We start from the raw sequence: 44,867 nt of genomic DNA, 5'->3' as shown, positions 1-44,867 counted from the left end.
GCATCTTGTCGAACGTGCGCGTAAGGCCTTCTCGGTCAACGCCTTCGGCGGCAGTCGAGTTGCGCATGATCGCGGTCTTGATGCCGCCGGGATGCACGGTCGTCACCTTCACCGGGTGACGCGCGGCCTTCATCTCCTGGCGCAGTGCCTCGGTGAACCCGCGGACCGCGAACTTCGCCGAGTTGTACGCCGCCTGGCCGGGAATCGAGAAGATGCCGAACAGGCTCGAGACGTTGACGACGTGACCGTCGCCGGATGCGATCAGGTGCGGCAGGAACACCTTGGTGCCGTTGACGACGCCCCAGTAATCGACGTCCATCACCCGCTCGAAGTCCTTGAACGGCGTGATCTCGACGTCGCCCACGTACGCGATGCCCGCGTTGTTGTAGATCTGGTTCACCTTGCCGAAGTACTCGACCACCGACTCGGCGTACAACTCGAAGGCCTCGCGCTCGGTCACGTCGAGACGGTCCGCCTTCACCGGCGCTCCGATGGCCTTGAGCCGCTCCTCGGTTTCGGCCAATCCCTCGGTGTTGACGTCGCTGATCGCCACACTGGCGCCCGACTTGGCCAGTTCGATCGCCAGCGCCTGCCCGATGCCCGAGCCGGCGCCGGTCACCACGGCGACCTTTCCGGCGAAGCCCTGCATAACCACTCCCTTGCCTCAGTTGACTCGTCGAGGCTAGCCGGTACCGCCGGTCCGCCCGTTAACGGGTTGATCCCATTCACGGGGTGCGGGCAAAGAACCAGGTAAGGGTCCGCGCCACAAGGCCTAGCCGAATGCCTCGTCGATGATCTCCTGCTGCTCGACGGCATGCACCTTCGACGAGCCCGACGACGGCGCCGACATCGCCCGCCGCGAGATGCGCGTGATACCCGACAGCTTCTCCGGCAGCACCTCCGGCAGGGTCAGCCCGAACGTCGGCCACGCGCCCTGGTTCGCCGGCTCCTCCTGCACCCAGAAGTACTGCTCGATGTTGGGATAGCGGTCCAGCGTCTCGGCCAGGCGGCGCCGCGGCAGCGGCGCGAGCTGTTCCACCCGCACGATCGCCACGTCGTCGCGCTTCTCCTTGTCCTTGCGCGCGGCCAGCTCGTAGTAGATCTTGCCGCTCGTCAGCAACATGCGCTTCGCCTTGCTGCGGTCGCCTTCGCCGTCGGTGTAGGTCGGCTCCTCGATCACCGACCGGAACTTCTGCTCGGTGAAGTCACGAATGTCGCTGACAGCGGCCTTGTTTCGCAGCATCGACTTCGGCGTGAACACGATCAGCGGCCGGTGGATCCCGTCCAGGGCGTGTCGGCGCAGCAGATGGAAGTAGTTGGCCGGCGTCGAGGGCATCGCGATGGTCATCGAGCCCTCGGCCCACAGCAGCAGGAACCGCTCGATGCGACCCGACGTGTGGTCCGGCCCCTGGCCCTCGTGCCCGTGCGGCAACAGCAGCACGACGTCGGAGAGCTGGCCCCACTTGGCCTCGCCGGAGCTGATGAACTCGTCGATGATCGACTGCGCGCCGTTGATGAAGTCGCCGAACTGCGCCTCCCACAGCACCAGCGCGTCGGGGTTACCCACCGAGTAGCCGTACTCGAAGCCGACGGCTGCGAACTCCGACAGCGGCGAGTCGTAGACCATGAACCGGCCGCCCGTCGGAGCGCCGTCCTTGTCGACGGTGAGCAGATCGAGCGGGGTGAACTCCCGGCCCGTCTTGCGGTCGATGATCACCGAGTGACGCTGGGTGAACGTGCCGCGCCGAGTGTCCTGCCCCGACAGCCGCACCGTCTTGCCCTCGGCGATCAGCGAACCGAGCGCCAGCAGCTCGGCGAAGGCCCAGTCCACCTTGCCCTCGTAGGCCATCTCACGGCGCTTCTCCAGCACCGGTTTGACCCGCGGATGCACGTTGAAGCCTTCGGGCAACGCCAGATGCGCGTCGCCGATGCGGGCCAGCAGCGACTTGTCCACCGCGGTGTTCGTGCCTGCGGGCACCATCTGGTCGGCCTCGACGGAGGAGCTGGGCGCGATCTCGTGCTTCTCGAGTTCGCGGACCTCGTTGAAGACCCTCTCCAACTGGCCCTGATAGTCGCGCAGGGCGTCCTCGGCCTCTTTCATCGAGATGTCACCGCGGCCGATCAGCGCTTCGGTGTAGCTCTTGCGCACCCCGCGTTTGACGTCGATCGCGTCGTACATGGCCGGCTGCGTCATCGACGGGTCGTCGCCCTCGTTGTGCCCGCGGCGGCGGTAGCACAGCATGTCGATGACGACGTCCTTCTTGAACTTCTGCCGGAAGTCGACGGCGAGGCGCGCCACCCACGCCGCAGCCTCTGGGTCGTCGCCGTTGACGTGGAAGATCGGCGCGCCGATCATCTTGGCGACGTCGGTGCAGTACTCCGACGACTTGGCGTCGAAAGGCGATGTCGTGAAACCGATCTGGTTGTTCACGATGATGTGGATCGTCCCGCCGGTGCGGTAACCCCGCAGCAGCGCAAGGTTCAGCGTCTCGGCGACCACGCCCTGTCCGGCGAAGGCGGCGTCGCCATGCAGCATCAGCGGCACGACGCTGAACGTCCCGGCGCTCTCGCTGTCGTGCTCGTCGTCGTCGAGCAGGTCCTGCTTGGCGCGCACCAGACCTTCCAGTACCGGGTCGACGGCCTCGAGGTGCGACGGATTGGCCACTAGCGACACGTCGATGTCGTTGTCGCCGAACATCTGTAGGAACTTGCCCGACGCGCCGAGGTGGTACTTCACGTCGCCGGAACCGTGCGCCTGCGACGGGTTCAGGTTGCCCTCGAACTCGGTGAAGATCTGCGAGTACGGCTTGCCGACGATGTTGGCCAGCACGTTGAGCCGGCCGCGGTGCGGCATGGCGATCACGACCTCGTCGAGCGCGTGCTCGGCGCACTGGTCGATCACCGCGTCCATGGTCGGAATGACGGTCTCGGCGCCTTCCAGCGAGAAGCGTTTCTGGCCAACGTATTTGGTCTGCAGGAAGGTCTCGAACGCCTCGGCGGCGTTGAGCTTGCTCAAGATGTACTTCTGCTCGGCGACCGTCGGCTTCTCGTGCTTCTTCTCGATCCGGTCCTGCAGCCACTGCTGCTGTTCGGGTTCGAGGATGTGCGTGTACTCGACGCCGATGTGGCGGCAGTACGAGTCGCGCAGCAGGCCGAGCACGTCGCGCAGCTTCTTCTGTTGAGCGCCGGCGAAGCCGCCGACCTTGAACTCGCGGTCCAGGTCCCACAGTGTCAGCCCGTGGGTGAGCACATCGAGGTCGGGATGGCTGCGGAACCGGTTCTTGTCCAGCCGCAGCGGGTCGATGTCGGCCATCAGGTGACCGCGGTTGCGGTAGGCGGCGATCAACTCGATGACGCGCGCGTTCTTGTCCTCGATCGAGTCCGGGTTGTCGGTCCGCCACCGCACCGGCTCGTAGGGGATGCCGAGCTCACGGAACGTCTCGTCGAAGAAGTCGTCGTCGAGCAACAGCTGGTGCACGGTGCGCAGGAAGTCGCCGGACTCGGCGCCCTGGATGATCCGGTGGTCGTAGGTCGACGTCAGCGTGACCAGCTTGCCGACACCCAGTTCGGCGATGCGCTCTTCGCTCGCCCCCTGGAACTCGGCCGGATACTCCATCGCGCCGACGCCGATGATTGCGCCCTGCCCGCGCATCAGCCGTGGCACGGAATGCACGGTCCCGATGGTGCCGGGGTTGGTCAGCGAGATCGTCACGCCGCCGAAGTCCTGGGCGGTGAGCTTGCCGTCGCGGGCGCGCCGCACGATGTCCTCGTACGCCGCGATGAACTGGCCGAACGACATGGCCTCGGCGCCCTTGATGCCGGCCACGACCAGTTGCCGGTTGCCGTCCTTGCCCTGCAGGTCGATCGCGAGCCCGAGGTTGACGTGCTCGGGGGTCACCGCGTTCGGCTTGCCGTCGACCTCGGCGAAGTGACGGTTCATGTTGGGGAACTTCTTGACCGCCTGCACGACCGCGTAACCGATGAGGTGGGTGAACGAGATCTTCCCGCCGCGGGTCCGCTTCAGGTGGTTGTTGATGACGATCCGGTTGTCGATCATCAACTTCGCCGGTATCGCGCGGACACTGGTCGCGGTCGGCACGTCCAGCGACGCCGCCATGTTCTTGACCACCGCCGCGGCCGCGCCGCGCAGCACCTGCCGCTCTTCGCCGCCGCCGGAATCCTTGGCCTCGCCGGACTCCTTGGACTCTTTGGAATCCTTGGATTCCTTCGATTCCTTGGAGTCCTTCGAACCTTTCGATTCCTTCTTGGCCTCACTCGCCCCGGACGCCTTCGGCTTGTCCTGGCTCTTGTCCGGGGCGCTCTTCTCGGACTTGGCGGGTGCGGACGACTTGTTCTCGGATGCCTTGCTCTCCGACTTGGTCTGCTTCGCCGGCGCCGCGCCGTCGCGGCCGGTCTGCTTCGGTGCCGGAGCGGGCGCGGGTTCGGGCGGGCTCACCGGCGCCGCGGCACGCTGACCGTTGCCGCTACCGGACTGGCTCTCGGAGGTCGGCTCAGGGGAGTAGTCGACGAGGAATTCGTGCCAACTGGGATCCACCGACGAGGGATCCTCGCGGAACTTGCGATACATCTCCTCGACCAACCACTCGTTCTGTCCGAATGGTGAAGGTGAGCTCACGGTAGCTACTCGCCTCGATTCCTTCGCTTCGCGCGAGCGCGTCTCATGCGCTCGTCAGGTTCTGTACGGTTACCCCGCATCCCGCCGCCTAAAGGCTATCGCTGAAGCAACGCCCAGACCACGACAACGGCCGGGTGAACACCTGCGGCGGTCAGTCGAGCGGTGCCGGCAGTACGTGCAGTGCCGCCGGCCACCGCGGCGGTGGGTTGCCGAACGCCTTGCGCGCGTTGGCCACGATGCGCTTGCCCATCAGGCGATTTCCCACGCCGCCGACGACGGCGCCGATACCCACCGGCAGCAGCTTGCCGAACGCGATGGCGCCTCGTCTGAGGGTGTAGCGCTTGACGAAGTACTTCAGCAGCCGCGAGTTCAGCTGGGACACCGCGGGCAGCGGCAGCGTCGCCGCGCCGTCGGCCAGCCATGCACCCCTGGTGCGGCCCGGGCCGATCAGCTCCGCGATCGCGCGCTTGCTGTCCTCGCCGACCAGCACCGCCAGCACCAGGGCGCGACGCCGTTCGCGGTGCTCGGCCGGAATGCCGTGCACCTCGGCGACGGCCAGCACGTACAGCGCCGTCGCTTCGAGGAAGACCACCGTCTCACCGGCGACCGCGGACATCGCCGCCAGCGTCCCGAGGCCGGGGAATGCCGCTGCCGACCCGACTGCCGCACCGCTGGCCATCACCGCCGCGAGATAGTGCTTCTCCAGCTTGCCGACGATGGCGGCGGGCGACGCGTCGGGACTCTGCTTTCGGAGGCGGTCCACGTAGGCCGTCACAGCGGGGCCCTGCACGCGAGCGCCGCGTTCGATGATCCGAGAGAGCACCTTGGCCGCGACGGTCGGATCGTCGGCGAGGCCGGCGTCGACTCCCGGGTCGACAGCGGGCAAGCGACTCTTGGCCTTTGACCGGGCACGCATGTGAGCCTCCTGTCCGAACGACTGGTCTTCAGGCTAGTGCCTTCTGATGCCTTGCCAACGAACGGCGGTTGCCCTCGGGTGCCCGACGGTGATCGCGCTCACCATCTGCGCCGACGGGAAGAAAATATTGAGAAGCGACGCTAACCATTCTCATGGCAACATCACCGGTTGTGGACGCGACGACTACCTCTGGCCAGGGGGGTGAGACGCCGAGCCGCATCCGGATGATCCTCGTGCTGGGCGTCATGGTTGCGCTGGGCCCGCTGACCATCGACATGTACCTGCCCGCGCTGCCGCGCATCGCCGAAGAGCTCGGGGTGTCGTCGTCGGTCGCGCAGCTGACGCTCACCGGAACGCTCGCCGGGCTGGCGCTCGGCCAACTGGTCGTCGGGCCGCTGTCGGACTCGCTGGGCCGGCGCCGGCCGTTGATGGCGGGCATCGTGCTGCACATGCTGGCGTCGCTGCTTTGCCTGTTCGCGCCGAACATCGAGGTGCTCGGGGTCGCCCGCGGGCTGCAGGGCATGGGCGCCGCCGCCGCGATGGTCGTCGCCATCGCGGTCGTCGGCGACCTGTTCTCCGGCACGGCCGCGGCCACGATGATGTCGCGGCTGATGCTCGTGCTCGGTGTGGCGCCGATCGTGGCGCCGTCGCTGGGCGCCGCGGTGCTGCTGAAGAGCTCCTGGCACTGGGTGTTCGCCGCGCTCGTCGTCATCGCGGCCGCGCTGCTGCTGGTGGCGGCGCTTGCGCTGCCTGAGACGCTGCCGGCCGCGCACCGCCGTCCGCTCGAAGTGCGCGGCATCGCCAAGACCTACGTCGGTCTGCTGTGCGACCCGAAGTTCGTGGTGCTGGTTCTCGTCGCGGCGTTGGGCATGTCCGGCCTGTTCGCCTACATCGCGGGTGCGCCGTTCGTGCTGCAGGGTGGCTACGGGCTCGATCAGCAGGCGTTCGCGCTGGTCTTCGCGGCCGGCGCCGTCGCGCTGATCGGTGCGACGCAGTTCAACGTCGTGCTGTTGCGCCGCTTCTCACCGCAGGCGATCGCGCTGTGGGCCCTGGTGGTGGCCTGCGTCGGCGGCGCGGTCTTCGTCGGTCTGGCCGTCGCACGGACAGGCGGCCTGCTGGGGTTCGTGCTCCCGGTGTGGGTGGTGTTGGCCGCGATGGGTCTCGTGCTGCCCAACGCCCCGGCGGTCGCGCTGTCCCGGCACAACGAGGCGGCGGGAACGGCGGCCGCTCTACTCGGTGCCGCCCAGTTCGGGGTGGGTGCAGCGGTCGCCCCACTGGTGGGTGCTCTCGGCAACGACGAGTTCGCGCTGGCGCTGGTGATGACGGTGGGTATGGTGATCGCGTTGTTCGCGCTCGCCCTGACGCTCCGCAGAGGGGACGGGGCCGGTGTACCGGCCGAGCGCGCGAACGAGTCCGAACGCGGCGCCATCGATGACGTCGTGCCCGAACCGGCCTGACGGTCGGTAGCGTCGGCGGGATCGCCGATCACTAGTCGAGTCCGAATGTTCTCAAACTTCATCTCGCGGCAGGACGCCGCCACGAACCCATGGCATGCGCTGTGGGCGATGATGGTCGGCTTCTTCATGATCCTGGTCGACGCGACCATCGTCGCTGTCGCCAATCCGTCGATCATGGCCCGGTTCGACGCGAGCTACGACGCGGTCCTGTGGGTCACCAGCGCCTACCTGCTCGCGTACGCGGTGCCTCTGCTGGTGGCGGGCCGCCTGGGTGACCGGTTCGGCCCGAAAAACCTCTATGTTCTCGGGCTGAGCGTGTTCACGGTCGCCTCGCTGTGGTGCGGGCTGTCCGACACGATCGGCATGCTGATCGCCGCGCGCGTCGTCCAGGGGGTGGGCGCGGCGCTGCTGACTCCTCAGACCCTGTCGACCGTGACCCGGATCTTTCCCGCCGAGCGGCGCGGGGTGGCGATGAGCGTGTGGGGCGCGACGGCCGGGGTCGCGACGCTGGTCGGCCCGTTGGGCGGCGGAATCCTGGTCGACGCCCTGGGCTGGCAGTGGATCTTCTTCGTCAACGTGCCCATCGGTGTGCTGGGCGTGGCGGTGGCGATGCGACTGCTGCCCGACTTGCCGAGGCACGAGCAACGGCTCGACCTGCCGGGGGTGGTGCTCTCGGCGGTCGGGATGTTCCTGATCGTGTTCGCGCTGCAGGAGGGCCACGCGCACGAGTGGACGCACTGGGTGTGGGGGTTGATGGCGCTCGGTGTCGGAGTCATGGCCGGATTCCTGTTCTGGCAGGCGGTCAACCGCAATGACCCGCTGCTGCCGCTGGTGGTGTTCCGGGACCGCGACTTCTCGCTGGCGAACCTCGGCGTGGCGACGATCGGGTTCGTCGCGACCGGGGTGATCGTGCCGGTCATGTTCTACGCCCAGGCGGTGTGCGGGCTCACGCCCACCCGGTCGGCGCTGCTGACGGCGCCGATGGCGGTTGCCACCGGGATACTCGCACCGTTCGTCGGGCGGATCGTCGATCGGTGGCACCCTCGCCCGGTGGTCGGCTTCGGTTTCTCGATGCTGGCGATCGGCACGACCTGGCTGTCGATCGAGATGACGCCGACGACTGCCATCTGGCGGTTGGTGCTGCCGATGACCGCAATCGGTATCGGCATGGCGTTCGTGTGGTCGCCGCTGGCCGCGACCGCGACCCGAAACCTGCCACTGTCGCTGGCCGGGGCAGGATCCGGCGTCTACAACGCCACCCGCCAGGTCGGCGCGGTGCTGGGCAGCGCCAGCATGGCGGCGTTCATGACGTGGCGAGTCAACTCCGAAATGCCTTTATCGACAAGCGGTTCCACTCCAGGCGGCGCTGAGGTGACGCAACTGCCGCCGTTCCTGCATGCACCGTTCGCTGCAGCGATGTCACAGGCGGTGCTGCTGCCCGCGTTCGTGGCGCTGTTCGGTGTGCTCGCCGCACTGTTCCTGCTCGGCTACGCGCGCCGGCCACTGACCGACGACGACGGCACCGCCGACGTCCTGGCCGTCGAGTACGGCGGCGACGAGGCGTTCGCCGACGACGATGACGACTATCTCGAGTACACCATCGACTGGGACGAGCCCGAGCCCGCGCGGTCGGCGACCGAGCCGGCGGGCACACCACCGGAGTCCGAACAGGACTCCTGGCGCGCGATCCTCGAGCACCTGCTCGCCGACACGCCGCCGGCGCCGCCGCACGAGCGACCGCGGTGACCATCAGCCGAAGAGCACCGCGGGGTTGAGGTAACCGGTCGGGTCGAACGCCGCTTTCACGGTTCGCATCGCGGCGATGTCCGCGTCGGTGCGTGACATTCCGACGTAGTCGCGTTTGCGGCTGCCGACGCCGTGTTCGGAGCTGACGTTGCCGCCGAGGCCCGCGATCAGCCGCATCATCGCCGAGTAGAGCGCGTGCTCGGACTCGGGATCGAGGACGCACCGCACGAGGTTCAGATGCAGGTTCCCCTCGCCGATGTGGCCGAACAGCACCGGGATCGCTTCGGGTGCATGGACGGCGACAAGGTCGGCGGCCTCCGTGGCGAATGCTGCGATCGATGAAAGAGGCAGCGACACGTCGAATTTCAGCGGTGGACCGTACACGCCGAGCACCTCCGCGATGGCCTCGCGCACCTGCCACAGCCGCTGCTGGGCGGCCAGGTCGACGCCGACCGCCGGCTCCCCGCACAGTTCGGCCGCCTCTATCGCTTCGGCCAGCCGCTCGGTCTGGTCGGTGTCGCCGGCCAGCTCGACGAGCAGTTGCCACGCGCCCTCGACCGCTGCGGGCACCCCGGCGTGTTGCGCGGTCAGCGCGCTGGCGCGCGCGTCGATCAACTCCAGCGCGGCGATGCCGTCCAGGTCGCGGAAGACGCGGCCCGCGGCGATGAGCGGGTCGAGGCCGGCGAACCCGCAGATCGCGGTCACCCGCCGTCGCGGTGCGGGGTGCAGCCGCAGATCCAGCGCGGTGATGACTCCCAACGTGCCCTCGGCGCCGACGAACAGCGACGCCAGGTCGTAGCCGGTGTTGTCCATGCGCACCCGGCTGTGGCGGTGCACGACGGTGCCGTCGGGCAGTGCGACGTCCAGACCGATCACCTGCTCGCCCATGTTGCCGTAGCGCACGGTGCGCAGACCGCCCGCGTTGGTCGACGCCATGCCGCCGACCGTTGCGGTGTCGCGCGCGGCGAGGTCGACACCGAACACCAGGCCGTGCCCGGCGGCGGCGCGCTGCACTTCGGCGAGGGGCACGCCGGCGCCCACCAGGATTCGCCGCTCGGCGACGTCGACCTCGCCGACGTCGCGCAGCCGTTCGGTGGACAGCAGTACGTCGTCGTGTTCGGGCACCGTCCCGGCGACCAGCGATGTGCGACCACCCTGCACGGTGACGCAAGCCTGCGCCGTCCGGCACGCCCGCAGCACGGCGGCGACCTCGTCGGCCGAGCCGGGCCGCACCAGAGCGCTGGCGCGGCCGCGGTACCGGCCCGTGTGGTCGACGCTGCGCCCGGCCAGTACATCGGGATCGGTGCTGACGTAGGCGCCCCCGACGATCTCTGACAGCCGGATGGTCAAGCTCATCAGGAGGGTGTATCACACGGCGCGAGTGACAGAAACGCCCCCAGATCGACGAGACCCGCCGGTGTGGACGGCAGGTATTCGGTCAGCAGCGGCGAGCGCACGATCACGCTGAGGAACTTCGCTCGGCTGACCGCCACATTCAACCGGTTCCTGTTGAGCAGGAACGAGATTCCGCGCGGTACGTCGTCGATCGACGACGCGGTCATCGAGATGAACACCACCGGTGCCTGCTGGCCCTGGAACTTGTCGACGGTTCCCGCGCGCACGTCGGACAGCCCCGCGTCGTCGAGATGCCGCCGCAGCAGCACCACCTGCGCGTTGTACGGGGTGACGACGAGCACGTCGTCCTGGGTCAGCCGCCGGGTGCCCCGTTCGTCCGTCCAGGTCGAACCGAGGAGCCGGTTGATCTCGGCGACGATCGCGTCGGCTTCCTCCGGGCTGTCCGTCGCGTTGCCGTCGTGGTCGACGAGCAGCGTCCGGACGCCGGGCGACTGACCGGCAAGCATGCGTGTCCCGGCGACATCGACCACCGAGTGCAACCGACGGTCGTAGGACAGTCGCGACACCGCCGAGCAGACCTCGGGATGCATGCGGAAGGACAGGTCGAGGAAATAGCCGAGCTCAGCGGGCAGGGTGTGACGGCCGTCGACCAGCCAACCCAGTGCCGAGCAGTCGACCGGCTCAGGATGAGTACCCTGGCTGACCTGAGGGAGTTGTTGCGGATCACCAAGCAACAGAATGTTTTTCGCTGCCGGGGCCACGGCGATGGTGTTGGCGAGACTGTACTGGCCGGCTTCCTCGATGACCAGCAGGTCGAGGCTGCCGCGCGGTACGCGGGCCGAATTGGCGAAGTCCCACGCCGTTCCGCCCAGTACAAGACCGTGCTCGCCGCTGACGAAGGTCGCATACTCCTTCTCGTCGATCTCCTGCCAACACGGGTTGGTGCCGTGCTTCTTCTTGGCCACCACCGACGCCTCGACCCCCGCAGCGATCACATCGCGGAACAGGTTCTCCACGACCGAGTGAGACTGCGCGACTACGCCTATGCGCCAACGGTATTCGTTGACCAGGCGGGCGATGATCGCCGCGGCGGTGAACGTCTTGCCCGTCCCGGGCGGTCCGTGCACCGCGATGTACGACGAATCCAGCTCGAGCAGGGCGGCGGTGATCGCCTCGGCCATGTCACCGCTGCGCGGCAGCGGCCCGCCACTGCGGGTCCGCGGCGGGCGCCGCAGCAGGACGTCGACGACCGCGGTGGCGGGTAAGCGGGGGAGTCCGTCGGCTATCAGTTCTGCCGTCGCTTCGATCGAAGCGCGCAGCGGCCCGGTCGGCACCGGCGGCCCGGGCGTCAACGCGAACGGCACCTGCTCGAATGTTCCGCCCTCCTTGGGTTCTCGCTCGGCGACGAGAACACTCGTCGGTGCGGTCGCGTCGTCACATCCGAGCACAGTCACCGAACCGAACGCTCTGCGCTGTGGGTCATCTCCGAGCCCGGCCGGGGACGGCGGTTCGTAGAGCGCGTACATGTTCCTGCTGAGGTCGCCGGCGGCGATACTGCCGAACAGCCGTACCCACCGCTGCGGTTTGCGGGCCTTCGGCGGTGTGTGCCAGTCGGTTTCGACCACCGCCTTCTCGGCGAGGAAGACGTCGGTGTTGTCCGACCACTCCTCGACCGGGTTGTTCAACCGGTCGAAGTGACCCCACCAGTACGGCTTGTCCTCCCGGCGGTGGTAGCCGAGTGCCGCCGAGATCATCGCCACCGCGGCCTGTTCGGGCGATCGCTCGGCGGGCTCGTCGCCGACGAACTTGGCCAGTCGGCGCGCCAGCGCATCGTCGGCGGCGACGGCCGTCCCGTCCGTGACGGGTTGCGCACCGACCGGCGGCACTTCGCTGTCGATCGCCCGGCAGATCAGCCAGTCGCGCAGTTTGCGTGTCGACGTGCAGTCGTAGCGGTTGTACTCCTCGATCTCCTTGAGCACGACGGCGGCTTCGTCGTCGCGTCCCGATCCCAGCAACTCGCAGTACTTCGCGTACTGGTTGATGGAGTCGGTCGCGGTGGTGACGTCCCCGGTGCGCAACTGGCCGCCCATGTACAGCGGCTCGAGCGACTTGAGGCTGTAGTTCTCGGTGCCGACCCGAATGCTCTTGCGCACCAACGGGTAGAGATCGACGAGCACACCGCAGCGCAGCAGGTCGTCGACCTCGTCCTCGCCGACCCCGTAGCGCCCGGCCAGCCGTAGCAGCGCCGTCTTCTCGTAGGCGGCGTAGTGGTAGATGTGCATGTTCGGGTAACGCTTGCGGCGGTTGCGGACGAACTTGAGGAAGCCACGCAACGCATGACGTTCGTCCGTGCGGTTGTGCGCCCACAACGGGTGGAAGCCGTCTGCCGTGTCGAGCACCCCGAACAGATACTCCAGCCCCCACTCGCGGCCGTCGTCCGTCCACAGCGGGTCGCCTTCGAAGTCGAAGAACAAGTCGCCGCGATCGGGTTCGGGCAGCACCATCAGGGGCTGCGGATCGGCTACCTCATAGGGCGGCTTGCCGTCCACGCGCGGCGCGATCTGCAATCGTGCCTGGGCCCGGAGCGAATCCAGGGTGCGTGGCACCAGTTCGGGGACGTCGCCGTCGTGGCCGGCGAGCTCGGCGACGGTCGTGATGCCGGCGTCGATGAGACGTGCGCGTTGAGTGGTGCGCATCCCCGCGACGAGCAGCAGGTCATCGTGTGCGCGGACCTGGATCGTGCACTCCGGGCATCGGAAGCACGCGCGGATCTCCTCGTCCTCCCACGACACGGCCGAGCCACCGGCGAGATGACGGTCGAGCAGTTCCTGCAGCGCCGCACGTCGCGGTCGGTAGACCGGGAGCAGTTCGTCGACCCTGTACCGGGCGGTGGCGCCGTCGCCCAGCACCAACTCGACCTCGTCGGCGACCGGGACTCCCGCGCGGGCCAGCGTGTCGGCGTATGCGGCGAGTTGCAGCAGTGCCTCGACCTTGACCGAGCGAGCGAGCTTGGTGTCGCGCAGGCGGTAGCGCTCACCGTCCTCGGACTGTTCGAGCAGGAGGAAGTCGGCGAACCCGAGGAACCGGCCATCGAACATCGCGGCCTGGTAGATCACCGGTGCCCGGCGCCCTACGGCCCTGCGGGTCTGGTCGGCGGCCGCGGTCAGACCGGCGACGGTGTACGGCGGCCGGCCGATGATCGCGACGTCTCTTTGTTCCCGGAGCGCGTCGAGGTGGCGCTGCTCGTGCTCACCGCCGAGTTGTGCCGTGCGCGCGAGCAGTTCGTCCTCCACCGCGACGGCTGGGCCGCGGCCCAGTTGCGCGTCGAAGGACCGCAGGAGCGCGTACTCGCAGCGCGCCGCCGCTGCGAGATCGGATGCGCTGTAGATGACCTGGCCGTCCCCCACGAACACGGTGCCACTGTAAGTGACACCACCGACACGTCGCCGGTGTCAGCGGGCGGTGTTCCCGATCAGCTCGACACCGTTGCCGTTCCAGCGGAACCTCACGACGCTGTCGAGGCCGGGCACGCCGTTGGAGTAGCGCAGCGCCACCGTGTCGCCGGCGGTCACCGCGTTGTCGACGCCGTTGAACCCGTAGGTGTCCGGAACGCCGCTCGGGATGAACTTGCCGAGATGGAACATCACCGCCCGGGTGTTGGCGTGGTCGGCGTTGGTGTTGGCCTTGACGATGACGACCGACAGGGGCGCGCACTGGTTGTAGTTACCGGCCAGCGGCTCGGGGTTCCAGCCTTGACCGCTGCGCGGGTCGGGCGGCAATTGCGACACGGCCTTGGCGATCTCCGGCGCGGCGAGGTCGACCGCGCACGGATCGTCGGCCGCCGTAGGACTCGGCTTGGGGCCCGCAGGGGCGGCAGGTGCGGCCGGTTGTAGTGGCGGCGCAGCCGCAGCGGAACTCACCGAAGCGTCCGGCGTCTTGGAGACGGTCGAGTCGCCGGCCCCGCAGCCTGCGGCGAGCATCGACAGCGTCGCCGCCGCAGCGACGAGGAGGAGGAACTGAACCGTGCGCGTCACCCGAGCCACCCTTGCAAACCGCGTCGGACAGGTCGCGCCGACACACCGAGTGGCGAATCGGACACGTCGCGGGCACTAGACTCCGGTAGCGATGACGTCTTCCGAGCCGGGCCCGCCCAGCGCCGATCTCACCTTTGATGACCTGCAGATTCACCCTTCGGTGCTGCGGGCCGTCGCCGACGTCGGCTACGAGACGCCATCGGCCATCCAGGCAGCCACGATTCCGGCGATGCTGGCCGGCTCCGATGTGGTCGGCCTGGCCCAGACCGGGACGGGCAAGACCGCGGCGTTCGCGATCCCGATCCTGTCCAAGATCGACACCGACAGCCGGGCCACCCAGGCGCTCGTGCTGGCGCCCACCCGCGAGCTGGCGTTGCAGGTGGCCGAGGCGTTCGGGCGGTACGGCGCCCATCTGCCGCAGGTCAACGTGCTGCCGATCTACGGCGGCTCCTCCTACGGACCGCAGCTGGCCGGTCTCAAGCGCGGCGCCCAGGTGGTCGTCGGCACCCCCGGCCGGGTGATCGACCACCTGGAGAAGGGCCGACTCGATCTGTCCCACCTCGACTATCTGGTTCTCGACGAAGCCGACGAGATGCTGCAGATGGGCTTCGCCGAGGAAGTCGAACGCATCCTCGCCGACACGCCCGAATACAAGCAGGTGGCGTTGTTCTCGGCGACGATGCCGCCGGCTATCCGCAAGATCACCAGCAAGTACCTGCACGACCCGGTCGAGGTCACCGTCAAGGCGAAAACGGCCACGGCCGAGAACATCTCGCAGCGCTACATCCAGGTGGCGGGCGCCCGGAAGATGGACGCGCTGACGCGGGTGCTCGAGGTGGAGGAGGGCGACGCGATGATCGTGTTCGTCCGCACCAAGCAGGCCACCGAGGAGGTCGCCGAACGGCTCAAGGCACGCGGCTTCGCCGCGGCGGCCATCAACGGCGACATCCCGCAGGCGCAGCGCGAGCGCACGATCGCGGCATTGCGCGACGGCAGCATCGACGTCCTGATCGCCACGGATGTGGCCGCCCGCGGGCTTGACGTCGAGCGCATATCGCATGTGGTGAACTACGACATCCCGCATGACACCGAGTCCTACGTGCACCGCATCGGGCGCACCGGTCGCGCGGGCCGCTCGGGTTCGGCGCTGCTGTTCGTCACGCCGCGAGAGCGCCACCTGCTCAAGGCGATCGAGAAGGCCACCCGCTCGAAGCTGGTCGAGGCCGACTTGCCGACCGTCGAGGACGTCAACGCGCAACGGGTTTCCAAGTTCCGCGACTCGATCACCGACGCGCTCAACGCTCCGGGTATCGACGTGTTCCGCAGCATGATCACCGACTACGAGCGCGACCATGACGTGCCGATGGCCGACATCGCCGCGGCGCTGGCCGCGCAGTCCCGCGACGGCGAAGAGTTCTTCATGGTCGAACCGCCGCCGGAGAAGCGCCGCGAGCGCGAGGACCGGCCCCGCCGCGACAAGTTCGAACGCAAACCGCGCGAGGGTCTGACCACCTATCGGATCTCGGTGGGCAAGCGGCACAAGGTCGGCCCCGGCCATATCGTCGGCGCCATCGCCAACGAGGGCGGCCTGCACCGCAGCGACTTCGGCCACATCACCATCCGTCCGGACTTCTCCCTGGTCGAACTGCCCGCCAAGCTGTCCCGCCAGACACTCAAAGCCCTTGAGAACACCCGTATCTCCGGCGTGAAGATCAACCTGCAGCCCGATCGCCCGCCGGACAAAGGCCGGCGCAAGCAGAGATGACCCTGTCGCGCGGACTGGACGCCCAGGGCGGCCTCGAATCCGTGGGCAAGCCCGAACGTGTCTCCTCGCTCACCGGGATCCGCGCCGTCGCAGCGTTGTTGGTGATGGCCACCCACGCCGCCTACACGGTCGGCATGTACCCGAAAGGCTATGTCGGACTGGTCTACTCGCGGATGGAGATCGGCGTGCCGATCTTCTTCGTGCTCAGCGGTTTTCTGCTGTTCGCGCCGTGGGTGAAGTCTTCTGCGGCGGGGTCAGCGCCGCCCTCGGTGCGCCGGTACGCCTGGCATCGCGTGCGCCGCATCATGCCGGCCTACGTGGTGACCGTGCTGGTGGCCTACCTCGTCTACCACTTCCGCACCGCAGGGCCGAATCCTGGGCATACCTGGGAAGGGCTGTTCCGCAACCTCACGCTGACCCAGATCTACACCGACAACTACCTGTATTCGTTTCTGCATCAAGGCTTGACACAGATGTGGAGCCTGGCGGTCGAAGTCGCGTTCTACGTTGTGCTGCCGCTCTTGGCCTGGCTGCTGCTCGTGGCGCTGTGCCGACGGCGGTGGCGGCCGGTCCTGTTGCTGGCCGGCCTGCTGGGGCTCGCGCTGCTCACGCCCGCGTGGCTGATCCTGGTGCACACCACCGATTTCCTGCCCGACGGTGCGCGGCTGTGGTTGCCTTCATATCTCGCCTGGTTCATCGGCGGGATGATCCTGGCCGCGCTGCAGCCGCTGGGCGTGCGGGCGTATGCACTGGCGTGTATCCCGCTGGCGGTGGCGTGCTATTTCATCGTGTCGACACCGATCGCGGGGGAACCCACCACGTCGCCCAGCGAGTTGCGTGAAGCATTGGCGAAGGCGTTCTTCTACGCGGTGATCGCCACGCTGGCCGTCGCGCCGCTCGCACTCGGCGATCGCGGTCTCTATGCCCGGCTGCTGTCCACCCGGCCGATGGTGTGGCTCGGCGAGATCTCCTACGAGATCTTCCTGATCCATCTCGTCACGATGGAGCTGGTGATGGTGGAGATCTTGCGCTATCCGATCTACACCGGCTCGGTCGTCATGCTGTTTCTCGTGACCTTCGTCGTCACCGTGCCGCTGGCGTGGCTGCTGCACCGGTTCACCCGGGTGCGAAACGCCTGACTGCCCGCGCTAACTGGTTGATCGCACGCATGTGGTGCCGGCAATCAACCAGCTAAGCACCCGGAGCGCCGTACGCCGACGCCGCGTTAGGGTAGCCTAACCGACTATCGGCGATACGGAGGGCCAGTGATGTCCGACAAGAAGCCAACCCGCGGCTTCCAGGGTGCGGTGCTCAAGCTGTTGCGCGCAGGCGACTACACGCTGACGGTGACGGGCAAGCGTGAGATCAGTCCGCACTATCTGCGGCTGAGTTTCAGCGCGGGCGGCATGCTCGAGGGTGCTGCACTGCACCCGACGATGTGGATCCGGATGTGGTTCGCCGACGGCGACAAGCTGCATCAGCGCGGTTACACGCTGGTCGATCCGGACCCGGCGGCCGACACCGTCGACATCGAGTTCGCGCTGCACGACGGCATCGCGTCGCACTGGGCGCAGACCGCGCAGCCCGGCGACACCATCGAGGTCACGGTGCTGGGCAGCAACTTCACGCTGCCCGAACCGTCGCCTGCCGGCTACGTCATCGTCGGCGACACCGCATCGCTGCCGGCCATCAACTCGCTGCTGACCGCGATCGGCGATCACCCGGCGCGGGTCTTCTTGGAGGCCGGCCACGAAGACGACAAGCAGCTTCCGGTGGCGCGTAGCACCGACGTCGTGTGGGTGGACCGCAAGAACGCCGGCGAGGCACTGGTGGAAGCGGTGGCCGCCGCCGCGTTCGACGCATCCGATCAGTTCGGCTGGGTGGCGTGCGACAACCGCACCACCCGCGCCGTCGCCAAGGTCCTGCGCGAGGACTACAAGATCTCGAAGAAGTCGATCAAGGCGCAGGCGTACTGGGTCGCGTGAGCTAACCGGTGGCCTGCCGGCTGGGCAGCACGATCGGCACGACGAACTCCTCGAGCATCGACCGCTCGTCCTCCTCGTCGTGACCGGGAAACAGCATCAGCGAGGTCATCACGCGCACCAGCCAACGCGCCCGGTGTGCCACCAGCTCCGGGTCGTCGGGCCCCAGCGAGATGACGAATGCCTCGGTGAGCGCCTTGATCACCTCGGACTCCTCGGCCATCTCCGCGCCGATCGGCCGCTGGGTGGTCGCGAACCACGATGCGAGAGCGGGGCTTTCGCGAACATTGCGCAACGAGGCCAGCATGCCCTCGATCAGCCGTTCCCGTGGGTCGGTCAGCGCGTTGATCTGTTCGGTCATCTCGCTGTACAGCCGATAGCTCTCCCGGTGCACATACGCGGTGTACAACGCGTCGCGGTTCTCGAAGTACCGATAGAGGGTGGCGCGGGAACAACCTGCGGCCGAAGCGATTTCGTGCATGCCGACGGTCGCGGCCTCCTTGCGGGCGAACAGTTCGCCTGCCGCGTCGAGGATGCGGTCCGCGGCCACCTCGGTGCGGCGCGCGGCCAGCCAGTCGCCGGCCATCAGCGGATCACCGTGAACGGCACGGACAGCGGCCGGCGCACGTAACTGCCACCGGCCCAGACGATTCCGCCCTCATCCACCTCGAAGTCGGGGATTCGGGTCAGCAGTTCGGTCAGCGCGACACGCGACTGCATCCTCGCCGCCGCGGCGCCGAGGCAGTGGTGCGCGCCGTGACTGAACGTCAGGATGTTGCGCGGTCTGCGGGTCACGTCGAGTTCCGCGGCGTCGTCCCCGAACTGGCGTTCGTCGCGGTTGGCCGACCCGTAGAGGAACAACACCCGTCTGCCGGCCGGGATCGTGGTGTCCGCCACCGTCACGTCCCGGGTGACGGTGCGGGCCAGCCCCTGCACCGGTGACGTCATGCGCAGGAACTCGTCGACGGAATCCGGTATCAGAGCGGGGTTTTCGGTGAGCAGCCGGCGCTGGTCGGGCCGCTCGTGCAGCAGTTGAACCGAGCCACCGAGCATGCCGGTGGTGGTGTCGTTGCCGCCGGTGACCATGGTGAACGTGAACGCGAGGATCGACAGCACCCCGGCGATGTCCCCGTCTGCGCCGACGCCCGCGGCCACCAGGTGCGAGACCGTGTCGTCCTCCGGCTCCACCCTGCGGCGTTCGATCAGCGCGGTGAAGTAGGCCATCATCTCGCCCAGTTTGTCGCCGAGGGTCTCCAGCGCGCCGCCGATGCCACCGTCTGCGGTGTTGGCGGCGACGATCGCGTCGGTCCAGCCGTCGAACTGGTCGCGGTCGGCCTCCGGCACGCCGAGGTAGTGCGCGACCACCATCGACGGCAGGGGTTTGAACAACTCCGCGACGATGTCCCCGCCACCGTTCGCGCGGATGCGTTCGATGCGTTCGACGACGTACTCGCGCACCTTGGGCTCGACCGCCTCCACCTGCCTCGGGGTGAAGCCGCGCGAAACCAGCTTGCGGAACTCGGTGTGCACCGGGGGATCCTGCATGACCATCGGCGGGTTGTCGGCCAGGCCGATCAGCTCGAGCTCGCCGTAGTTGACCGTCAGCCCCTGCGCCGACGAGAACGTCTCGTGGTCCCGGGCGGCGGCCCAGATGTCGGCGTGGCGCGACATCACGAAGTAGTCGTGATCCGGCTTGTCCTGCGGCACCACGTGGTGGACGGGATCATGGTCGCGCAGCGCCTGGTACATCGGGTACGGGTCGGCCCAGGTGTCGGCGTCGGCGAGCTGGAAGCGGACCGGCGTGCTATGAGACAGAGTAGCTGTCATGTCTCATTGGTACGACAGATAGCAGGGTCGTGTCAATAGCATTGACCTCGAAACCGACGGATTGGTCGCGAGTCGAGGCCATTTGCAGCCATTACGTCGGTCTCGAGGTGAGGACCTGTCAGAACGCCGCGCCCGGGTTCAGGATGTTGTCCGGGTCGAGCGCCTGCTTGATCCGCCGATTGAGTTCCATCGCCTCAGGTCCGATCTGGCCGGCCAGCCATGGTCGTTTCAGTCGGCCGACGCCGTGCTCGCCGGTGATCGTGCCGCCGAGGCTCACCGCCAGGTCCATGATCTCGCCGAACGCGCGGTGAGCGCGTTCGGTCATCGCCGGGTCGGCGGGATCGTAGACGATCAGCGGATGCGTGTTGCCGTCGCCGGCGTGCGCGATCACCGAGATCAGCAGGTCGTGGTTCATCGCGATCTTCGCGACGCCGCCGACGAGGTTGGCCAACGCGGGCAACGGAACTCCGACGTCCTCCAACAGCAGCGAGCCCTTCAGCTCGACGGCGGGAATGCAGAACCGGCGGGCGGCGACGAACGCCTCGCCCTCGTCGGGGTCGGACGTCTCGAACACCTCTTTGGCGCCGTGCTCGGCGAACACCTCGGCCATGAAGCGGGCGTCCTCGGCGCCGGAGGGGCCGCGGTCGTCGGAGGCGGCCACCATCATCGCGGCGGCACTGCGGTCCAGGCCCATCTTCAACTTGTCCTCGACGGCGTTGATGGCCGCTGAGTCCATGAACTCGAGCATCGACGGCCGGATCTTCGCCGTGATCGCGACGACGGCCATGGCGGCCGATTCCACCGAGTCGAAGCTCGCGACCACCGTGCACGCCGCCGACTGCGCGGGCAGCAGTTTCAACGTCGCTTCGGTGACGACTCCGAGCGTGCCCTCGCTGCCGACGAACAACTTGGTCAGCGGCAGGCCGGCGACGTCCTTGAGCCGTGGGCCGCCGAGGCGCACCGCCGTGCCGTCGGCGAGGACGACCTGCAGTCCGAGCACGTAATCGGTTGTCACACCGTATTTCACGCAGCACAGTCCGCCGGCGTTGGTGGCGACGTTGCCACCGATGCTGCAGATCTCGAACGACGACGGGTCCGGCGGGTACCACAGGCCGAACTCGGCAACCGCCTTCTTGACCTCCGAGTTGAGCAGCCCCGGCTGCACGACGGCGGTGCGGGTCACCGGGTCGACGGTGATGTCGCGCATCTTCTCGGTGGTCAGCACGAGGGCGCCGTCGAGCGCCGACGCCCCACCGGACAACCCGGTACCCATACCGCGTGGCACCACCGGAACCTTGTGCGCGCTGGCCCAGCGCAGCACGGCCTGCACGTCCTGCGTCGTCCGCGGTCGGACCACGGCGAGCGGAGTGCCCGCGTCCGGGTCGAAGGTCCGGTCGTGCCGGTACGAACCGAGGATGTCGGAATCGGTGACGACGGAACCCTCGGGCAGTTCGGCGGCGAGGTCGGCGAGCGTGGAAGCCACCCGTCAATCGTAGATGGGCCCAGACCTGCAGAAGTTGGCGCAGGGGTGGGCACCGCGGGTTATATTTTCCGCCGTGATCAGCGGGGATCCGCTGGCGGGACGTGACGGCGAACTGGCGATGATTCGTCGCGCGCTCAGCGGGGGCGGCACGACGTCCGGCGTCGTCATCGTCGGCGCCGCGGGGGTGGGCAAGACCCGGCTCGCGCGTGAGGTGCTGCGGCTCGCCGAGAACGCGGGCGAACGCACGACGTGGATCGTCGGCACCGAGTCGGCGCGCGCCCTTCCGCTCGGGGCGTTCACCACGGTGATCAACGACAGCAGCGCCGACCCGCTGCCGAATGTCCGGCAACTCATCAGTTCCCTTGTCGCGCAACAACGCCGGGGCCGCTCAGTGCTGGCGATCGACGATGCGCACCTGCTCGACCCGTTGTCGGCGCACGTCGTGCATCAGTTGGCGCAGAGCCGGGCGTCTCGACTCCTCGTCACCCTTCGCTCGGGCGCCGACGAACCGGACGCGATCACCGCACTGTGGAAGGACGGGTTGCTCGCCCGTCTCGACCTCGCCCCGCTCTCGGTCGACGCGACCCGCACGGTGATCGAGGAGACCCTCGGGGGTCCGGTCGACGCGCGCACCGTGCAGCGGTTCTGGAAGCTGACCGGTGGCAACGCGCTGTTCCTGCGCCAGTTGGTCGCAGATCAGATCGAGGCCGGCCGGATCCGGGTGACCGCGGGCGTGTGGATGTGGGACGGCGGCGTCGCCGTGTCGCAGAACATGAGTGACATGGTGGGCCGTCAACTGCGCCAACTGACACCTGACGTTGCGCTGGTCGTCGACACCCTCTCGCAGTGTGAACCGCTTGCCGTCGACGCGTTGTGCGATCTGGGCGACCGCGCCGGCCTGGAAGCTGCCGAGCAGCTGCGACTGGTGACCGTCGAGAGAAGCGGCGGTCACCTGGTGGCCCGACTGGCTCACCCGTTGTTCGGCGAACTGCGCCGCGCGAGCGCGGGGGAGATATACCTGTCGAAACTACGCGGCAGGCTGGCCGAACGGCTCGCTCGAGATGACGACGCCGATCCGCAGGCGACAGTGCGCCGGGGCCTGCTCGCCCTCGAGTCCGACCTGGCGCCGGACCCGCACCTGTGTCTACAGGCCGCGCAGCACGCCATGACGCTGTTGGACCTCGACCTCGCCGACCGGTTCGCGACGGCCGCCGACGCGGTCGGCGCACCGGGCGCGGCGGGGGTGCGCGCATTGAACCTGGTTCTGCTCGGGCGCGGCGAGCAGGCCGAGGAGGTGCTGCGCGCCATCGTGACCGACGGCGAGCAGAACGCGCACCAATGGTCCACGATGAGGGCGGTCAACCTGCTCTGGATGCTGGGCCGGATCGACGACGCATCCGACGTGCTGGCCGGGTTGGCGGCCAACCCTGAGTCCGCGGCTGAACGTGCCGCCCGCTCGACCGCGGAGGCGTGTGTCGACGCGGCGTCGGCACGTTGCGCGATGGCGGTGCAAAAGGCCTCTGCCGCACTGGAATCCGGGTTGCTCACCGACTTCGACGCGATGATGGCGTCGGTTGCGTTGACGATGGCGCTGGGTGCGTTGGGCAGAGCCGACGAACTCACCGCGATCGCGGAGTCAGCGCTGTACCGCGCGATGACGTCCTTTCAGGCGTCCCACATGCGCTTCTGGTTCGCCAGCGTGTACGCCCGCGCCTGCCGGTTGACCGGTCACATCGGCGAGTGTGTCGCGATGGTGCAGCGCCTCGCCGAATCGTCCGGCGAGATACCCAGCCTCGCCTATGCCAACTTGACGTCGCTGATGGCGCACGCCGATCTCATGCGAGGCGACGTCCGCGAGGCCGCGCGGTTGCTGCACGAGACCCGCGCCCGTATCCAACGCCACGGTGTGACAACCGGTTTGCGGCCGGCGACGTGTTTCGCGCTGGCCGAGGCGCACGCGAAGCTGGGTGAAGCCGAAGCGGCCAACGACGCCATCGCCGAAGCACGGCTCAGCGTCCCGCCCGGCTACCTGTTCATGCACACCGCGTTGAGCATCGCCACCGGCTGGGCACTGGCCGCCAACGGATGCGTGGCCGACGCCGTGACGACCGTGCGCATGGCGGCCGCCCAGGCACGGGAGCGCGATCAGCCGACTCACGAGCTGGCCTGCTTCCAGGCCGCCGCGCAGTGGGGTGACTCATCGGCTGCCGTACGAGTGCGGGATCTCGCCGATGAGCTCGGACTCCCGTTGGCCAAAGCCGTTGCGCGACATACGGAAGCACTGCGCGCCGACGACGGCGAGGAGCTGCTCCGGGTTGCGGACGACTACCGCGAGATCGGCGACCGGGCCGCCGCTGCGGACGCGGCTGCGCAGGCGGCGGTCGCCTTCACCGGCAATCAGCAGCGCAAGCGGGGACTGTACGCCGCAGCGGTCGCCAAAGAACTCAGCGACGCCTGCGGCGGGCTCTGCACCCCCGCACTGCGCAGTCCGGCGAGCCAGCCGCTCACCGGTCGGCAGCGCGAGATCGTCGAATTCGTCGTGGCCGGGCTGACCAACCGCGAGATCGCCAACCGGCTGGTGATGTCGGTGCGCAGCGTCGAAGGCCACATCTATCGCGCCTGCCAACGGGTAGGGGTGAGCTCCCGCGAGGAGCTCGCCGCGATCGCCAGGAGGGGCCCGACAGGTTAAACCGTTAGCGGGCGGTCGAGTTCGTGCAGCGCGGACAGGAACACCGCGACGATTCCGAGCAGCAGCATCGGCAGCGCCAGCGCCAGGAACGTCGCGTGCAGTCCCGCCGCGTCGGCCAGCGGACCCGCCACGACCAGCCCGAGCGGCCCCGCGGCGTAGGCCAGCGATCCCATCACCCCGACCACCCGGCCGCGCAGATGGCGCGGTGCCCGCGTCTGCATGACGTAGTTGTAGATCGGCGCGATCGGCCCGTAGACCAGGCCGACGACCGCGGACAGCACGAGGATGACCGGTAGTGGCGGCAGGAAGGCGATGACCGTCATCGCCAGCCCGAGCGTTAGCACCGCGGCCAGCATGGTGACGCGTCGGTTCACGTACTTCGACGACACCGCGTAGCCGAGCGCCCCCACCAGACCGCCGACGCTCAACGCCATCAGCACCCAGCCGAGTTGCGCGGGTTCGTCACGGTCGGTGAAGTACTTCGGGAACAGCACGCTCTCCATCGGCATGTACAGTCCGGTCGCCGCCAGATCGACGACAGCGAGCGTGCGCAGCACCTTGTTGCGCCACACGAAGCGCAGACCCTCGACGATGCCGGCCACCACCCCGTCGGGCAGGGCCTCGCCATCGGGCTTGCCTGCTCCCTCCAACCGCAACGCGGCGATCGCCATGATCGACAGCCCGAACGCCGACGCGGTCACCCACATCGTGTTGATGCCGCCCAGTGTCGCGATGAGCAGGCCGCCGACGCCCGGTCCCACGATGTAGGCGAGGTTGAACACCGCCTCGTAGACGCTGTTCGCGCGGTCCAGCGTCCACCCGGCGCGGGTCGCGGCCTCCGGCAGCATCGTCTCGCGCGCGGTCATCCCGGCCGGGTCGAAGAAGGCGCCCAGGGCAGCCAGCGCTGCGAGCACCGCGACGTTGACGGCGTCCACGCCGAATGTCAGCGCCAGTACCGGCACAGCCGCCACCGAGAGGGCGGACAACGCGTCGGAGATCATCGACACCCGCCGGCGGCCCAGATAGTCGACCGCGGCGCCCGCGATCAGCGTGGCGATCAGCAACGGCAACGTGCCCGCCATCGCGACGATCGAAGCGTCCACGGCAGATCCGTTGCGCTGCAACACCAGCCACGGAAAGGCGACCAGAGTGATGCCGTTGCCTGCGCCGGCCATCAGCGCGGCGAACAGGATCAGCAGAAGGGGACCGCGCCTGCTATCCGTCATGGGTTACCGCGGCAGAATGTAGCAGCGGCCGGGGTCGGCGGGCGGCCGAATCGGACTCCCATGCACAGTGGTGTCGTGCAGCTGCTGCCCCACCCGCGCACGGGTGAGCCGTTCGGATCGCCGGTACCGCCCGGCTCGGGCTGGCCCGGCGACCCCGCCACCCCCCGCACCGCGGTCGCCTCGACGGCTGCACAGGTGGTCTCGATGGCGGCGGCGGTGCAATCCCTTGCCGAGCTCGACGCCGCGGTGTCGGTATGCCGGGCCTGTCCGCGTCTGGTGGAGTGGCGCGAGGAGGTCGCCGTCGTCAAGCGCAAGTCCTACGCCGACGAGCCGTACTGGGGCCGCCCGGCACCGGGCTGGGGCTCGCAGCGGCCGCGGGTGCTGATCGCCGGTCTCGCGCCGGCGGCGCACGGCGCGAACCGGACGGGCAGGGTGTTCACCGGCGACCGCTCCGGTGACTTCTTGTACGCCGCGCTGCACCGGGTCGGGCTCGCCAACCAGTCGGTCTGCGTGGATGCCGGTGATGGCTTGGCGCTCAACGCAACCCGGGTGGCCGCCGCGGTGCGCTGCGCCCCGCCGGCCAATGCGCCGACACCGGCCGAGCGCGCGACATGCGCCCCGTGGCTGGACGCCGAGTGGCGGCTGACCGCGCCACACGTGCGGGTCATCGTCGCCCTCGGTGGGTTCGCGTGGCGTGCTGCGCTGCAGATGCTGCGCAGCGGGGGAGTGGCGGTGCCGGCGCCCGCGCCGAAATTCGGCCACGGCGCGACCGCCGAGTTGGGTGCCGTCACGTTGGTCGGCTGCTACCACCCGAGCCAACAGAACACGTTCACGGGCAAGCTCACGGCCGAGATGTTCGACGACGTGTTCCGGTTGGCGAAGGCGCGAGCGTCCGTCGAATAGTCGCCACCGGGAACGACTGCGCGGACAGTTGCGTTGTAAGTGCCATGCGCCTGTCAGTCCTCGATCTCGTGCCGGTGCGCGCCGACCAGTCGACCGCCGATGCGCTTGCGGCATCCACGCGACTCGCACAGACCGCCGACCGCCTCGGCTACACCCGCTACTGGGTCGCCGAACACCACAACATGCCCGCGGTCGCGGCCACCAGCCCGCCGGTGCTCATCGCGCATCTGGCAGCGCACACGGAGCAGCTGCGGCTCGGCTCGGGCGGAGTGATGCTGCCCAACCATGCACCGCTCGCCGTGGCCGAACAGTTCGCGCTCCTGGAAGCCGCCCACCCGGGACGGATCGATCTGGGCATCGGTCGGGCGCCCGGTTCCGATCCCGTGACGTCGATGGCGTTGCGGGGCGCCGCCGGCCGCGACGATCGGGACATCGAGGCCTTCCCGGACTATCTCGACGACGTCGTCGCGCTGATGAGCGCGCGCGGTGTCCGGGTGCCGATCCCGAATCAGCGCTACATCCTCAAGGCGACACCCGCCGCGGCGACCGAACCGAAGCTGTGGCTGTTGGGCTCGTCGATGTACTCCGCGCATCTGGCGGCCGCGAAAGGTCTGCCGTACGTGTTCGCCCACCACTTCTCGGGCCAGGGCACCGCGGAGGCGTTGGCCGTGTACCGTACCCAGTTCCGGCCGAGTGAGTTGGCCGCCGAGCCACTGACTTTTCTCACGGTCAACGCGGTGGTTGCCGAAACTCGGGATGAGGCAACGGCTTTGGCCCTGCCGAATCTGCAGATGATGGCCCGGTTGCGAACCGGGCAGCCGCTGGGCCCGTTGGACCTGGTCGAGGACGCCGAACGCCAGGAGCTGGCGCCGCAGGCTCAGCGGATCGCTGAAGCCGCGTTCGGCCGTGCGGTCGTCGGCGATCCGGCAGAGGCCGCCGCTCAGGTGCGCGCGCTGGCTGAGCAGTTCGGTGTCGACGAGGTCATGATCAACCCGGTGGCGTCGGCCCGCCGCGGAACTGACCCGGCGACCGCGCCCGCGCGCGACAAGACCCTGGAGTTGCTGGCCAAGGAACTGTTCTAGCCCGATCAGTTGCTGGGCGTCAGCTTGACCACCGGGATCTGCCGGGTGGTCCGCTTCTGGTATCCGTTGTAGCGGTCCTTGTTGTTCTTCATGTCGTTGACGATCTTCCACAGCCGGGAGAAGTCGGGATCGTCGCGGGTGACGGGCGTGGCCGTCACCTTGATGCGCTTGGGTCCGACGTTGATCTCGACGTCCGGATTGGCCTTGAGGTTGTGGTACCAGCCCGGCGCCTTGGGTTCGCCCCCCTTGGAAGCGACGACGAGGTAGTCGCTCCCGTCGCGGGCGTAGGCGAGCGAATTAGCGCGCTGTATACCGGTTTTCGCGCCTAGAGTATGCAGGATCAGCATCGGCGGCGCGCCCGGGAACGTGTGGCCGATTCGACCGTTGGTTCTCTTGTAGAGCTTGTCGTGCAGCAACAGCATCGGGTAGCCGATGTACTTCTCCCACCAGGGCATGCTCATGACGTCAGTCTTGCGCAGGAGAGTCCAGTTGCGCCAGGGCCTCACGCAACAGCCGGCCGGACTCCTCGCGGTCCGGGTCGCGCCGCAGCAGCATGTTCTTGGCGAACGAGAGCTTGTCGCCGCTTTGGCGCGGCAACACGTGCAGATGGATGTGGAACACCGACTGGAACGCTGCCTGGCCGTCGTTGATCACCACGTTGTTGCCGTCGGCGTGCAGCCCGGAGTGACGCGCGGCGCGCGCGATGCGCTGACCGATCCGCGCCAGCGCCGCGACGGTCTCCGGCGGTGTGTCGGTCAGGTCCACGGTGTGCCGTTTCGGGATCACCAACGTATGGCCGCGGGTGAACGGCCGGATGTCGAGGAACGCGAGGTGGTCGTCGTCCTCGTAGATGCGGATGGCTTCAGCCTCGCCGGCGACGATGGCGCAGAACACACAGGACATTCCGCCACGGTAGCCGCCGTTATTGCCAGGCAGTAATGGCGTCGCGCCAAATCGCTAGCTTGTCCTCGAAACGCATGGTCTGCGCCGGGCTCGTCGACGGCAGCCGGCGGTAGCGCAGTTCGCCTGTCACGGGGACCAGTCGACCGAAGTTCTGCTCCGCCGCAGCGCCGTTGAACAGCACCCGTGCGATGCACCGATGCTCGGCGAAGAAGCCCTCGAAGTCGTTGGCCACCATGCTGTCCCGCTGCACCGCGGAATCGAGGCTGCCCTCCCGCCGACATGACCGCAGCACGTCCCAGACCGCGATCCGGTGAGCCGTCAACGCCGCACACCGCTGCGCGTAGGGGGCGTCTGCGGCGAAGCCGAGGATCGCACCGGTGATGCGCCAGAACGCATTGCGGGGGTTTCCGTAAGACTGCCGTGCGGTGAGCGACAGCGCGCTGGGCATGTTGCCCAGCATCAACGTGTGAGCGCCCGGGCCGACGATCGGCGGTAATCCGTACAGCACCGGCGAACCCATGCTGTGACTATCGCACGCGGTATACGTTGGGCCGGTGGCCGATGACTTCGACGTCGAAGCGTCCGGATTGCTGGACGGGCTTGAAGGGGCGGCCCGCGCCGAACGCGCTGAACTGATCTCGTGGTTGTTGGGCAAAGGCATCGGTGTCGAGGAGATCCGCAACGCGTTCCTGCCGATGTTGCTCGGCGCTCGGCAAGCGCTCGGTGACGACGGCGTCTACGTCTCGGCCCGGGAAACCAGTGAGAAGACCGGCATCGACCTTGAATTGCTGCAGCGCATCCAGCATGCGATGGGGTTGCCCACCGTAGACGATCCCGATGCGGCCGTCCACCTTCGCGCCGACGCAGAGGCCGCGGCTTCCGCCCAGCAGTTCATCGAGATCGGCATCGAGCCCGACCAGATCGTTCAAATCACCCGCGTGCTGGCCGAGGGATTGTCGAAGGCGGCCGAGGTGATGCGCTATGCCGGTCTGGCTTCGGTGTTGGATCCGGGCGCGTCGGAACTCGTCGTCGCCAAGAACGCCGAAGAGCTTGTGCGCACGGCCGATCCGCTGCTCGGGCCGATGATCCAGGACATGCTGCGGCTGCAACTGCGCCATCTGATGGAGACCGAGGCGATCACCGCCTCCGAGCGGGCGAAGGGCCAACGGCTGCCCGGCGCTCGGCTCGTGACGATCGCATTCGCCGACCTCGTCGGCTTCACCCGCCTGGGTGAGGCGGTCCCGCCCGAAAACCTCGAACGGCTCGCTCACCGGCTGTCGGATCTCGCGCACGAAGTGGCTGTCCCGCCGGTGCGTTTCGTCAAGACGATCGGCGACGAGGTGATGCTCGTCAGTGCCGACCCCGTCCCGTTGTTGGAGGCCGTGCTCACCCTGGTCGACCGGACCAACGACGACGACGACTTTCCTCGCCTGCGGGTCGGGGTGGCCACGGGTATGGCGGTGAGCCGGGCCGGGGACTGGTTCGGCAGTTCGGTCAACCTCGCGAGCCGCGTCACCGGGGCCGCGCGGCCCGGCTCGGTCCTCGTCTCGGAGTCGACCCACGAGGCGATCGCCGAGGACGAAAGGTTCACCTGCTCGTACGCGGGTTCGCGTCACCTCAAAGGCTTCAAATCCGACGTGAAACTGTTTCGCGTCCGGCGGCCGGAAACCTGAACTACCATCCACCCATGAGCCGGGTCGTCAAGGCTGCGCTGGTCGCGCTACTCGTCGCGTCATCCGGCATGGTCGGCGTCGGTTCAGCGCACGCAGACCTGCCACCGGCGTGCGCGTACACCCTGTCGCCGCCGCAGGTGGTGCAGACCGGCGGAGTCAGCAAGGTTACCGCCACGGTCTCGTTCAACGGCTGTGGAGCACCGTTCCGCCCGGCGATGAGCGTGGCGTGTGTCTACGTCGCCGGCCACAATTCGCAGGGGCAATGCACGCAGGCGCGCGGGCCGGGGGCTGCACAGGTGTACTTCGAGCCGTACCAGCCGGGCGCGACCTACATCGCCAGCGGACGGGGCTGCGGCAAGGTCTTCGAGGACGCGCTGGAGCCGAACTGCCAGATGCTCGGCCCGATCAACGCGACGCTGTAGCGGTGAAGCGGCGCAGCCGAAGGCTGTTGCTGACGACGAACACCGAACTGAACGCCATCGCCGCGCCGGCGATCATCGGGTTTAGGAGACCCGCGGCCGCCAACGGGAGCGCGGCGACGTTGTAGGCAAAGGCCCAGAACAGGTTTCCCTTGATCGTCGCCAACGTCCTGCGGGACAGCCGGATCGCATCGGGAACCGCGTTCAGGTCGTCGCGCACCAGCGTCAGGTCGCTGGCTTCGATCGCGACGTCGGTACCGCTGCCCATCGCCAGACCCAGGTCGGCCTGCGCGAGCGCCGCCGCGTCGTTGACGCCGTCGCCCACCATCGCCACCACTTTGCCGTCGGCCTGTAGGCGCTCGACGACGTCGACCTTGTCCTGGGGCAGCACCTCGGCGACGACCTCTTCGATGCCGACCTGGCGTGCGATCGAGCGCGCCGATGCCTCGTTGTCGCCGGTCACCATCATCGGCCGCAAGCCCAGCGCGCGAAGGCGCGAGATCGCCTCGGCCGACGACGGTTTGACGGCATCGGCAACCACCAGTACGCCACGTACCTCGCCGCCCCATCCGACCACCACCGCCGTTCGGCCCTCTGACTCTGCGTGCGCCACCGCGGCTTTCAGGGAGTCGGGAACCGCGGCCGACGACAGCAGTCGTTGCCGTCCGACCTTGATCTCGCGGCCCTCGATGCGGCCGCTCACGCCGAGGCCACGCAGGTTGGTGAAGCCCTCCACCGTGGGCAGTTCAGCGACCTTCTTGCGTGCCCCCGTCACGATCGCCGCCGCGATCGGGTGCTCTGAGCCGCTCTCGACCCCGCCGGCCATCCGCAGCACCTCGTCGGCATCTTCGCCCGCTGCCGCGACGACGTCGAGCAGCGTCATGCTGCCGGTGGTGATCGTCCCGGTCTTGTCCAACACGACCGTGTCGATGCGACGCGTCGACTCCAGCACCTCCGGCCCCTTGATCAGGATGCCCAGCTGAGCTCCGCGCCCGGTGCCGACCATCAACGCGGTGGGCGTCGCCAACCCCAGCGCGCAGGGGCACGCGATGATGAGCACCGCCACTGCCGCGGTGAAAGCCGTCGCCACCGAAGCGCCTGTGGCCAGCCAGAATCCGAGGGTGGCCAGCGAAAGCGCGATCACGATCGGGACGAACACGCCGGAAATCCGGTCGGCCAGCCGCTGGGCCTGCGCCTTGCCGTTCTGGGCGTCCGCGACCAACCGCGCCATCTGGGCGAGCTGGGTGTCCGCGCCGACTCGGTTGGCCTGCACGACAAGTCGGCCGTCGACGTTCACCGTCGCGCCGACGACCTCATCGCCCGCGCCGACGTCCACCGGCACGGACTCGCCGGTGAGCATCGAGACGTCGACCGATGAGGCGCCCTCGACCACCACGCCGTCGGTGGCGATCTTCTCGCCGGGCCGCACCACGAACTCGTTGCCGACGGTGAGCTGGTCGAGCGGAATCCGTTGTTCCGCACCGCCCTTGCGGACAATTACATCTTTCGCGCCCAACTCCAGCAGCGAGCGCAGCGCTGCACCGGCCCGTCGCTTGGAGCGCGCCTCGAAGTACCGGCCGGCCAGGATGAACGTCGTCACCCCCGCCGCGACCTCGAAGTAGACGCTGCCGGAGCCGTCCGTGCGCGAGAGCGTCAGCTCGAACGGATGCGTCATCCCCGGCGTGCCGGCAGTCCCCCAGAACAGTGCATAGACCGACCAGCCCAGCGCGGCCAGCGTGCCCATCGAGATCAACGTGTCCATGGTGGCGCTGCGGTGCCGCAGGTTGGCCCACGCCGCGCGGTGGAACGGCCAGGCGCCCCACACCACCACCGGCGCCGCCAACGTCAGCGACAGCCACTGCCAGTTCGGAAACTGCAGGGCGGGGACCATCGCCATCGCGATCACCGGAACTGTCAGCGCGAGCGAGACCATCAGGCGCTGACGTAGGGCCGCGGTGGGATCATCTTCGGGTGCGGCATTCGCAACCTGCGGCAGATGCGCTTGGTAGCCCGCCTCTGCGACGGTCGCCACCAACGTTTCGGGTGTCACATCGTCGCCGTAGCGCACGCGCGCTTTCTCGGTCGCGAAGTTGACCGTGGCCGTCACGCCGTCGAGCTTGTTGAGTTTCTTCTCGATTCGGTTCGCACATGACGCACATGTCATGCCGTCGATCGACAACTCGATCGTGTCGGTGGCCATCACTTCACCAACCGGTAGCCGGCCTCTTCCACGGCGCTTCGGATCGCGGCCGGGTCGAGGGGTGCGGCGCTGTCGATCGTCACCGCTCCGCTGGCGACATCCACACCGACCGCCGTAACCCCGGCGAGCTCACCGATCTCCTCACGCACCGAGGCGGCGCAGTGTCCGCAGGTCATCCCGCTGACTGTGATCGTGGTGGTGGTCATGAAGCCAGCATACCGTATATACCCCCTAGGGGTATATAACAGCCTTCTGGCCCCAGGCCGCCGGCCATCATGGCAGCATCAGCGGGCATGCGTGTTCTCGCCCAACGGGTCACCTCGGCCGCTGTCACGGTGGACGGCGAAGTCGTCGGCGAAATCAATCCGCACGGGCAGGGTCTGCTCGCGCTCGTCGGTGTGACGCACGACGACGATGCGGCCAAGGCCCGCCGCATGGCCGAGAAGCTCTGGCAATTGCGAATTCTCGACGACGAGCAGTCCGCGTCGGACGTCGGAGCGCCGATCTTGGTGGTCAGCCAGTTCACCCTCTACGCGAACACCGCCAAGGGCAGGCGACCGGCGTGGAACGCCGCCGCGCCGCGTGCAGTCGCCGAACCCGTCGTCTCGGCGTTCGCGGATGCGCTGCGCGGGCTCGGCGCCGACGTCCGGTCCGGCGTGTTCGGCGCCCATATGCAGGTTCAGCTCGTCAACGACGGGCCGGTGACTGTCCTGCTCGAGCTGTGACATGTCCGCGTTCGCCGTGAGTGAAAGCTGTCCCATCTGTGACGTAACGGAGTAATCACGTAATCATGAGACACAACATTCACGGCCGCCGCCCGCGGGGCGGCTGGCAACAGGCTCAGCAGCCCGACGCGGGCGACGCCGCCGACTGGTTCGCCGGTCGCCTGCCCGACGCCTGGTTCGTCGGTGACCCGACGGTCGTCGTCGACCGCGAGGAGATCACGGTCATCGGTCGCCTGCCCGAACCCGAAGGGGAAAAGAGTGAGGCGCGCGCGTCCGGAAGGGTCGCGCGGTTCCGGGAGGAGACTCGGCCCGAACGCATGCGCATCGCCGACGAGGCCGAAGCCCGCTACAGCCGCAAGGTGGCGTGGGGCGTCGAAGTCGGGGCGAACGGTGACGAAGAGTTTGAACGAATCCTGTTCACGCACTTGGCGGTTCCCGTCATGACCCGGTTGCGTCAGCCTGAACGCCAGGTGCTCGACACGCTTGTCGACGCCGGCGTCGCGCGGTCCCGGTCGGACGCGCTGGCATGGTCGGTGCGCCTGGTCGGCGAGCACACCGAGGAGTGGCTGGGCAAGCTGCGCGAGGCGATGCGCAACGTCGACGACCTCCGCGCCGAGGGCCCGAAGCTCTAGACCAACTCAACGCCGACGTACGCCGAACTCAGCGCTGACGTCTGCGACAGCGGATCCACGGGTCCGCCGTCGACGAGCAGGTTGCGGTTGGCTCCGTAGGACATCGGCTCCGCGCGTCCGCGGGGATCGAAAACCCGCGAGCCCCAACCATGGTCGACGATGATCACCCCCGGGCGCGGACGATCGTCGACCACCGCCGTCAGTTCGATCGCTCCGACAGGCGAACTGATCCTGACCAGATCACCGTCGGACACACCGAGATCGGCGGCATCCTTCGGATGGATGACCACGTCGTTGCCCTTACCCGACGGATGCAGGCCCGGCAGGTCGTTGAGCCAGGAGTTCATCGAGTGCCGGTGCCTGCGGTTGGCCAACTGGAACGGGTAGCCGACGGGTGCCTCCGGCCGCGGGCCGGCGAGCAGTTCGCGGGCCCGCGCGACGAACTCCGGCGGCGCGGCGTGCACCTTCTTGTCGTCGGTCCGAAGCGCATCGCGGAAATGCCCGAACTCGCGCGGCCCCAGCACCCAGCCGTGCTTGTGCGCGATCACGTCGCGCCATTTGATCCTGCGCCCGTTGAACTTTCGTCCGGTCGCCACGACGAGCCGGTCGATCCAGTGGGGCCCGAACTCCAGAGCGGGCCGGCGCGTCCACCGCGCCGCCGCCCGGGTGGCCTTGATGAACCCGTTGAGGCCGTTGGCCCCGAACAGCGGCCTGCCCATCGCGATCGCGAGGTCGGTGAAGATCTGCCACTCCTGCCGCACGCCCGGCGGCGGTTCGACGGCCTTCGCTCCGTAGTGCAGGTACGGCTCGTCGTGCATGTTGCTGGTGAAGGCGAGCAGGTCGGCGCGTTCGAGCCAGTGGTCGGCGGGAAGCAGCCAGTGTGCGTGGCGATGGCTCTCGCGCTGCACGAAGTCGATCGCGACGAGCAGGTCGAGATCGGCCAGGGCGCGATCGAGTTTGGTGCCGTCGGGCCCTGAGACAACGGGATTGCCGCAGTTGATCAGCAACGCCCGGATCTGGCCGCGGCCCGGTGTGGTGATCTCGTCGGGCAGTTCGCTCAACGCATGTGCGCCCGCGACCATGTCGCGGCCGAGCAGTCGGCTGTAGTGCGGCTTGGCCTTGACCATCGCCGACATCCGGATGGCATCGACGTACCCGGGTTCGTAGCGGCGGCCACCGGGGCGGTCCATCCGGCCGGTGATCACGTTCAGCACGTGCCCCAGCCACTCGGCGACGGTGCCCGTCAGGTGCAGCGACACCCCGGTGCGGGTGACGACCATCGCCCCGCGCGCCGCTGCGAAGTCCCGCGCGACCTGCTCGATGCGGTCACGTTCGATGTCGCAGCGGGCGGCCAGATCGTCGAGATCGGCGTCGGCCACCAGCGCTCGCAGCTCGTCGACGCCTGTGGCGAGGTCGGCGCAGTCGCCGCGATGTTCGAGACCCTCGTCGAGGATGACCTTCACCAAACCCAACAGCAGCGCCCAGTCCTGTCCGGGCCGCACCGCGAGATGCACGTCGGCCTTGTCGGCGGACTCGGTGCGCAAGGGGTCGACCACCACGATCGTCGCGCCACGTCGTTGGCGGGCCAGCGCGCGCCGCCACCCGCCGGGCACCGTTTCGAGCCAGTTCCACGCGCTCACCGCGGGGTTGGCGCCGACCAGAAGGAAGTAATCACAGTTGTCGATGTCGGAGACCGGGGCCATCAGGATCGAGCCGTACATCGCCTGGGCGACAACGTGCATCGCATTCTGGTCGACCGAACCGACGAAGTAGCGGCTGTGCGTTCCGATCGCGTCGAGCCAGCCGTTCATGAAGATGATGTTCGACGACGAGAAGCCCGCCGGATTGCCGTAGTAGACACCGACCGCGTCGGGGCCGCCCGCCTCGATCGCGGCGTTCATCCTGGCGGCGATGTCGCCGATGGCCTCGTCCCACGTCGCCTCCACGTAGGAGTCACCGACGCGGCGCATCGGGTGCAGAATCCTGCGCGGATGCTCGACGAGTTGCTGGGCGGTGCGACCTTTGGCGCAGAAGTCCTGCCAGCTGTGCGGATTCTGTTTGTCGGCGGCGATCTTCGTGACGCGGTTGTCCTGCACCGTCACCTCGATGCCGCACGACGCCAGGCAGTACCGGCAGAAGGTGTACACCGTCTCGCTCATCGGTTCCGAGCGTACGGCGACTAGGCCTGCGTCATGGACCAATAAGCGCCACGCTTAGCCAGCAGCTCGTCGTGGCTGCCGCGTTCGACGATGCGGCCCCCCTCGAGCACCACGATGACGTCGGCGTCGCGGATCGTCGAAAGACGGTGGGCGATGATGAAACTCGTCCGGTCGCGGCGCAACTCGGCCATCGCCTGCTGGATCAGCAGTTCGGTGCGGGTGTCGACCGAGCTGGTGGCCTCGTCGAGGATCAGCAGTCGCGGCTGGGCCAGGACCGCGCGGGCGATCGTGACGAGCTGCTTCTCGCCGGCACTGATCGTGCCACCGTCGTCGCTGACCTGCGTCTGGTAGCCGTCGGGGAGCATGTGCACGAACCGGTCGACATGCGCGGCTCTGGCCGCGGCGAACACCTCGTCCTCGGAGGCGCCCGGTCGGCCGTAGGCGATGTTGTCGTAGATCGAGCCGCCGAACAGCCAGGTGTCCTGCAGCACCATCCCGATCCGCGAACGCAGCGAGCTTCTGCTCACCGTCGAGATATCCACGCCGTCAACGAGAATCCGGCCGGAGTCGACGTCGTAGAACCGCATGAGCAGGTTCACCAGCGTCGTCTTGCCGGCTCCGGTCGGGCCGACGATCGCGACCGTGCTACCGGGTTCGGCGACCAGCGAGACGTTCTCGATCACCGGAGTTTCGGGGTGATAGCCGAAGGTGACGTCTTCGAACTCCACCCGGCCGGCGATCGGGTTGCGCGTTCGCGCGGGAGGATCGGGTGTCTCCTCGTCCGCGTCGAGCAGATCGAATACGCGCTCCGCGCTGGCCACGCCGGACTGCAGCGTGTTGTACATGCCGGCGACCTGCGTCAGCGGCTGGTTGAACTGGCGCACGTACTGGATGAAGGCCTGGATGCTGCCCAAGGTGATCTGACCCGTCGCAACCTGCAGGCCGCCGACCACGGCGACCGCGACATAGCTCAGGTTCCCGATGAACGTGGTCGCGGGCGCCACCAATCCAGAGAAGAACTGCGCGCCGAAGCTGGCTGCGTAGACATCGTCGTTGCACTGGCGGAAGCGCTCCTGGGCGGCGGCGCGGTGGCCGAACGTCCGCACGATCGTGAATCCGCTGTAGGTCTCCTCGATGTGGGCGTTGAGCCGACCGGTGTTCGTCCACTGCTCGACGAACAGTCGTTGCGACCGGCGCGCGATCATCCGGGTGGCCCACAGCGACAGCGGCACCGTCACCACCGTGAGCAGGGTCAGCAGCGGCGAGATCGTCAGCATCATCACCAGCACCGACAGCACGGTCAGCACCGACGTCATGAGCTGGCTGATCGTCATCGACAGCGAGGTCTGGATGTTGTCCACATCGTTGGTGACCCGGCTGAGGACCTCGCCACGTTGCCGAGAGTCGAAGTACGACAACGGCATCCGATGGATCTTGTCCTCGACGTCGGAGCGCAGCGCCACCATGGTCCGCTGCACGGCGACGACGAGCAGCCGAGCCTGCAGCCAGACCAGCAGCGCGGCAACGAGATACAGGAACAGCGCGAGAAGCAGGGTGCGGCCGACTGCTCCGAAGTCGATACCACGGCCGGGTACCACGTTCATTCCCGACAGCAGGTCGGCGAAGGTGTGGTCGCCGCGGGCACGCGCGGCCTCGATGGCCTGCTCCTTGGTCAGTCCCGCCGGCAGTTGCCGGCCGATCACCCCGTTGAACAGCAGATCGGTGGCGTGCCCGAGGATTCGCGGCCCGACGACGCTGATCGCGACGCCGCACACGCCCAGCAGGACGACCGCCGCGGTGAGCCCGCGCTGCGGTGTCAGCCGCTTCACCAGCCGGATCGCCGATCCGGTGAAGTCGCGCGACCGCTGGGTCGGGGACTGCACGACACCGCGGATCGGCCGTGCCATCGGGGCGGTCATTGCGGGTCACCGACTCTGGTGAGCGACTGGGAGTCGGCGAACTCGGCGTATTCGGGGCAGTCCACGAGCAGGTCCTCGTGCGTGCCCACGCCGACGATCCGTCCGTCGTCGATGACGACGATCTGGTCGGCGTGCGCGATGGTGGAGATGCGTTGCGCGACAACGATGACCGTCGCGTCTACCGAGACCTCACGCAGCGCGGAGCGCACGCGGGCGTCGGTGCGCACGTCGAGTGCCGAGAACGCGTCGTCGAACAGGTACACGGCGGGCCGGCGGATGACCGCGCGGGCGATCGCCAACCGCTGTCGCTGCCCGCCGGAGAAGTTGGCCCCGCCCTGCGCGACGCGCATGGCCAGTCCGTCGGGGTGCGCGCGCACGAAATCGTCTGCGGCCGCGACCCGCAACGCCTCCCACATCTCGTCCTCGGTCGCCACGTGGCCCGGTGCCGCGCCCATCTGGAGGTTGTCGGCGACGGTGCCCGAGAACAGGTATCCGCGCTGCGGTACCAGGCCGATCGTGGACCAGAGGTGCTCGGGGTCGTATTCGCGGACGTCGACGCCGTCGACACGGACCGAACCGCTTGTCACGTCGTACATCCGGCAGACCAGCGACACCAACGTCGACTTGCCGGACCCGGTGGACCCGACGATTGCAGTCGTCGTGCCCGGTCGCGCGGTAAGCGAGATGTCCTGCAGCACAGCACGTTCAGCGCCAGGGTAGCTGAACGTCGCGGCGTCGAGCCGGACCTCTCCCTCGATCGTCGCCGGCCCGACCGGGTGCTCGGGGCTGGTGATGTGCGGCGAGGTGGACAGCACCTCGGTGATGCGCTCGGCGCACACCGACGCGCGCGGGATGATGACGAGGATGAACGTCGCCAGCAGGACGGCCATCAGGATCTGCATGAAGTACGCCAGAAACGCGATCAGCGAGCCGACCTGCATCTGTCCGGCGTCGATTCGTAGCCCGCCGAACCAGATCAGCGCGACGCTCGAGACGTTGATGACCAGCGTCGTGGTCGGCAGCATCAGCGCCTGCCAGCGACCCGCCTCCAGCGCAGTGTCCGCGAACGCGTGGTTGGCCTCGGCGAACCGGTTGCGCTCGAACGGTTCCCGGGCGAAGGCGCGGATCACCCGCAGGCCCGCGAGTTGGTCACGCATCACGCGGTTGATGCCGTCGACCATCCGCTGCATGCGGCGAAAGATCGGCAGCAGATGCCGAACGATCCAGTAGTTGGTCAGGGCCAGGATCGGCACGCTGACCAGAAGCAGCCAGGACAGTCCCGCGTCCTGGTGCACGGCCATCAGCACACCGCCGATCGACATGATCGGCGCGGTGACAAGCATCGTGCAGGTCAGCTGCACCAGCAGTTGGATCTGCTGCACGTCGTTGGTGGTGCGGGTCAGCAGCGACGGTGCGCCGAAGCGCGCGGTGTCCTCGGCCGAGAACCCCGTGACGTGGTGAAAGAGCGCCGAACGCAGGTCGCGGCCGACGCCCATGCCGGCCCGCGACCCGAAGTACACCGCGCCGATCGCGCACACCACCTGCAGCGCGGTCACCGCGAGCATGACGCCGCCGAGTTCGACGATTCTGCGCAGGTTTCCCGCTGCGACGCCGTCGTCGATGATCGATGCGTTGACCGTCGGCAGGTACAGCGACGCCAGCGTGCTGATCAACTGCAGCGTGGCGACAGTGGCGAGCAGCCCCCGGTATGGCCGCGCGTACCGTCGCAGCAGCGCCCATAGCATCCCGCTACTGTCGCATACCGGATGTAACAGCAGGTCAACCGGCATGTCGGTGGTTGGTGCCGCAGGCTGCCGCTACAGTGCATGGCGTGACCCACAGCACGCGCATGACTCGCTGTCTGGCCCTCGCGGCCGCCGCGGTCATCCCGCTGTCCGCGGCCTGCTCGCAATCCGGACCGGCCGGCCCGCAGGCGCCCGAGGACAGTCCGGCGCCTGCGGGCAACGCCAAGCACGGTCCGTTCTTCCCCGAGTGCGGCGGTGTCAGCGATCAGGAGCTCGGCAAGCAGACCAGGGTGCCGGGGTTGGTCAGCACCGCCAAGACGTCGGTCGGATGCCAGTGGCTGGCCGGCGGCAGCATCCTGGGTCCGCACTTTTCCTTCACCTGGTTCCGCGGCAGCCCCATCGGGCGCGAGCGCAAGACCGAGGAACTGTCCCGCACCCGCGTCGAGGACGTCAGCATCGAAGGTCATGACGGGTTCATGGCCGTCGGCGACGATCCGACGCTCGGAACGAACCTGTGCGAGATCGGCATCCAGTTCGACGACGACTTCATCGAGTGGTCGGTCAGCTACTCGCAGAAGCCGTTCCCGGACGCCTGTGAAGTCGCCAAGGAACTGACCCGCCAATCGATTGTGAATTCCCAATGACAAGCGCGTTCGCTCGCCGGCTGGGCGCGGCGCTGCTCGCCGTGCTGGCAGTACTGGTGCTGCTCACCGGTTGCACGAAGACCGTCCAGGGCACCGCCGCCAAGTCCGGTTCCGGCGGCGTGCCGCGCAACGACAACTCCGAGCGGCAGTATCCGAACCTGCTCAAGGAGTGCGAGGTGCTGACCGAGGACATCCTCGCCGAGACCGTGGGCGCCGATCCGCTCGACATCCAGAGCACGTTCGTCGGCGCGGTCTGCCGTTGGCAGGCGGCAAACCCGTCGGGTCTGGTCGACATCACCCGGTTCTGGTTCGAGCAGGGCAGTCTCGACAACGAGCGCGAGGTCGCGCAGCGGCTGAAATACCAGATCGAGAACCGGTCGGTGGCCGGCATCCAGTCGATCGTGATGCGGCCGAACGACCCGAACGGGTCGTGCGGCGTGGCCAGCGACGCCGCCGGGGTCGTGGGTTGGTGGGTCAACCCGCAGGCGCCCGGTATCGACGCCTGCAAGATGGCGCTGAAGCTGATGGAGCTGACGCTGGCGACCCGCGCCTAGCGCGGCACATGGAAGGTGATCAGCGCGGCGCCGTCGAGCGCCAGCTGGTCCCACGCCTCGTCGGTGCGCAGCACCGCGATGGATGACGTCGGGAACTTCATCGAGATCCGTTCGGCCGCCGAGACGTTGCTGCCGTCTGCCGCAGCCAGCCCGAGCGCGACGCCGGACATCGCCGGCTCATGGCCGACGACGAGCAGTGTCGCCACCGGCCCGTCGAACCGGGTCTGCGCGCGGTTGATCTCGTCGATCACCGTGCCCGGCGTCGCGTCGTAGAGGCGGTCGACGTACTCGACGGGTGCGGCGATGCCGGTGCGCGCGAGCGTTGCGCGGGTGCGGGCCGCGGTCGAACACAGCACCGCGTCCACCGACGGCGCGTGCGCCCGCAGCCAGTCACCGGCCAGGCCGGCTTCGCGCACACCCCGGGGCGCGAGCGGGCGGTCGTGGTCGGCCACTCCCGGCGGATAGTCCGACTTGGCGTGTCGAAGCAGTAGCAGCGTGCGGTATCCCTCGCTCACCGCACTCACGGTAAGGCATGCCGACGCGCATCCCGGGAGTTGTCAGTGGGCCGCCCTACACTCGCGATGCCCGGCAAACAGCAAGCAGAAGGGACGCGCTGAGATGCGATTCGTGCACACCGCCGACTGGCAACTCGGCATGACCCGGTACTTCCTCAATGATGATGCGCAGCCGCGTTATTCGGCGGCGCGTCGGGACGCCGTGAGCGAGCTGGGGCGAGTGGCGGCTGAGTCCGGCGCGGAGTTCGTCGTCGTCGCCGGCGACGTCTTCGAGCACAATCAGCTCGCGGCGCGCGACGTCAGCCAGTCGCTCGAGGCCATGCGCGGCATCGGCGTTCCCGTGTACCTGTTGCCGGGCAACCATGACCCGCTGGACGCCTCGTCGGTCTACACCAGCGCGCTGTTCACCAGCCAGTGCCCGGACAACGTGACGGTCCTCGACCGCGCGGGTTTGTTCGACGTGCGGCCGGGCGTGCAACTGGTGGCCGCGCCGTGGACGTCGAAGGCGCCGTCGTCGGATCCGGTCGCGGGCGTGCTCGAGGACCTGGAAGCCGACGGCGTCGCACGCATCGTCGTCGGCCACGGTGGCGTCGACATCTTCGTGCCGGACAAGGACCGGGCGTCTCTGATCCGGCTGGCGGCACTCGAGGCGGCGATCGGTCGTGGCGGCGTGCACTATGTGGCGTTGGGGGACAAGCACTCTCGGATGCAGGTCGGCTCGACCGGGCGCATCTGGTACTCCGGCTCGCCGGAGGTCACAAACTACGACGACATCGAGACCGATCCCGGTCACGTGCTGATCGTCGACGTCGACGAGGACGACCCGGCCCACCCGGTTCGCGTCGAACCGAGAAAGGTCGGCCGCTGGCGATTCGTCACGTTGTGCCGGGGCGTGGACAGCGGCCGTGACATCACGGACCTGGACATCAACCTGGATCTGCTGCCGGACAAGGACCGCACGGTCGTCCGGCTCGCGTTGACCGGATCGCTGACCGTCACCGACAAGGCCGCGCTCGACGTGTGCCTGGACAAGTACGACCGGCTGTTCGCGGCGTTGAGTCTGTGGGACAAGCAGACCGACATCGCGGTGATCCCGGCCGACGGTGAGTTCGACGACCTCGGCATCGGTGGATTCGCGGCCTCCGCAGTCGACGAACTGGTCGGGGCCGCCCGCTCGGACGGGCAGGGCGCCGACGACGCGCGCGCCGCGCTCGCACTGCTCCTGCGCCTGTCGAATCGGGGTGCGGCGTGAAACTGCACCGCCTGGTCCTGACCAACTACCGCGGAATCACCAGCCGCGAGATCGAGTTCCCGGACCGCGGCGTGGTGGTGGTCAGCGGCGCCAACGAGATCGGCAAGTCGTCGATGATCGAAGCTCTCGACCTGCTGCTGGAGGCCAAGGACCGGTCATCAAAGAAGGAGGTCAAGGAGGTCAAGCCGACGCACGCCGACGTCGGTGCCGAGGTCACCGCCGAGATCTCCACGGGCCCATACCGATTCGTGTATCGCAAGCGGTTCCACAAGCGCTTCGAGACCGAGCTGACGGTGCTGGCGCCCAAGCGCGAACAGCTCACCGGCGACGAGGCGCACGAGCGGGTGCTCGCCATGCTCGCCGAAACCGTCGACACCTGCCTGTGGCAGGCGCAGCGGGTGCTGCAGTCGTCATCGACCGCGGCGGTGGACCTGTCCCGATGTGACGCGTTGTCGCGGGCGCTCGATGTGGCAGCCGGTGAGGCGGTGGCGCTGTCCGGTGCCGAGCCGCTGCTGATCGACCGCGTCGAAGAGGAGTACCTGCGCTACTTCACCCGAACCGGCAGGCCCACTGGCGAGTGGGCGGCCGCCGTCAACCGGCTGCGGTCGGCGGAGGAGTCGCTGGCTGTCGCTGCGGCGGCGATGGCCGAGGTCGACGAGGCGGTGCATCGGCACGCGGCGCTCACCGAAGACCTGGCTGCGCTCGCTGGGCAGCGCGCGGATGCGGCGGAGCGACTCGCAGTGGCCCAGCGCGCCGCCGCGGCGGTGGCCGAACTGACGGGCCAGGTAAAGGAAGCCGAACTGGTCGCCGCGGCGGCACGGGCGAACAACGACATGTCGCGCGACGCGGTCGACGAGCGGCACCGGCTGTGCGTCGACATCGAGCAGCGCGCCGCCTCGATCGCCGAACTGGACAGCGCTGTCACTGAGGCCGCCGAAGAACAGTCGACGGCCGCCGAGGTGGCCGAGGCGGCCGAGGCCGCCGCCGAGCAGGCCCGAACCCTATTGGAAGCCACCGCGGAGCGCGTGGAGGCGGCGCGTCGAGCGGTTCAGCAGATCGCGGACCGGGACGAGGCGGACCGGATCGCCGCGCGACTGGCGAAGATCGCGGCGACGGGACGGGACCTCGAGGGTGTCGAGTCAGAACTCGCGGCGATCAACCTGTCGGACGCCGAACTGCGCACCATCGAGGACGCGAAAGCCGCGGTCGACATCGCGGCCGGCCAAGTAGAGCTGATGTCGGCCCGCATCGAGTTGTGCGCGCTGGCAGACGTCGAGGTGCGCGTCGGCGACGAGACGGTCACGCTCGGCGCGGGCGAGACATGGACGACCTCCATCAGCGCCGAGACCGCTGTCGAGCTCCCAGCCGTGCTGACCGCCATGGTGGTGCCCGGCACGCCGGCATCGGAGATGCAGGCCAAACTCGAGGCCGCGCAACAGGTCTTGGCGTCTGCGCTCGCGGCCGCGGGCGTCGGGGATGTCGCTGCGGCACGAGCTCTGGTCCAGGGTCGGCAACAGTTGGCGGCAACCCGCGACCGGCTCCTCGCAGCCCGCGAGGCACTGGCCGGTGACGAAACGGTGGAACAGCTTGAGACTCGGCTGGCCGAGCTGACCGAGCGCGACCCGCAGGTGTCCGGACTCTTCGACGTCGACTCTGCCTCCGCCCGCGCCGAGCTGGACGCCGCGACCGCGGCGCACAAACAGGCGACCGCTGACTGTGAGACCTGCCGTAAGGTCGCCGGGGAGGCCGCAAAGCGGCTGGGGGACAGGCAGACCCACCTCACCGTCGCTCGCGAGAAGCTGACCGGCGCACAAACCGAGCTTGTTACGGCGCGCAAACGGTTGGAGGACCAGCGGGCCACAGCCGGCGACGACGAGCTGGCCCGTCGGGCGCAGGCACACGCCGAGGAAGCGCTGCGGGCGGTGACGCTCGTCGCCGAGCTCGGCGACGAGTTGGCCCGCACCGAGCCGGATACGGTGGCCGCAACGTTGAGCGAGGCGGTGCGTCGGGCGGATGCCTTGGCGACGAGCCACGATCAGGCCGCCGAGGCGCTGCACGAACTCACCGTCCGGTTGCAGGTGTACGGAACCCAAGGCCGCAAAGGAACGCTCGACGAGGCGGAAACCGAACGCGAGCACGCCCTCGCGGAGCACTCGCGGGTCCAGCGGCGAGCCCGGGCCGCGGAGCTGTTGCGCTCGGTGCTCACCCGGCACCGCGACGCCACCCGGCTCCGGTACGTCGAGCCGTTCCGCGGAGAGGTGGAGCGGCTGGGCCGCATGGTGTTCGGCGACAGCTTCGAGGTGGAGGTCGACAGTGCGTTGAAAATCTGCAGTCGCACACTGTCGGGTCGGACGGTGCCCTACGACTCGCTGTCCGGTGGCGCCAAGGAGCAGCTCGGCATCGTGGCGCGGCTGGCCGGCGCGGC

Annotated in this window: 35 protein-coding genes; 16 read left to right on the top strand and 19 right to left on the bottom strand. The window is 68.3% G+C overall.

Translation table 11 applies throughout. The features are described 5' to 3' along the window. From A5663_RS02685 to A5663_RS02675, 3 genes are all read right to left on the bottom strand, one after another. On the bottom strand, nt 1-649 hold a 649-nt coding region (locus A5663_RS02685; RefSeq protein WP_068143622.1), incomplete at its 3' end, for an SDR family oxidoreductase. Between the two features lie 123 nt (nt 650-772). Beyond that, nucleotides 773-4,588 (bottom strand): multifunctional oxoglutarate decarboxylase/oxoglutarate dehydrogenase thiamine pyrophosphate-binding subunit/dihydrolipoyllysine-residue succinyltransferase subunit, encoded by a 3,816-nt coding sequence (locus A5663_RS02680; RefSeq protein ID WP_231976658.1) that lies wholly within the window; start codon nt 4,586-4,588, stop codon nt 773-775. 199 nt (nt 4,589-4,787) lie between these two features. Then, a complete protein-coding gene (locus A5663_RS02675) occupies nt 4,788-5,552 on the bottom strand; it encodes a hypothetical protein (RefSeq protein ID WP_068143617.1) in 765 nt (254 codons plus the stop codon). Between the two features lie 152 nt (nt 5,553-5,704). On the opposite strand from A5663_RS02675, the gene A5663_RS02670 reads away from it, so the two are divergent. After that, a complete protein-coding gene (locus tag A5663_RS02670) occupies nt 5,705-7,009 on the top strand; it encodes a multidrug effflux MFS transporter (protein ID WP_082973900.1) in 1,305 nt (434 codons plus the stop codon). A 45-nt stretch (nt 7,010-7,054) separates the two neighbouring features. Then, nucleotides 7,055-8,755, top strand: a complete 1,701-nt coding sequence (locus A5663_RS02665) for an MFS transporter (RefSeq protein ID WP_082973899.1) — start codon at nt 7,055-7,057, stop codon at nt 8,753-8,755. Between the two features lie 3 nt (nt 8,756-8,758). Here the strand turns inward: A5663_RS02665 and A5663_RS02660 are convergent, their stop codons facing one another. From A5663_RS02660 to A5663_RS02650, 3 genes are read right to left on the bottom strand one after another with little or no spacing between them, the layout of a single operon-like run. Further along, nucleotides 8,759-10,111, bottom strand: coding sequence for an FAD-binding oxidoreductase (locus tag A5663_RS02660; RefSeq protein ID WP_068143613.1), 1,353 nt, complete (start codon nt 10,109-10,111; stop codon nt 8,759-8,761). Beyond that, the gene (locus A5663_RS02655) at nt 10,111-13,524 is read right to left on the bottom strand and encodes a TM0106 family RecB-like putative nuclease (protein ID WP_068143611.1); all 3,414 of its coding nucleotides are present in this window, start codon (nt 13,522-13,524) and stop codon (nt 10,111-10,113) included. The genes A5663_RS02660 and A5663_RS02655 overlap by 1 nt, the downstream gene beginning before the upstream one ends. A 39-nt stretch (nt 13,525-13,563) precedes the next feature. After that, entirely contained in the window at nt 13,564-14,091 is a 528-nt protein-coding gene (locus A5663_RS02650) for an LppP/LprE family lipoprotein (protein WP_068143624.1), read from the bottom strand. Between the two features lie 145 nt (nt 14,092-14,236). Here A5663_RS02650 and A5663_RS02645 point away from each other — a divergent pair, with 145 nt between their 5' ends. From A5663_RS02645 to A5663_RS02635, 3 genes are all read left to right on the top strand, one after another. Next, nucleotides 14,237-15,910 carry a DEAD/DEAH box helicase gene (locus tag A5663_RS02645; protein ID WP_068143609.1) on the top strand — a complete coding sequence of 558 codons (1,674 nt, stop codon included), beginning with the start codon at nt 14,237-14,239 and terminating at the stop codon, nt 15,908-15,910. Further along, nucleotides 15,907-17,049 (top strand): acyltransferase, encoded by a 1,143-nt coding sequence (locus tag A5663_RS02640; protein WP_068143607.1) that lies wholly within the window; start codon nt 15,907-15,909, stop codon nt 17,047-17,049. Before A5663_RS02645 ends, A5663_RS02640 begins: the two co-directional genes overlap by 4 nt. A gap of 129 nt (nt 17,050-17,178) precedes the next feature. Continuing rightward, a complete protein-coding gene (locus A5663_RS02635; RefSeq protein ID WP_068143606.1) occupies nt 17,179-17,895 on the top strand; it encodes a siderophore-interacting protein in 717 nt (238 codons plus the stop codon). A 1-nt stretch (nt 17,896) separates the two neighbouring features. Here the strand turns inward: A5663_RS02635 and A5663_RS02630 are convergent, their stop codons facing one another. The 3 genes from A5663_RS02630 to A5663_RS02620 all read right to left on the bottom strand — a co-directional run bounded on the left by A5663_RS02630 (nt 17,897) and on the right by A5663_RS02620 (nt 21,202). Then, a complete protein-coding gene (locus A5663_RS02630; protein WP_068143604.1) occupies nt 17,897-18,478 on the bottom strand; it encodes a TetR/AcrR family transcriptional regulator in 582 nt (193 codons plus the stop codon). Further along, entirely contained in the window at nt 18,478-19,719 is a 1,242-nt protein-coding gene (locus A5663_RS02625) for a cytochrome P450 (protein ID WP_068143602.1), read from the bottom strand. The genes A5663_RS02630 and A5663_RS02625 overlap by 1 nt, the downstream gene beginning before the upstream one ends. 118 nt (nt 19,720-19,837) lie before the next feature. After that, the gene (locus A5663_RS02620) at nt 19,838-21,202 is read right to left on the bottom strand and encodes an FAD-binding oxidoreductase (protein ID WP_068143600.1); all 1,365 of its coding nucleotides are present in this window, start codon (nt 21,200-21,202) and stop codon (nt 19,838-19,840) included. A 73-nt stretch (nt 21,203-21,275) separates the two neighbouring features. Here A5663_RS02620 and A5663_RS02615 point away from each other — a divergent pair, with 73 nt between their 5' ends. Then, nucleotides 21,276-23,891: an AAA family ATPase gene (locus A5663_RS02615; RefSeq protein WP_068143598.1), complete on the top strand. Its 2,616-nt coding sequence runs from the start codon at nt 21,276-21,278 to the stop codon at nt 23,889-23,891. Here the strand turns inward: A5663_RS02615 and A5663_RS02610 are convergent. Continuing rightward, nucleotides 23,888-25,117 carry an MFS transporter gene (locus tag A5663_RS02610; RefSeq protein WP_068143596.1) on the bottom strand — a complete coding sequence of 410 codons (1,230 nt, stop codon included), beginning with the start codon at nt 25,115-25,117 and terminating at the stop codon, nt 23,888-23,890. The genes A5663_RS02615 and A5663_RS02610 overlap by 4 nt on opposite strands. A gap of 60 nt (nt 25,118-25,177) precedes the next feature. Between A5663_RS02610 and A5663_RS02605 the strand changes: the two genes are divergently transcribed. Together A5663_RS02605 and A5663_RS02600 are read left to right on the top strand one after the other, a co-directional pair. Continuing rightward, on the top strand, nt 25,178-26,020 hold the full coding sequence (locus tag A5663_RS02605) for a uracil-DNA glycosylase (RefSeq protein ID WP_068143594.1): 843 nt from the start codon (nt 25,178-25,180) through the stop codon (nt 26,018-26,020). A 44-nt stretch (nt 26,021-26,064) separates the two neighbouring features. Continuing rightward, nucleotides 26,065-27,102: an LLM class flavin-dependent oxidoreductase gene (locus tag A5663_RS02600; RefSeq protein WP_068143592.1), complete on the top strand. Its 1,038-nt coding sequence runs from the start codon at nt 26,065-26,067 to the stop codon at nt 27,100-27,102. Nucleotides 27,103-27,107: 5 nt separating this feature from the next. Here the strand turns inward: A5663_RS02600 and A5663_RS02595 are convergent, their stop codons facing one another. The 3 genes from A5663_RS02595 to A5663_RS02585 are packed head-to-tail and all read right to left on the bottom strand — an operon-like array spanning nt 27,108 to nt 28,525. After that, the gene (locus tag A5663_RS02595; RefSeq protein WP_082973902.1) at nt 27,108-27,557 is read right to left on the bottom strand and encodes a nitroreductase family deazaflavin-dependent oxidoreductase; all 450 of its coding nucleotides are present in this window, start codon (nt 27,555-27,557) and stop codon (nt 27,108-27,110) included. Between the two features lie 10 nt (nt 27,558-27,567). Beyond that, entirely contained in the window at nt 27,568-28,005 is a 438-nt protein-coding gene (locus A5663_RS02590; protein ID WP_068143588.1) for an HIT family protein, read from the bottom strand. Nucleotides 28,006-28,024: 19 nt separating this feature from the next. After that, nucleotides 28,025-28,525 carry a DNA-deoxyinosine glycosylase gene (locus tag A5663_RS02585; RefSeq protein ID WP_068143587.1) on the bottom strand — a complete coding sequence of 167 codons (501 nt, stop codon included), beginning with the start codon at nt 28,523-28,525 and terminating at the stop codon, nt 28,025-28,027. Nucleotides 28,526-28,559: 34 nt separating this feature from the next. On the opposite strand from A5663_RS02585, the gene A5663_RS02580 reads away from it, so the two are divergent. After that, nucleotides 28,560-29,678 (top strand): adenylate/guanylate cyclase domain-containing protein, encoded by a 1,119-nt coding sequence (locus A5663_RS02580; protein WP_068143584.1) that lies wholly within the window; start codon nt 28,560-28,562, stop codon nt 29,676-29,678. Between the two features lie 14 nt (nt 29,679-29,692). Then, nucleotides 29,693-30,100, top strand: a complete 408-nt coding sequence (locus A5663_RS02575) for a hypothetical protein (RefSeq protein ID WP_068143583.1) — start codon at nt 29,693-29,695, stop codon at nt 30,098-30,100. Here A5663_RS02575 and A5663_RS02570 read toward each other — a convergent pair. Beyond that, nucleotides 30,084-32,297, bottom strand: coding sequence for a cation-translocating P-type ATPase (locus tag A5663_RS02570; RefSeq protein ID WP_068143581.1), 2,214 nt, complete (start codon nt 32,295-32,297; stop codon nt 30,084-30,086). The genes A5663_RS02575 and A5663_RS02570 overlap by 17 nt on opposite strands. Beyond that, nucleotides 32,297-32,503 carry a heavy-metal-associated domain-containing protein gene (locus A5663_RS02565; RefSeq protein ID WP_068143579.1) on the bottom strand — a complete coding sequence of 69 codons (207 nt, stop codon included), beginning with the start codon at nt 32,501-32,503 and terminating at the stop codon, nt 32,297-32,299. The genes A5663_RS02570 and A5663_RS02565 overlap by 1 nt, the downstream gene beginning before the upstream one ends. 87 nt (nt 32,504-32,590) lie before the next feature. On the opposite strand from A5663_RS02565, the gene dtd reads away from it, so the two are divergent. Together dtd and A5663_RS02555 are read left to right on the top strand one after the other, a co-directional pair. After that, nucleotides 32,591-33,022, top strand: a complete 432-nt coding sequence (gene dtd / locus A5663_RS02560; RefSeq protein ID WP_068143577.1) for a D-aminoacyl-tRNA deacylase — start codon at nt 32,591-32,593, stop codon at nt 33,020-33,022. A 65-nt stretch (nt 33,023-33,087) separates the two neighbouring features. Continuing rightward, complete coding sequence (locus tag A5663_RS02555) at nt 33,088-33,654, top strand: hypothetical protein (protein WP_068143576.1); 567 nt, start codon at nt 33,088-33,090, stop codon at nt 33,652-33,654. Here the strand turns inward: A5663_RS02555 and A5663_RS02550 are convergent. Genes A5663_RS02550 through A5663_RS02540 form a run of 3 tightly spaced genes read right to left on the bottom strand, consistent with a single transcriptional unit; the run spans nt 33,651 to nt 39,477 of the window. After that, entirely contained in the window at nt 33,651-35,813 is a 2,163-nt protein-coding gene (locus A5663_RS02550; RefSeq protein ID WP_068143574.1) for a molybdopterin-dependent oxidoreductase, read from the bottom strand. The two genes, A5663_RS02555 and A5663_RS02550, sit on opposite strands and share 4 nt — an antisense overlap. Before the next feature lie 20 nt (nt 35,814-35,833). After that, a complete protein-coding gene (locus A5663_RS02545) occupies nt 35,834-37,732 on the bottom strand; it encodes an ABC transporter ATP-binding protein (RefSeq protein WP_068143572.1) in 1,899 nt (632 codons plus the stop codon). Then, nucleotides 37,729-39,477, bottom strand: a complete 1,749-nt coding sequence (locus A5663_RS02540; RefSeq protein WP_082973898.1) for an ABC transporter ATP-binding protein — start codon at nt 39,475-39,477, stop codon at nt 37,729-37,731. The genes A5663_RS02545 and A5663_RS02540 overlap by 4 nt, the downstream gene beginning before the upstream one ends. Nucleotides 39,478-39,554: 77 nt before the next feature. Here A5663_RS02540 and A5663_RS02535 point away from each other — a divergent pair, with 77 nt between their 5' ends. Together A5663_RS02535 and A5663_RS02530 are read left to right on the top strand one after the other, a co-directional pair. Next, complete coding sequence (locus A5663_RS02535) at nt 39,555-40,121, top strand: DUF3558 domain-containing protein (RefSeq protein ID WP_068143569.1); 567 nt, start codon at nt 39,555-39,557, stop codon at nt 40,119-40,121. After that, the gene (locus A5663_RS02530) at nt 40,118-40,675 is read left to right on the top strand and encodes a DUF3558 domain-containing protein (RefSeq protein ID WP_068143567.1); all 558 of its coding nucleotides are present in this window, start codon (nt 40,118-40,120) and stop codon (nt 40,673-40,675) included. The genes A5663_RS02535 and A5663_RS02530 overlap by 4 nt, the downstream gene beginning before the upstream one ends. Here A5663_RS02530 and A5663_RS02525 read toward each other — a convergent pair. Beyond that, on the bottom strand, nt 40,672-41,190 hold the full coding sequence (locus tag A5663_RS02525) for a histidine phosphatase family protein (RefSeq protein WP_082973897.1): 519 nt from the start codon (nt 41,188-41,190) through the stop codon (nt 40,672-40,674). The genes A5663_RS02530 and A5663_RS02525 overlap by 4 nt on opposite strands. 103 nt (nt 41,191-41,293) lie before the next feature. Here A5663_RS02525 and A5663_RS02520 point away from each other — a divergent pair, with 103 nt between their 5' ends. Beyond that, the gene (locus A5663_RS02520) at nt 41,294-42,442 is read left to right on the top strand and encodes an exonuclease SbcCD subunit D (RefSeq protein ID WP_068143563.1); all 1,149 of its coding nucleotides are present in this window, start codon (nt 41,294-41,296) and stop codon (nt 42,440-42,442) included. Beyond that, the coding region (locus A5663_RS02515; protein WP_068143561.1) for an ATP-binding protein at nt 42,439-44,867 on the top strand (2,429 nt) is incomplete at its 3' end. The genes A5663_RS02520 and A5663_RS02515, both read left to right, overlap by 4 nt.

Source organism: Mycobacterium sp. E740 (assembly GCF_001672895.1).
Classification (GTDB): Bacteria; Actinomycetota; Actinomycetes; order Mycobacteriales; family Mycobacteriaceae; genus Mycobacterium.
This window is presented reverse-complemented; position numbering and strand designations above follow the sequence as displayed.

Excerpts from the sequence above, each read along its gene's own strand:
- A5663_RS02680 (WP_231976658.1), bottom strand. The coding sequence starts at position 4,588 with ATGTATCGCAAGTTCCGCGAGGATCCCTCGTCGGTGGATCCCAGTTGG.
- A5663_RS02675 (WP_068143617.1), bottom strand. The coding sequence starts at position 5,552 with ATGCGTGCCCGGTCAAAGGCCAAGAGTCGCTTGCCCGCTGTCGACCCG.
- A5663_RS02670 (WP_082973900.1), top strand. The coding sequence starts at position 5,705 with ATGGCAACATCACCGGTTGTGGACGCGACGACTACCTCTGGCCAGGGG.
- A5663_RS02665 (WP_082973899.1), top strand. The coding sequence starts at position 7,055 with ATGTTCTCAAACTTCATCTCGCGGCAGGACGCCGCCACGAACCCATGG.
- A5663_RS02660 (WP_068143613.1), bottom strand. The coding sequence starts at position 10,111 with ATGAGCTTGACCATCCGGCTGTCAGAGATCGTCGGGGGCGCCTACGTC.
- A5663_RS02650 (WP_068143624.1), bottom strand. The coding sequence starts at position 14,091 with ATGCTCGCCGCAGGCTGCGGGGCCGGCGACTCGACCGTCTCCAAGACG.
- A5663_RS02645 (WP_068143609.1), top strand. The coding sequence starts at position 14,237 with ATGACGTCTTCCGAGCCGGGCCCGCCCAGCGCCGATCTCACCTTTGAT.
- A5663_RS02640 (WP_068143607.1), top strand. The coding sequence starts at position 15,907 with ATGACCCTGTCGCGCGGACTGGACGCCCAGGGCGGCCTCGAATCCGTG.
- A5663_RS02635 (WP_068143606.1), top strand. The coding sequence starts at position 17,179 with ATGTCCGACAAGAAGCCAACCCGCGGCTTCCAGGGTGCGGTGCTCAAG.
- A5663_RS02630 (WP_068143604.1), bottom strand. The coding sequence starts at position 18,478 with ATGGCCGGCGACTGGCTGGCCGCGCGCCGCACCGAGGTGGCCGCGGAC.
- A5663_RS02625 (WP_068143602.1), bottom strand. The coding sequence starts at position 19,719 with ATGACAGCTACTCTGTCTCATAGCACGCCGGTCCGCTTCCAGCTCGCC.
- A5663_RS02610 (WP_068143596.1), bottom strand. The coding sequence starts at position 25,117 with ATGACGGATAGCAGGCGCGGTCCCCTTCTGCTGATCCTGTTCGCCGCG.
- A5663_RS02605 (WP_068143594.1), top strand. The coding sequence starts at position 25,178 with ATGCACAGTGGTGTCGTGCAGCTGCTGCCCCACCCGCGCACGGGTGAG.
- A5663_RS02600 (WP_068143592.1), top strand. The coding sequence starts at position 26,065 with ATGCGCCTGTCAGTCCTCGATCTCGTGCCGGTGCGCGCCGACCAGTCG.
- A5663_RS02595 (WP_082973902.1), bottom strand. The coding sequence starts at position 27,557 with ATGCCCTGGTGGGAGAAGTACATCGGCTACCCGATGCTGTTGCTGCAC.
- A5663_RS02590 (WP_068143588.1), bottom strand. The coding sequence starts at position 28,005 with ATGTCCTGTGTGTTCTGCGCCATCGTCGCCGGCGAGGCTGAAGCCATC.
- A5663_RS02585 (WP_068143587.1), bottom strand. The coding sequence starts at position 28,525 with ATGGGTTCGCCGGTGCTGTACGGATTACCGCCGATCGTCGGCCCGGGC.
- A5663_RS02575 (WP_068143583.1), top strand. The coding sequence starts at position 29,693 with ATGAGCCGGGTCGTCAAGGCTGCGCTGGTCGCGCTACTCGTCGCGTCA.
- A5663_RS02570 (WP_068143581.1), bottom strand. The coding sequence starts at position 32,297 with ATGGCCACCGACACGATCGAGTTGTCGATCGACGGCATGACATGTGCG.
- A5663_RS02565 (WP_068143579.1), bottom strand. The coding sequence starts at position 32,503 with ATGACCACCACCACGATCACAGTCAGCGGGATGACCTGCGGACACTGC.
- dtd (WP_068143577.1), top strand. The coding sequence starts at position 32,591 with ATGCGTGTTCTCGCCCAACGGGTCACCTCGGCCGCTGTCACGGTGGAC.
- A5663_RS02555 (WP_068143576.1), top strand. The coding sequence starts at position 33,088 with ATGAGACACAACATTCACGGCCGCCGCCCGCGGGGCGGCTGGCAACAG.
- A5663_RS02550 (WP_068143574.1), bottom strand. The coding sequence starts at position 35,813 with ATGAGCGAGACGGTGTACACCTTCTGCCGGTACTGCCTGGCGTCGTGC.
- A5663_RS02545 (WP_068143572.1), bottom strand. The coding sequence starts at position 37,732 with ATGACCGCCCCGATGGCACGGCCGATCCGCGGTGTCGTGCAGTCCCCG.
- A5663_RS02540 (WP_082973898.1), bottom strand. The coding sequence starts at position 39,477 with ATGCTATGGGCGCTGCTGCGACGGTACGCGCGGCCATACCGGGGGCTG.
- A5663_RS02530 (WP_068143567.1), top strand. The coding sequence starts at position 40,118 with ATGACAAGCGCGTTCGCTCGCCGGCTGGGCGCGGCGCTGCTCGCCGTG.
- A5663_RS02520 (WP_068143563.1), top strand. The coding sequence starts at position 41,294 with ATGCGATTCGTGCACACCGCCGACTGGCAACTCGGCATGACCCGGTAC.